Origin of the sequence: Marinobacter sediminum (genome assembly GCF_016820575.1) — a bacterium.
In the GTDB taxonomy this organism is placed as follows: Bacteria; Pseudomonadota; Gammaproteobacteria; order Pseudomonadales; family Oleiphilaceae; genus Marinobacter; species Marinobacter sediminum.
Map to the genome: position 1 here is coordinate 228,797 of NZ_JAEMQH010000001.1, position 57,025 is coordinate 285,821.

Consider the following 57,025-nt stretch of genomic DNA (forward strand, 5'->3'; position numbering starts at 1 on the left):
ACCGTTATCAGGAACAAGGCATCAAACACAGGAAATGTCGACGACAAGTCGACTAGCCCAGACAACGAAAACCCGATTGCGCCCACCAGGTATACCAGATGCAGCTTCCAGATCCGGTTGATGAGCCAGGGCCGGTGGTCTGACAGCCAGTGCTCCAGCATCAGCGCCAGCGCAACCGGCAGCATGTAGTAGGAGCCGGCCGCTAAATAATCCCACAGCAGAGGCTGGTAAATGATCAGCAGGCTGGCCTGGCTTTCGGCCACCAGCATCAGGCCGGAGGACATGGCAAACAAGGCAATGCAGACAAAAGTCTTTTTTTCCGTTTGCAGCAAAGAAAAAATCAGCGTCAAGACCGCAATCAGTGCGGCAAAGCCCGCCACGATCAATGCCTTCAGGGAGTTTTTCAGGATATACAGCACCAGATCGGTGTAATCCATGATCGCGACTTCACCCCACAAGCCAATGTCGGTGTAGTCCGAAAACACCCGGAAGTAGATCGGCTCGTTTGAGTAGTTGTCAGGAAGCGGTATGGCGTGCCAGGGCCAGCCCTCGAACGAGCCTCGACCGTCACTATGAAACGTGCCGTACTGGTAGATTTTTTCATCGCCCAGATAAACCTGAAAGATGATGTCGACACTGAATATGTAGAGCACGGGTTCCTGCCACTCGCCGGAGGGCAGCGTCACCCGGTACCAGACATGCTCCTGTCCATTGCGACCCGGTGGATTAGAGGGAAAGCCGATACTTTGCCACTCACCCGGGGCGTCCTGTTGAACCCAGTCGGGGGTGCCATCGGCGTCAAAGGTTGAATCCCCCCAACGATATTCCCAACCCTCGGCCACCGGCTGAGATGCAGCCGTGACTATGCCGGGCAGCATCAGAGCCAGCAAAAGAAGAATGATCAGGTGCAGAGAACGGGCCACAGGCATCTGGTTTGGGGACCTGAACTGGCTAAAAATCAAACATCAACTATAGATCAATACAACACATATCGGCCCCATCGCCAATAAAAAAAGGAGGCCTAAGCCTCCCTTTCAAGTGCACGTCCTTAACCAAGACCGGATTTAGCGCCCGGATTTCAGCATTTCCCAGTACTTGGCATAGATCTGCAGGGCGTCATCACCGATGTCGGTCTGGAACTCAGCATTCAGCATATCCTGCGCGGTCGGATAACTCGCTCGGTTGTTCGCCACCTCGTCGTCCAGCACCTCGCGAGCCGCCAGATTTGGTGTCGCGTAACCGATTTCTTCACTGATCAGGGCGGAAATTTCCGGCCGCAGCACGAAGCTGATGAACTGGTGTGCAGCTTCCGGGTTCTTGGCGTTCTTCGGAATCACGAAACTGTCGAGCCAGGCGATGATGCCTTCCTGCGGGTAAACATACTCCAGTGACGGCATGGTGTCCTTGCCCATCACCGCTTCGCCGTTCCAGATCATGCCGACGTCGGTTTCGCCTTCAAGGTAAGGCATGCGCGGCGCATCAGAATTGAAGGTGCGCACCGATGGCATCAACTCGGTCAGCTTTTCGTATGCGGCTTCAATCTCCTCCGGATTGGTGCTGTTGCCGGAGTAACCCAGCACCCGCAGGCCCACATGGAAGACTTCGCGCATGTCGTTGGTCAGCATGACCTTGCCCTCAAAGCGCTCATCCCACAGGTCTTCCCAGGCGGTCACCGGCTCGCCCTCAATGTCGGAGGTGTCCACGGCCAACCCGGTAGTGCCCCAAAGGTAAGGCACGCTGTACTGGTTGCCAGGGTCGATATCCAGATTCACCAACTCCGGATCCAGGTTATCAAAGCCTTCGATCTTGCTGCGATCGATGGGCATCAACAATTCTTCCTGACGCATCTTGCTGACGTAATAGGTCGATGGGATCGCCAGATCGTAGGCCGCGCTGTCGTCCAGCAACTTCAACCGGGCGTACATGGCTTCGTTGCTGTCGTAGGTGGTGTAGACCACCTGAATGCCCGTTTCTTCCTGGAACCGGTTGAGTACTTCCTGAGGCATGTACTCAGACCAGTTGTACAGGTTGAGGACCTTGGGCTCCTCGGAACTGCAGCCTGTCAGACTTACCGCCAGCAGGCCGGCCAGTGCCAGTTTCTTCATCGTTTGCTCCTTATCAGAATCCATTGGGACAACATCAGCATGACCAGTGAAAACACCAGCAACAGGGTGCCGAGGGCGTTCACCTCGGGCTTCAGGCCCACGCGCACCATAGAATAGATGCGCAGGGGCAGAATTTCATAACTTGGGCCACTGACGAAGGTACTCACCACCACATCGTCCAGGGACAGGGTAAAGCCCAGCAGCCAGCCCGCCAGCAACGCCGGCATGATCGCCGGTATCAGTACGGTCCGGGTCATGATGAAATCGCTGGCTCCCAGATCCCGGGCCGCCTCGGGCAGGCTTTCGTCAAACCCGCTGAGCCGGGCCATCACGGTAATCACCACAAACGGCAGGCAAAAGGTAACGTGGGCCAGCAACAGTGACACGTAGCCAAGCTGCAAACCCACCAGCAGAAACAGCGCCAGCAGGGAGATCGCCAGCACTATTTCCGGCGACATCATCACCACAAACAGCATGCCGTTGAGTACCCGTTTGCCCCGGAACCGGTAGCGGTGTAGTGCCAGCGCCGTCAGCGCGCCAATCAGGGTCGACACGGTGGCCGCAGACAAGGCCAGCCAAAGGGAATTCCACATAGCCCGGACCATGGCAGTGTTATTGAACAATGCCTCGTACCAGCGCAAGCTCAGCCCGCCCCAGTCGTAACCGGTGCGGGCATCATTAAACGAAAACACCACCAGCACCACAATGGGCACGTACAGCAGGATGTACACCAGGGTCAGGTAGGTTCTGGGCAGCCAGGTTTTCATCAGGCGCCCTCCTCACCCAGGCGCCGCTTGCTCAGTTTATGAGCAAACATCAGCAGCGCCATGGCCAACGTCAGCAAAATACTGGCGGCTGCGCCGAACGGCCAGTTCCGGGCATCCAGGAACTGGTTCTTGATGACATTGCCCACCAACAGGTTGCGGGACCCGCCCAAGATGTCCGGCACAAAAAACAGCCCCATGGCCGGCAGCAATACCAGCATTACACCGGCTAGCACGCCCGGAAGGGTCAGCGGCACAATCACGTGAACAAAAGTCGCCAGGCGGCCCGCGCCCAGATCGTGAGAAGCTAAAAGGAGCTCCTGGCGCAGGTCGTCAAATACCGAGTACAGCGGCAGGATCATAAACGGCAGCAGCAGGTACACCAGACCAATGATCACCGCCCCTTCGGTGTACAACATCTGCAGGGGTTCCTCGATCAGCCCCACCGACAGCAACGCCTTGTTCAGCAGGCCATTGGTGGCCAGAATCAGTTTCAGAGCGTAGGTGCGCACCAGGGAATTGGTCCAGAACGGCACGATCAACAGGAAGATCAGCAGCAACTGCCGCTGCCTGGCCACTTTCGATAGCGCCCACGCGAACGGGTAGCCGATCAGCAGGCAGATCAACGTGGTCATCGCCGCCATGTACAGGGAGTGTAGGAAAACATCCAGGTACAGCGGATCGAACAGCTGCCGGTAAGCATCGAGGTTGAGCGGCAGGGACAGGAACGTGGCCGGGTCGCGCGTCATCACGCTGGCCCCCACCACCAGCAGGTTGGGGGCCAGCACCAGGAACAGCAACCAACCCCAGACCAGAGCCAGCACGGCGGTTTTGAACGGTTGTTGCCGGATACTATGCATCAGCCGACAATTCCCTGTCGGCGATCTCACCCGCTTCTTCCGGAAGCAACCATTCCCAGCCGTCGACCCAGCTTACCCTGACCGGCTCGCCAAGGCGGTAATCGAACATGGGGTCATCCTCATCAAAGAACTCACTGGCCAGTACTTCGGTACCGTCTTCCAGCTGGATCACCGAGTCCAGGGTACTGCCCTTGTAGTTACGCTCAACGATTTTTCCGGCCACCCCCTGATCACCATCTGGGTCCAGCACCCGAATATCCTCCGGACGCAGCAGAACGTGCACTGGCTGGCCGTCCTGCACTTTAAAGCCCGGTCGCCGCAGTGTGCGTTTGAAGCCAAGCACGTCCACCGAAATGCTATCGTCGGCCTGGCTCAACACACGGCCTGGAAAGAGATTGGTCTCGCCGACAAAGCCGGCGGTAAACAGGTTGGCCGGCCGTTCATACACTTCCCGCGGGGTTCCCAGCTGCTGCACCAAGCCGCCCTTGAGCACCACGACCCGGTCCGACATGGACAGGGCTTCTTCCTGATCGTGAGTCACAAACACAAAGGTGATGCCCAGCTCCCGCTGCAGGCGCTTCAGCTCAACCTGCATGGTTCGGCGCAGCTTGTAGTCCAGAGCCGACAGGGGTTCATCCAACAACAACAGGCGTGGGCGTTTGACCACGGCGCGGGCAATCGCCACCCGTTGCTGCTGGCCACCGGAGAGCTGATGGGGCTTGCGCCGGGCGAAGTCCTGCAGTTGGACCATTGCCAGCACTTCGTCTACCCGCTGGCGAATCTCGTCCTTGGGCCGCTTCTCCATTTTCAGGCCGTAAGCCACGTTGTCGAAGACCGACATATGGGGGAACAGTGCATAGTGCTGGAAGACGGTATTCAGTGGCCGGTGTTCAGGCGGCACCTGGGTAAGGTCGGTGCCATCAAGGGTAATAGTGCCGGCATCCGGGTGCTCGAAACCCGCTATCAGTCTCAGCAGCGTGGTTTTGCCACAGCCTGATGGCCCCAAAAGAGTAATGAACTCGCCATCCAGGATGTCGAGGTTCAGGGCATCGAGGACGGTCTTGTCGCCAAAATGTTTGGAAAGTTCGCGCAGTGAAAGGAGTGTCTTCTTCATCGGACCTGCCCAAGGAATGAGCAAGCTATTTTTTCAGAAAGCAGCGCAAACAAAAAGGGGCGTTGGGATAATCCGAAACCCCGACGCCCCTTACTGACAGCCCATTAAAGGCTGATGCCTGCTTCTCCGTTATTCTCCGGCTACGCTGTCGAGGTAGGCCTTGTCCGAAATATTGGTCCACTGACGCACCTGGCGCAGATACTCACGCTGGGAGGTGATGATCTCTTTCGCCAACGGGTCGCTCTCGGCGGCCTGCTTAAGCAACTTGTTGGTGGCGCTGCGCAGGGCCTCTATAACTTCCGGCGGGAAGGTTCTATGGGTCACGTCCGGGTAGTTCTCTTTCATCTTATCCCAGGCCACGCCGCTTTCGTGGGTGCTTTGGATGTACATATCATAGGCGGCGGTGCGCATGGCCACTCGCAACACTTCCTGCAGATCCTTGGGCAGCTTGTCCCAGGTCTCCTTGTTGATCAGGAACTGCACTTCAGCGCCCGGCTCCTGCCAGCCCGAGTAGTAGTTCTTGGCGATCTGATGGAAACCCATGCTGAAGTCCAGGGCCGGACCTACCCACTCCAGAGCATCGATGGTGCCACGCTCCAGTGCGCTGTAAAGTTCGCCCGGCGGAATATTGGTGACGGCAACCCCCAACTCCGACATCACTTCACCGGCAAAACCTGGCGTGCGCATCTTGATGCCTTTCAGGTCTTCCAGGGAATTGATCTCCTCACGGAACCATCCACCCATCTGGTTGCCGGTGTTACCACCCGGGAACGACAGCAAGCCGTACGGCTCATAAACTTTGCGCATCAGCTCCATGCCCTCGCCGTGGTAGAACCAGGCGTATTGCTCCGGGGCGATCATGCCGAACGGCACGGTGGTGAAGTACATGGCGTTGGGGATGGTGCCCTTGTAGTAATAGGACGCCGTGTGGCCCATGTCGTACTGACCATTACGGACCAGATCGAAGATGCCGAACGGCGCCTTGTGCTTGTTGGAGGCGTCGATACGAATCTTCAGCCGGCCATTGGACATGGTCTCGGCCATGTTGGCCATGTGTTCTACGGTTTCGCCGAGAATCGGTGAATTCGGGCCCCAGGTCTGCGCAAGGCGCAGCGTGAAACTGTCCTCAGCCAGGCTGATTGAGCTGAAAGCAAACAGCAGCGCAAGCGCGGCTATTTTTAGCGGGCGAGTTATCATTGTTGGCACCATTGATCCGATTGTTATGTAGATATTTTTTGTCCCGAACCAATACTAGCTTGGGACCAAGCACCCCGCCAAGCCCTACTCTCAGCTTACTGGATTCGCCCCAACGATTGGGCTATGTTCCATAGTAGGATGGGTATTCTCCAACCAACGCGAACGGATTCTGGACAATGTACATGGCCACCGAAAAAGATCTTGATAATCCGCAGGCGCGCCTGAAACAGTTACGACGAAGCTACGCGGAACGACTCCCGAAGCGACTGGACCGGCTGGAGTACCTGATCAGCACCATTCCGGTGGACCGTGAATACGCCGAAGACGGCGCTGCCGTGCGTTCAGGCCTCAACATGACCTACCAGGAGGTCCACAAACTGGCCGGTTCCGCCGGCTCGGTTGGCCTTCACTCGGTGTCCGACGCCGCCAAGCAGCTGCTTGACCTGATTGATGGCTGGTTCAGCACCAGTTCACGTGATCCGGAAGACAAGCAAAAAGACATGCTTGAGTTGGTGCAAAGTATGCGCACCATGGATTTTGACCCAGAGCCTGAGGTGGATCAGCGGTTCTTCCCCGGCAGCCGTAAAATCCACATCATTGAAGACAATGAACTGGTCGCCAATGAAATGCTGCTGTGGCTGGAGGCAGCCGGTTTCGACGCCCAGGTGTTTTTGTCTGCCACCATCTACGGCGACACCTTCGAGGTATTGCCAACCCCCGATTTGATCATCATGGATGTCATCTTCGGCAACGAACGCAACGCCGGCCCTCGCGTTATCGAGTTGCTGAAACGCACGGTCGGGCGGTTGCCGCCGGTTGCCTTCCTGTCGGTCCGGGATGACATGGAAGCGAGGCTTGCCGCGTTCCGATCGGGCGCCTCACGCTACCTGGCGAAGCCGATTACCCAGACCGAACTGATCGACCTGGCCCATGAGTTCACCGATCGCAAAGATGCGCCGCCGTTCCGGATCCTGATGGTGGACGACGATGAAACCACCCTGCAGGTGAACCAGGTGCTTCTGGAGCAGGCCGGACTGGCAGTTTACCCGGTGAGTGATCCCATGGCCGCACTGGACGCAGCGCGGGCATTCGAACCGGACATAATTTTGCTGGATGTGATCATGCCGGACGTATCCGGCACCGAACTGGCGGCGGTCCTCCGCCAGGACCGCAGGCTGGATCCCGTGCCAATCCTGTTCCTGACCACCGAAACCCACCCGGACCAGAAGATCATGGGCGCTGCCCTGGGGGGCGACGACTACATCATAAAACCGTTTGACCCGGACTACCTGCTCACCACCCTGATGTCCCGAGCCCGCCGTTCGCGCAGGCTCAGGGAACTGATCAAGCAGACTGAGGGGCTCTAGCTCAGACTTTGAACTGGCCCACCAGCTCTCGCAGGGTTTCGCCCAAGCGGGCCAGTTCGTGGCTCGCCTCGTTGGTCTGGGTCACGCCGGTGTCGCTGCGCTGAGCGGCATCAACGATACGCACCACATTCTGGTTAATTTCCTCGGCCACCTGACTTTGCTGCTCCGCAGCGGTGGCAATCTGAGTCACCTGATCATGGATCTGACCCACTGATTTCTCGATAGTGCCCAACGCCGTAGCAGCGTGATCGATGCGTGCCACGGTTTCCGAGGACCGGTCTCGGGACATGTTCATGCGGTCGACTGCCGAGCGGGACTCTGACACAAACCCATTCACCATTTCGCGGATCTGTTCGGCGGACTCGGCACTGCGCCTGGCCAGCTGACGCACCTCGTCGGCGACCACGGAGAAACCGCGACCATGCTCACCGGCCCGAGCGGCCTCAATGGCAGCATTCAGCGCCAACAGGTTAGTCTGTTCAGTCACCGCATGGATAACATCCAACACCTGCTGAATATCGCCGGATTTCTCGGCCAGGGCATCAATGGTCCGGGCACTCTCCTCGATTTCCTCAGACAGTTTGTTGACTGAACCCTGGGCGCTGACAATGGTTTCGCCACCGTCACGGGCAACGCGATCGGCATCAGAGGCGGCACTTTCGACCTGATTGGCATTGCCTGAGATCTGCTGGATGGTCGCCGCCATTTCATTGATCGCCGAGGCAATCTGATCGGTCTCTGAACCCTGCTCCTGAACCGAGGAACGGGTTTCGTTCGCCACCCGGCTCAATTCCTCAGCGGCGGAGGCGACCTGATCGGTGGTGGCACCGACTTCACGAATGGTGGTCTGGATCTTGATCACAAAGGCGTTGAAACGACGCCCCAGCTCAGACAACTCATCGGTGCCCTCTTCCGGTAGGCGCTGGCGCAGATCACCCTCGCCGTCAGCGATTTCCTGCATCATATCGCTGACTTGCTTCAGGGGCTTGGTGACCGAGCGGCCGACCACAAGGCCGATCAGCATGGCAATGACCACAACAATGGCCGTTACCAGCAAAATAAAACCAATCGTGGCGTTTCGACCTTCCGCAATCTCGGCCTGGGCAGCAGCGACTTCCTGATCGATGTTGGTAACGTACACACCGGCGCCAATCATCCAGTCCCAGCCCGGAATAACCGTAGAATAGGACACTTTTGGCTCTTCTTTGCCGGAGCCCGGGTTCATCCAGTCATAACCGTAAAAGCCATCGGATTCACCTGCCGCAAACAGTGCCCGCACCAGTTTCTTCAGGGTCGGGTTATTGGTCGGACCTTCCTTGGACGGGTCCGGGGCATAGGCCAGGTTCACGACATCCCGGGTGTAGGCGAACACGTAGTTGGTCTTGTCGAATCGGATGCTGCGCAGGCGCGAGGCGGCCTCAGCCTTGGCCTCTTCTTCGGACAAATCAGGATCGTTCTTCGCTTCCAGAACCACCGCCTCGGCGGCATCCACCAGGTTTTTCAAACCGTTCTTCCGGGTTTCCAAAAGATTCGTTTTGAGCCGCTGTAGCTCGGCCTCTCCATGGGCCTCAATCTGACTGACGGTGATCCAGGCCAAAGTAGCCGCGGTGAGGATAACAGGGACCAGCACCGCCAGAAGCAGCCGCGAGCGAATGCGAAGGGTGTTTAGAAAGTTCATGTCAACGATCCTTGAGGACTGATTAGAGTTATGAATTATCCACAGAGATTCGTCGCGTGCTGTTCCAGTCTGTTAAGGCAAGTAACGGTGCCACATTTGTAATGCGGAACTCCCAGTGCGCCCTATGCACCGACCTCACCGTGACTCTAGACTGGTCTGGCTCACGCACGATCTAAATGCGGCTATCGGCCACCGGCCACCAAACTTGAACCCAGCTAAACCAATAGCCCCTGCAGCGGGATTGCACCATGAAGCAGCTTTTTCTGATCCGACACGCAAAATCCAGTTGGGCCGACGACAGCCTCAGTGACCGGGACCGCCCCCTGAACGCCCGCGGTCAAAGCCAGTTGGCACCGCTGAGTGTGGCTTTGGCCCATCACGGCGCCTTTGCCGGCGACGTTCACACCAGCACGGCGGCCCGGGCTCAGGCCACCCTGGCCGGGGTATTACCGACAACCTTTCCCGAAACGCGGGTGCATACCTGCCCGGAGCTCTACACCTTTGATCATCAAAAGCTGTTGCACTGGCTTAATAGCATGGGTGACCAGGAAACCATTGCCGTCATCGGTCACAACCCGGCACTGCTGGAGCTGGCCCAGTGGCTGTTGCAACAGTCGCCGGCGCAGTTGCCGACAGGCAGCTTCATGCACTTGCGTATCCCCGTAGACCACTGGCACCAGCTCGACAAAGCCAAGGGCAAGGGTAAGTTGGAAGCCCTGCTGACCCCTCAGCAATTCAGCTATACCCACTTTGTCCGCAAACTTAAGAAGCGCGCCAACCCCGACACAACGGGGCGTAAACGGGACCTCGCCGACACCTTCCAGAGTCTCCACCACTGGCTCAAAAATCTGGAGCCGGGGGTTCAATTGGGACTGGATGACGAATTCCTGCATCAATACCGGATTACCCTGCGGCGCAGCCGCGCCATCGCTGAATCCATTCGGGAGGTCAGTGGTTCCAAACGGTTGACCAGGCCCGTCAAGCAACTCAAACAACAGGCCGGAGCCACCAGCCAGCTGAGGGATCTGCATGTACTGCTGCAACAGCTGCCCGAGCTTTGCGGAGGCAACGATGAGCTGGAAACCGGCCTGCGCACCTATTTCGAAAAGGCGGCCGACGTCGAACAACAGCGTTTGAATAAACGTTTGGCCAGCAAGCGCCATCAGAAGCGTAGCCAGGATTGGCTCAACCTGATCGAGTCCGGCGCCTTCCAGAAACTTTCGAGATCGCTCAGTCACAAAGACATCCGAACAACCGTCGACCGACGTATCACCCAGTGCAACCGGAAAACGGCGGAACTCACACCCGAGTCATCGGACGAAGAACTTCACGCCCTGCGTAAGTTACTGAAGCGTGCCCGGTATCTGATGGAACTGGAGCCGGACCGATGGAAAGGACTGCTAAAACGAGTAAAAGCTCGCCAACAGTTGTTCGGCCAGTTTCAGGATCTGGCGGTGCAGATTCAGCTGCTGCATCAGTTTCGAAGGGATTCGCCGGAAGCTTTGCCAGCGGCGGTTGCCGGTTTAGAAACACAATTAACCCAGCGGAAAATGGAGGTCCGCAAGCAGATACTTGCCCTTGGAGGACTTGATGGATCCCCGCTATGACACGCTTTTCTACGACGGTCAGTGCCCTCTGTGCGCCCGTGAGATCCGAACCCTGCGCAAACTCCAGGGCGGAAATCTGATTTTTGCCGACATCCACGAACAGAGCGGCACCAACACCGACTTGCCCAGCCACGAACAACTGCTTCGCCGGCTTCACCTGATGGCGTGGACCGGGGAATGGGTGACCGGCCTGCCTGCCAACGTCCGCGCCTGGTCACACACCCGATTCGGGTTTCTGTTCAAGCCCCTACTCTGGCCGATCATCTACCCGGTCGCATCACGGGTTTATGAGCGCTGGGCCGACAGTCGCTATGAGCGCAAGTACGCCTGTGCCATTGGCAACCGCACAGCCGAAAAGCAGACCTAGACCAGGCTGTTGCGGATAAAGATTGCTGGTCGCACCGGCAATTCCGCCAGTTCTTGCATCAAATCACGCTTCAGACGCTCAATCCGGCCGGGCCAGTTGCTAGGAAGACGAATCTCCAGCATCAGGCTCGGACCTACCTTAACCATCTTCACCTGTTGAGGCAGGATGCCTTCCGCCTTGAGCACACCGTGCACTTCGTCGGCCACCGCCTCAGGCGGCGCTGCCAGCATCAGCTCTCGAACGGCCCCGGCCGTCATTTTTACCGGCACGACAATGAAATAGGCCGAAACAAGTACCATCATCACCGGATCCGCATATACCGCCAGGGCCGAACAGGAAGTCTGTTCCAGCCAGGCACCCACGCCGAAGCCGATCAGAACGGCGGCGCTCAGCACGGTATCCATCAACCACTGGCGGCGTTCCGCCACCACCAATCCGGACCCAACACGTTTGCCCACCCAGGCAAGGTACAGCCATACCGCCAGGCAACCCACAACACTCACCGCCGCAAACACCATGGCCATGTCGGCGCTGACCGCACGGCCACCCTCAACGAGAGCGAAAACGGCGGACACCATCGACAACAGGCACACCAGCGCAATCACCAGCCCTTTGACCGCAATGACCAATGGCTCAATCGCGCCGCGACCAAACGGGTAGTCAGCGCAGGCCGGGCGACGAATCACCCGCGCGGCATAGAGCGACAGCAGGGACAACGCAACACTAACCAGCGAGTAGGCACCATCAAACAGGATCACCAACGAGCCGATCCAGAGACCCCAACTGATGCCCGCCAGCGCAAACAGACCCGCTGCAATGGCGGACAGGGTCAGCGCCATATTTTCCCGCGCTATTAACATCAACATTTTTGCTCTCCCGTGATTTAAAGGCCATATTAGCGACACCCGCAACCGGGCGTGAGTCGGTGACCGACGGAAAACCCGTCGCAAGGAGAGCAGTCGTTGAAAACATCGCAAATCAAGGTGTTCCTGGCCGTAGTCCGCAACGGCACCATTGCCTCGGCCGCCCGGGAACTGAACCGGAGCCGCACCACGGTGAGCACCATGCTGGCCGCACTGGAAGATGACCTGGGTGTCGAGCTGTTCGAGCGCAGCGGTAACCAGCTCCACCTAACGCCTATTGGCAGCGCCATCGTCACCGACTGCCGGCGTTTTGATCAGGTGGCCGGACAGATCCGCGCCCGCTGCCAGCATCATCTCAGCGGCGCCGAATCCGTTCTAAGAATTGCCCGGGACGACGCCCTGCCCGAGGCAGCTTGGCGGGATATTCTGCGGCAATTGAAAACCCGCTTCCCCCAGACCAGCCTGTCGGTTTACCTGGCGCCGCCCCGCGAGCTGCCCACCCTGGTTCGCAACCAGTCCGTGGATGTCGCCTATGGCCTGATGCCGGAACTCCAGAGCGAAGGCTACCAATGGTTCCGGGAACTGGCCGATGTGCGGATGCTGACCGTTGCAGCACCGAACCACCCCCTGAGCCAGCTCAAACGGGTAACCCAGGACGATCTGGTGAGCCACACGGAGGTAACCCTGGCCTACATGAACAATGCCCGGGTGGAAGCGGAATCGCCGGAAACCGCCAACTTCCTGGCGTTCACCCAGTATGAACTGATTCGCGATGCGGTCATCGAAGGAGCCGGCTGGGCTGACTTGCCCCTGCCGCTGATTGCTGAAGCTCTGCGGCAACAGCAGCTAACCGTTATCCGCCATCGCAGCGCCCAGTGGTGGAAAGTGTTCAGCGCCCTGGAATCCGAGCAGACCCAGGGCGGCGCTGTGGTTGGTTGGCTGGCAGCGGCACTGGAGGCGTACCTGGAGGAAGAGCACTAGGCGGCATTGAGCAGTAACTACAAACAGCAGGCTTTGTATTTCTTGCCACTGCCACAGGGACAACGGTCGTTGCGCCCGGGTTTTAGCTGACCCTCACTGGTATCGCCGGTGAGGTACAGCCACCGCCCCTGTTCCCGGACAAACTCAGACCGCTCTTCCAGGTAACCCCAGCCGTCACCGAGCCGGTGCACGGCCCTGAAGTGGACCTGGCCCGTATCCCCTGCCTCGGAACTGTCGAGAATGGATAGCGAGACCCACTCCGGCGACTGCTCCAGACTCAGCTCACCCGGCCGGGTACTGGGGTGCCAGGTAGCCAGCAGATAGTCGGCCTGCCCGCCCACAAAGGCACAGTACCGTGACCGCATCAGCGCCTCCGGCGTGGCGGCGGCCTCACCCCGGTGCAGCGGCTGGCAACACCTTGAATATTCCAGGCTGGAGCCACAGGGGCATTGGGCTGTATCTTTTCCGAGGTCTTTGGAGAGAGAGTCTGTCATCGGGCGTGATCCATTCTTACACCATGGTCTGATAGCTACCGGCAGTCTATCAGTTTCAACCGCTAGCCCGCTGTGTTATCAAAGCAAACCGCCCATAACCCGGTGATGATCTTGGATGAACTAAGCCTGTTACAGGTGCTTCTCGCAAATGCCGCTCTTCTGGCCGGTGCCTGCCTACAGGGCGTAGCCGGTTACGGCATTGGTACCCTGGCGGCACCGCTGCTGTTTTTGATCAGCCCCATACTGTTGCCAGCGCCACTGATCCTGAATGCGTCAGTGCTGACGGTGTTGATGCTGGTCCGTAACCGGGGTGCCCTGGCGATCCGGGAAGTGCGATTTGCGATCTGGGGCGGAGCCATTGGGACGATCCTGGCGGCGCTAATCCTCCTGGTGCTGTCACCGGAAGGCTTTGAACTGATTTTCGGCATCCTGATCCTGACCGGCGTGGCCCTGAGTGTTGGCGGCCTGCGCCCGGCCCTGAATGCCCGCAACAGTGTCATTGCCGGGGCTGCCTCTACTTTCATGGGCACCATCACCGCCGTGGGCGGCCCGCCCATAGCGATGATCTACCAGAATCAGAAAGGCCCGCTGGTGCGGGCCAACATGTCAGCGTTTTTCCTGACCGCAAGTTTCTTCAGCCTGGCGGCCCTGCTGTACTCCGGGTACCTGGGGCTACGAGAGCTGCGCCTGTTCGGGCTCACCTTTCCGGGCATGCTCATCGGTTTCTGGCTATCCGGCCACCTGGTACACCGGATGCCAGCCAACGGACTCCGGCCGGTGATCCTGACCATCGCAGCAGTGGCCGGCATTGCAGCCCTGGTGCGGGGCCTGATGTCGCTTTGACTGTCAATCTACCCAGAACCGCACCCGGAACCCGCTCTTGCGCCAGAGCAAGGCCAGCCATAGGGCATGAACATTGATAAGCAGGGCTAAGACCCATTCAAAGGCATCGTCAGTTCGGCGGTAGAGTTCGGGCGCGAGCGCATTCAACAGCACCGAGAGAATACCCACCGCTAGCGTGAGCTGACACAGCCCGAGCAGGCCCCGAGCCGGGCGACTCCAGTTCGGATGCAGCCGAAGTGCGCAACTGATCAGGAGTTCACACAGGAAGGTGAGGGAAAGGTAGAGAACAACACCAATACGACGCATCAGGTTAAAGCCATCCCCTTCGTGACCAAGGGCCACGGTGTAGGCACCCAGGGCCAGGCCCGCAACCAGCCCGAGCCAGGGCACCCAGGCGACAGACGTTGAGCGCAGCCCCAATTGCGCCAGCCACACCCGGTTACACCACCAGAACAGCACACCAATGATGGCCGCCGGCAGCATCGTGCCCTTGAAAATGAAATAGGCAGTGCCGTAGCGCCCGGTTCGACTGATGCTGGTGCAGCTGTCCCAGTATGGGATACAAAACGATACGTAACCCTCGATAACCGAGACAAAAAAGGTGAGATGAATGGTCAGCAGCGGCACCAGTGCCGCGCCGAGTGCCAGCCACCAAAGTCTTACGCTGTTGGGATTATACATCGTTGATAATCCAGTCTACTCTGTGTAAACGAGACGGTTTGCCAAAGAAGGAACGGGCAGCTTTTTGAATCAACACCATTTGACCAGATTTTGCAATCCTGCCTATCCGTACATAGGCATTTGGCCTCAAACTAGGGCTATAAAGTAAGGATGACTGGATATTTGCCATGGGCAAAACTCACCAAGAAATAGTCGAAACCCGCGTCCACGTCTCTGAACTGGCGCTGGGTATGCACGTTGTGCGTTTGGACAGGGCCTGGGAGGAAACGGACTTTCTCCTCCAGGGCTTCGTAATCAAAGATCCCCGGGAGATTCACTCCCTGCAGGCACAGTGTGAGTTCGTTTTTATCGAAGGCAAGCTGGAAAAAGCCTCACAACACGCGCCGCACCCGACCCGATCCGGAACCCGACCAAAATCGTCCTCGGGCTTTCTTGGCATGTTCAAACGCTCACCCCAAAAGCCGGTCGAGAAGGAAGAAACGGTCAAGAAAGTCGCCCCTCGCAGGCGTGTCAACTACATCAACAAAGTCGATGTAGGCACTGAGATGCCTTTTGCTGCCGTCAAATTCGAAGATGCCCAGAAAACCGCAAAATCCATCATGTCGGGCCTCCGAGTGGGCCGGGCACTGGACCTGAATAATGCCCGAGCGGTAGTGAACAGCTGCGTTGAAAGCGTCCTGCGGAATGAAAACGCCCTGATGCTGCTCACCAAGATTAAACACCAGGACGAATACACCGCCGAACACTGCATCAACGTTTCGATTCTGTCGGCCGCTTTCGGCAAACACCTGGGGCTGCTGGAAGGCGAGATTCGCACCCTGGCACTGTGCGGCCTGCTGCACGACGTCGGCAAGACCCGGATCCCGGATGCTGTCCTGAACAAACCCGGTGCGCTGACGCCAGCGGAATTCGACATGATGCGGGGCCATACTACCCATGGCCGCACCATTCTGATGGGCACCAGCAGCTCCTTGGCTACCGCAGTAGACGTTGCCTTCGCTCATCACGAGCGGATGGATGGCCAGGGCTACCCGCGAGGACTTGAGGCCCACCAAATCCCCTACTTTGCCAAGATTGTGGGCCTCGTCGACACCTACGACGCCATCACCAGCAATCGGGTTTATGACAAAGGCCGCGCCTCCATGCAGGCTCTCGATATCATTCATAAACACCGGGGCACCCAGTTCGACAAGGAACTGGCAGAAGCGTTTATCCAGATGATCGGCATCTATCCGCCGGGGTCGATCGTGGAAATGCTAAACGGCGAGGTCGGGATCGTGGTTGAGAGTCATCCGAAGCATAAGCTCAAGCCCAAGGTACTGATAGTGCGCGATGCCGATCACTTGGAGATAACGCCCCACCGGAGCCTGGACTTGATGACGGCGCCGAAGGATAACGCCGGTGATACATACCAGATTGCCAAAGAAGTGCCGGACGGCACCTACGGCATTGTGCTGCAGGACTTTGTCGATCAGGGGCTGATCATGTCAGCCCCTATTCCGGAGACCTCAGACGAGCCCTGGAACGGCTAGCGGCCCGGTAATTTGGTGACCGCCATGGTCAGCCTGGAAATGCAGGTGGGCTTGCCTTCCTCATTCTCCAGGCGGATTTCCCAAACCTGAGTGGTACTGCCGATGTGCAGCGCGGTTGCAGTGCCGTATACCCAGCCCTTGCTGACCGGGCGCAGGTGGTTGGCGTTAATATCAAGGCCCACTGCCACTGTGTCCGGATTCTTCAGGCAGCAATTGGCGGCCATGCTGCCGAGGGTTTCCGCCAGCAACACCGAGGCCCCGCCGTGGAGAATGCCAAATGGCTGGACAGTGCGCTCGTCCACCGGCATACGGCCTTTGACGTAGTCGTCGCCAACCTCCAAATACTCGATCCCCATGTGACCGACTGCGGTGTTTTTACTGGATTCCATGAACGATTCAAGATTCGGGGTGCGGGTCCAGATAGCCATTCGACGACTGCCTCCTGTAACAGGGATTGTGTTTGTAGGAGCCCCAGTCTAGCCAGATAGGATGCGAACGACTATCGGAATCTGCTCCTCCGGCGCTCACTCGACCCGAACCAGCTCCTGCTTCGCCCACCCCAACCGACCGGTCTCGGCAATCTGCCGGCGCATGCCCGGCACCGGCCGGATCATGAACAGGTCACCATTGCGCCCGACCAGGGCTTTCGAGACACCAACGCCTTTGGCAAGTTGGGCATGGGCATCCATGTGCTCCCCTTCTCCATGCACCGGAATGGCGATCTTCGGCCGCACCCACTGATACATGGCCTGAAGCTCTTCCCGGGCCGGGTGGCCGGAGGCGTGAATCGGCACGGCCGATTGCTCGGCGGTAATCACGGTAACGCCCATGGCCCGAAGCCGGTCGATCAAAGCCTCGATGGCCTCTTCGTTTCCGGGAATGGCGCGGGCGCTGAAGATCACGGTATCACCGGCTTCCAACTCGAAATCCGGGTGACTGCCCATCGCCAGGCGACGCAAAGCAGTGCGCGGCTCACCCTGGCTACCGGTGGCCACGGCCAGAACCTCAGCCTTCGGCAGGTAGCCAAGGTGCGATGGGTTAATCAGCTTGTCAGCCTGATCCCAGATACCTGCGGCCCGCGCGGCCCCACTCATGTTGATCAGCGAGCGCCCGAGCAGACCCATGTAACGCCCGGTTTCCCGGGCTATCAGGCCAAGGGTGTGCAGCCGGGCAATGTTGCTGCCAAAGCAGGTCACCACCACTCGCCCCGGAGCGGCTCGGACCGCGTCCAGCAGCCCCTGGTGCAGCGCCGCCTCGGAAACGGAGTGCCCGGCCACCGTGGCATTGGTGGAATCGCAGACCATGGCATCCACGCCCTCGCTCGCCAGATCGGTAAACGTCTCGCGGGAGTAGCCATGGCCCACCAGGGGATGGTCGTCCAGTTTCCAGTCGCCGCTGTGGAAGATGTTGCCGATGCCGGTACGAATCATCAGGGCATTGGGGTCTGGAATGGAGTGCGTCAGGGCCAGCCACTGAACGTTGAACGGGCCTATCTGCCGGCGCTCGCCGGTCTCCACCACAACGATCGGAACGCGGTGGGCCAGGTCAAATTCCGCCAGCTTGCGCCGCAGGATCTCGGCAGTGAACCGACTGGTGTAGATTGGGCACTGCAACAAAGGCCACAGATAGGGTACGGCGCCAACATGATCTTCATGGGCGTGGGTGATGATCAGTCCCGCCAGCTGCTCCCGGCGGTCAGCAATAAAAGCCGGGTCGGCCATCTGAACCGGAGGCTCGCCACGGTGGTGCACCGTGCCATCCGCCGACACCCGGCCAGGCTTGGGGAAGGTCACACCACAGTCCACCATCAGCCATTGGCCATCGTGACCGTAAAGATTGAGATTCATGCCGATCTCGCCAGTTCCGCCGAGCGGCAGGAACCAGAGGTCATTATGGTCCGGAGTCATTGAGCGAATTTATCCAAGTAAGTAGCGCGAGCATCGCAAGTAGGAGCGGTTTCAAAACGCCCATTCTGCCCCCCTCCTTAAACACTCGATATGTCGAATCTGCAGTCTACCGCAATGTACTGAGAATAGCCCCGGGCAGATCTGTCCTGTTCTAATCCACGTAACCCCGGTTGAAAATGTTTCTTTAGGCTCCAACTCGATACCAGGCGCAGTTGAGATTTGCCATTCATTCGTCGATAAAAGGACGGACACACTATGAAGATTTTGATGGTTCTGACTTCCCACGACCAGATGGGCGATACCGGTCATAAAACGGGCTTCTGGCTCGAAGAGTTTACCGCGCCCTACTATGTTTTCCGGGACGCCGGTGCCGACATCACCCTTGCGTCTCCGAAAGGTGGTCAGCCACCGGTTGATCCCAACAGCGAGGGCGAAGACGCACTGACCGAAACCACTCGTCGATTCCAGGCCGACGCTCATGCCAAGGAATCACTGGCCAGCACCAAGAAGCTGGCGGACGTGGACATGAATGACTTTGACGCCGTGTTCTATCCCGGTGGCCATGGCCCGCTGTGGGATCTGGTCAACGACCAGAAATCCATTGAGGTGATCAAGACCGCCTACGAACAGGATAAGGTAATTGGCGCGGTGTGCCATGCCCCGGCCGTGTTCCGGAATGTGGAAGTGAAGCCGGGTCAGAACATTGTTGGCGGCCGCAACGTGACTGGCTTCAGCAACAGCGAGGAAGAGGTGGTTGGTCTGACCAACGTTGTGCCGTTCCTGCTGGAAGACATGCTGAAGGAAAAAACAGGCACCTACACCTGCGGTGACGACTTCACGCCACACATCGTAGTAGACGGCAAGCTGATCACCGGTCAGAACCCGCCCTCCTCGGAAGGCACCGCCAAGGCGGTGATCCAGGCCCTGCAGGAAGGCTAATCAGCCCTCTTGTACTTGCTCCCCGGCGTGGCTAATCAGCACGCCGGGCGCTCCCGCCTCCAGCAACTCCCTGACCGCCCCCGGCACTGACACTTTGGCCATTTTCGAAGGCTGAATCATCACATAGGTGATGTCGGCATCCGCAATCAGTTGCTCCTCACCAAACCGATAGAACTCCAGATGCAGGGTGAACGAAGTATTGCCGATCCGCCCTGCCCGGATGCGGGCCTCCAGCACGTCGTCAAACTTTGCCGGTGCTTTCCAATTCACCGTCAGGCTGACCACCTGAATATCCAGGTCCTGATCCAGCAGGCTCTGGTAATTACCAAACAGCGTGCGGATGTATTCGTTGACAGCGATGTCGACAAAATCCGCGTAACGGGCGTTGAAAACCACGCCTTGGGCGTCGCACTCGCCGTAGCGCACGCGGAATCGGAAACGGAATGGCAGTTGATCTGGCATAGGACTCCTCAATTAATCCCCGGCAATGTCAGCCACAGGATCTCATAATCTGTGCTAGCTTTTTTAGGAATGTCCCATACGGCTGACCAATTCCATGAGCAATCCCAAACACACCCTTTTCTGGATGACGTTGTTCCTGGCGGTTGTCCTGATCGTCGGCGTGCTCATCCACAAACCCCTGATGACCGCGTTCATGGCGAATTGGGTCTTCAATCTACTGATCGTGGGCGTGCTGATTGTTGGTATAGGGCTGACCTACCGACAGGTGTTCGTGCTGTTCCCGGAAATGCGCTGGATCTCCCAGTTCCGCACCGGGCACTCGGGGCTGTCGGTGCTGCAGGAACCCCGGTTACTGAAACCCCTGGCCCGGCAACTGGGCGAAGAATCCAAGCGGGACCGGTTCAAACTCTCCACCCTGTCCCTACGCACGGTGCTTGATGGCATCCACTCGCGCATGGACGAACAGCGGGAAATCACCCGCTACTTCATCAGCCTGCTGGTGTTTCTGGGCCTGCTGGGCACCTTCTGGGGCTTGCTCGGCACCATCAATGCCGTGGGCGAGGTCATCACCAACCTCGATATGGGCCAGGGCGATTTCGGCAAGGTCTTTGCCGATCTTCAGGCCGGCCTGCTAACCCCGCTGCAGGGCATGGGCACGGCCTTTAGTTCGTCGCTGCTGGGCTTGGGTGGCTCGCTGATTCTGGGCTTCCTGGACATTCAGGCCGGTCATGCCCAGAACCGGTTTTATGACGGCCTTGAGGAGTGGCTCACCGGTGTCACCAATCTGGTGGACATCGTGGACGAAGACAACGTGCAGTCATGATCGGATCCAAGCGCCGCAGCCGCAGTGCCACCAACGTCTGGCCCGGGTACGTCGATGCCCTGTCGGCCCTGCTGATGCTGGTGATCTTTATGCTGCTGGTCTATGTCGTGAGCCAGCTGTACCTGTCGCAAACCCTATCCGATCGCAACACGGAACTGGCCCGCCTGAACCAGCGCTTGAATGAAATCTCCCAGCTGCTAGGGCTGGAGCAGAGCAAGACCGAAGCCCTGGAGCAGCAAATGGCGGCGGTGCAAGACGACTACAGCGATTCCCTGGCCCGCAACGAAGACCTGCAGACGCGCCTGGACGCTTCCCGGAACCAGCTGATGCAGCAATCGGCAGATGCTGAAGCCCGGGCCGCGCGCCTGGCCAGCATGAACGAGGAACTGGAAGAGCAGGATCAGCTCTCCGCCAGCCAACAGGCGATGATCCTTCGGCTGTCGAACCAGATCGCCTCCCTGCAGGCACAGTTACGGCAAATCACCGCGGCCTTGAAGCTGCAGAAAGAGGAAACCGCAGAGAAGGAAGATGAGTTGGAAGATGTTAGCCGGCGGCTGAATACCTTGCTGGCGGAGCGAGTCAATCAGCTGGAACAGTACCAGTCTGAATTCTTCTCCCGGTTGCGGGACATCCTGGCCACCAACGAAAACATCCGGGTGGTGGGTGACCGCTTCCTGCTGCCGTCGGAGTTGCTGTTTGCCTCCGGTTCAGCGCAATTGGGCGAAGAGGGCAAGCGTGAATTGGACAAACTCGCGGAAGTCCTACTCGATGTGGTCGCCTCCATTCCCGGCGACATTGACTGGATCCTTCGAATTGACGGCCATACCGACCTGATTCCGATCAACACCCCGCAATTCCCCTCAAACTGGGAGCTATCCACGGCACGGGCGGTGGCGGTGGTGCGTTATCTGGCTGCTCAGGGGGTGCCGGAGAGGCGCATGGTAGCCGCCGGCTTTGGCGAGTTCTTCCCGGTTGCCAGCGGCACCACTCCGGACGCGCTGCAAAAGAACCGGCGCATCGAGATTAAGCTGACCGATCGCTAGCAGTGATCGGGGCGAGTGCGGCCCCGCCCCGATCGACGCGGCTTAGAAGTGAATGACGGTACGAATGCTCTTGCCTTCGTGCATCAGGTCAAAGGCCTTATTGATGTCTTCCAGCGGCATCTCGTGAGTGATGAACACGTCCAGCGGGATCTCGCCCTTCTCGGCCTTTTCCACATAGCCCGGCAGTTCGGTCCGACCCTTCACGCCACCAAAGGCAGAGCCCTTCCAGACTCGTCCGGTCACCAGCTGGAACGGGCGGGTGCTGATTTCTTCGCCGGCACCGGCTACGCCGATGATGATGGATTCGCCCCAGCCCTTGTGACAGCACTCCAGCGCCGAACGCATCAGCTGAACATTGCCGACACACTCGAACGAGTAATCAACACCACCGTCGGTCATCTCAACGATCACTTCCTGGATCGGCTTGTCGTAGTCCTTGGGATTAACCACATCGGTAGCGCCCAACTGTTTGGCAATGTCGAACTTGCCGGGGTTGATGTCGATAGCGATGATTCGGCTGGCTTTCGCCATGGTAGCGCCGATGATGGCCGCCAAGCCGATGCCACCGAGTCCGAAGATAGCGACGGTGGCGCCCTCTTCCACCTTGGCGGTGTTCAGCACGGCGCCAATGCCGGTGGTCACGCCACAACCCAACAGGCAGACCTTATCGAGTGGCGCTTCTTTGGGAATCTTGGCCAGCGACACTTCCGGCAGCACCGTGTATTCGGAGAAAGTGGAGCAGCCCATGTAGTGGTAGAGCGGCTCACCGTTATAAGAGAATCGAGAGGTGCCGTCGGGCATCACGCCCTTACCCTGGGTAGCACGAACGGCGCCGCACAGGTTGGTCTTCCCAGAGGTGCAGAATTTGCACTCGCCGCACTCGGCGGTATACAGCGGAATGACGTGGTCGCCCACCTCCAGGTCGCTTACGCCGGGGCCAACCGCTTCCACGATGCCACCGCCTTCATGGCCAAGGATGGTCGGGAACAGGCCTTCGGGGTCGGCACCAGACAGCGTGTAGGCGTCGGTGTGGCAGACCCCGGTGGCGACAATGCGAACCAGAACTTCGCCCTGCTGGGGCGGGGCAACATCGACTTCGACGATCTCGAGCGGCTTGTTGGCCTCGAACGCGACGGCGGCGCGGGATTTAATCACGGGCAAACTCCTTTAAAGGGGTGGTAATGAATATCTTGGATGTGCCTGGTTTGACTCACTCTAGACGACCGGTCTAATCTATCATCCATGCAATCGAACGACACTCGCAATCACATTATTCAGACCGGCGCCGAGCTGATCGGCCAGAAAGGCTTCAGTGCCACCGGCCTCAATGCCATATTGACCGCGGCGGGCGTGCCCAAAGGCTCGTTCTACCATTACTTTAGCAGCAAGAACGATTTCGGCCTGGCCGTCATCGACACCTTCGCACAGGAATACGACACGACGCTGGATCGGATTCTTACCGATACCAGCCGTTCCTGTGTTGATCGTCTGCGGGCCTACTTTGATACCGGCTTTGAGTCCATGGCCAACTGCCAATACACCAGCGGCTGCCTGATCGGCAACCTGGGCCAGGAGCTGGCCGGCCAGAACGAAACCTTTCGCCTGCGCCTGAACCGGGTGTTCTCTGGCTGGGAACAGCGTTTCGAGCGCTGCATCGCCGAAGGCCAGGCGGCCGGTGCCATCGATTCCTCCATCAACGCTTCGGATGCAGCCAGCCTGCTGCTTTCCGGTTGGGAAGGCGCGATCCTCCGATCGAAAGTGGTCAAATCCACGGAGCCTCTGGAGCGATTCGTACGCGTGTTCTTCAAACAGTGCCTGGGCATTGCCTAATCCACCCGGGCAATAATCTCTTGCCGGATGAAGGGCGTACATTTCAGCACCTGAAGCCTGGCCTGCCCTTTGGCTGGCGTGATGTTTGGATAGGAGCGCACCGACTTGCACACACTGTACTGGTTCACCCGGGACTTACGCCTGCACGATAACGCGGCCCTGTTGGCCGCGTCGAAATCCGATGTCCTGCTCTGCGTCTACGTGGTGGACCCACGCTGGTTTGCCCCCGGCCCCCTGCAGTCCCGTGCTATGGGCACCCATCGCTGGCGTTTCCTTTGGCAAAGCCTGATGGCGCTTGAGCGCAGCTTGCGGGAGCTGGGGCAGCGCCTGCACATTGCCTACGGTGAACCGGAGTCGGTTCTGCCCCAGCTCGCCCATGAGCACCGCATAGCGCGCATCATCCGTTCCCGCCAGCCCGGCACCCAGGAAGCCGGCCAGTGGCAGCGTCTCAAGGAGCAACTGCCCAACACCTTGTTTCAGCAATTCGAGACCCTGAGTCTGTTCACCGAAGGCTCGCTGCCGATGGCCTTGAGCGAACTGCCGGACACCTTTTCGCAGTTCCGCAAACAGGTGGAGAAAACCGGTGATCGCTGTTCCGAGCGGCTGCGCATTCGCACCCTGACCTCACTTCCGCCACCTCCGGGCTTCCCGGAGGACAACCGCGGCGACTGCCCCGCCATCGCCACCCCACAGCATCCGCTGCCGTTCCGGGGTGGCGAAGACAGGGGGCTGGCGCAGCTGAAGCAGTTCCTGTTTGTCGACCACGGCATCGCCCAGTATAAAGAGACTCGGAACGAACTCGACAAGTGGGACTCATCCTCAAAATTCTCACCCTGGCTGGCCAATGGCTGCCTGTCGGTGCGGGAAGTGGCGGAGAGCATCACCGAATACGAGCGCACCGAGACCAGCAACGAGTCGACTTACTGGCTCTGGTTCGAGCTGCTTTGGCGAGAGTATTACTATTGGTACGCTTTGAAACACGGCGCCAACCTGTTCCGCCGGGACGGAGTGCAGCGCAAGAAGCGGCCGGCAACCTTTTACGGGCACCGGTTCATGGCCTGGTGTCAGGGTAATACCGAGTATCCCCTGGTGAACGCTGCCATGAACCAGCTCCGGGAAACCGGCTACATGAGCAACCGGGCCCGGCAACTGGTGGCCAGCTGTTTCGTCAACGAGTTGGAACTGGACTGGCGCTACGGTGCGGCATGGTTCGAACAGCAGCTGATCGACTATGATGTTGCGAGCAACTACGGCAACTGGCAATACCTGGCTGGCGTGGGCGCCGATCCACGCGGGTTGCGGCAGTTCAATCTCGACAAGCAGGCCAAACAGTACGATCCCGTCGGTACGTTTGTGGATCGTTGGGATGGCCACGCCGAGCAGCCGGTGGGCTTACACACGGTAGACGCAGCAGATTGGCCAATTCTATGACCGCATCAACCAACACTGACAGCGCCCGCGAGGTACTCGCGCGCATCATCGACACCACGCAGCCGGCAACGCTGGTGTGCTGCGGTGCAGTGGCGCAAGAGGTGGCCGAACGCTGGCAAAGCCACAAGAATGACGCCCGGATCTGGCGCCTGGACACCGGAGACCCCAATGCGGCACTTCCGCCAACCGCGGTTCAGGACCTGGCTCTGATCACCGATACCCTGGAGCACCTGCCGCACGGCGAGGGCGCCCTGCTGCTGGGCCAATTGCGCAACTATGGCACCCACCAGATTGCCGTGCTGGTAGGCGACACTCCGGATTGGGCCTTCAAGGATTTCATCGGTCTGGGCTTTCGCCGCCACGCCGAAATACAGGGTGAAGCCGGTACCCTTACGCTCTACACCTACAACCTCGACACCTACAACCACAAACGCGCCTGGAACAACCCCGACAACTGGGCCAACCCCGAAATGTGGGGCAAGGCGTGGTGGTAAATCGGCAACGGCAGCGATCCATCTGCCCGCATTGCCAGCTGCACGCCAACATTTGCGTGTGCGACCAGTGCCAGACGGTGGCCAATGGCACCCCGATCACGGTCATACAACACCCGTCGGAGGTGGGTCGCAGCAAGGGCACCCTCAGAATTCTTGAACGTTGCCTGGACCAGCTGCAGGTTGTGGTGGGTGAATCCCCCGAGCAACTGCGACAGGCCGGATTGAGTCTTGCAGACTTGAATGAAAGCACCGCGGTGCTGTTTCCCGGCTCCGACAGTCAGCCCCTTGAGGAAGCTGACACCAGCGCCATCAAGCGCTGGCTGCTGCTGGACGGAACCTGGCGCAAGGCCGCCAAGATCCTGCACCTGACCCCACAAATTGCTGCCCTGCCCCGGTTCCACTTCGCGCATCCACCTGGGTCGCACTATGTGGTCCGCAAGGCACCCGCCGAGCACCATCTGTCGACCTCCGAGGCGGCCGCTTACCTGCTGCATACCCTGGAGCCCCGCCTGGACGTTCAGCCGATCCATACCGCCATGGCCGCGTTAGTGGACAAACAACTGGCCCAGATCCCGCCGGAATTGCGAAATCGCTACCAGAAAACGGAACAACGCTGACCGACTTTGAACCGACCAACGTAAAACCCCTCATTCGCTGAACCAGCAGGGGACTTATGACATCAACATTTTCACCACCAGAGCTATCCAGAATCATCGAAATGGCGTGGGAGGACCGCACCCCATTCGAGGCCATCGAGCACCTGTACGGGCTCGGCGAAAAAGAGGTGATTCACCTGATGCGACGGCAACTGAAACCATCCAGCTTCCGGCTCTGGCGCAAGCGGGTGAGTGGACGGCGCACCAAACACCGGCAGCTCCGGCCAGCCGGGGTCAACCGAGGCTATTGCCCTACCCAATACAAACACCGTTAAGACCGCAATGGTTGGCAACCGACTCAGGCTTAAGCGATCATGGTGACTGCACTCCCTCTGGCAAAAGGACACGCCGCAATGGCTCTGTTTAATGAAAAAAACGCGGAAAAACAGCTGAATGCCGAATCCAGTAAGGTGCATCGCGCCGATCTGGAAACCCTGCTGGAACGCCAGCGGGCCATTGAGGAGAAAGTGAAAGGCAGTGGCAAGCTCAGCCGCTTCAGCGCCGATATCAAGCTTATGTTCGCAATGATCCGCGATTATTGGCACGGCAACTACCGCAGTGTGCCCTGGAAAACCATTGCGGCCATTGCCGGCGCGCTGCTGTACGTTCTCAACCCGCTGGATGTGATCCCCGACCTGATCCTCGGGTTCGGATTTATTGACGACGCCGGCGTGGTCGCGCTGTGTCTGAAGCTGGTGGAATCGGACCTGCACCGCTACGCGGCCTGGAAAGAACACCAGGGCTCGCAAAACAAATTTACACATTCGAATTGATTGAGACAGAAACGGGACGTACTCTTTCACAGGTTCCTTCCTTCGCTTAATTCTCTGGAGACGACGTGGATTTCGCCACCCTGATTGGCCTTGTCGGCGCCATAGTGCTCATCGCTTCCGCGGTTATTCTCGGTGTTTCACCGGATGTCTTTGTAAACGGTCCCTCCCTGCTGATTGTGATCGGTGGCAGCGCCCTGGTGGTTTTGGCCAAATTCAGTTTCGGCCAGTTCCTCGGCGCCTTTGGCGCCGCTGCTCGAGCCTTTAAGTTCAAGTTGCCTGAAACCCAGGCGGCCATTGAGGAACTTGTCGACGTTGCCCAGGTTGCCCGCAAAGAGGGGGTACTGGGCCTGGAAGGCCGGGACGTTGACTCACCTTTTCTCGCACAAGGTATCCAGATGCTGGTGGATGGCCAGGACGGCGACACGATCCAGCAACTATTGAGCAAAGAGCGGGTAATGACGCTGGAGCACAACCGTTCCGGCGCCAAGGTGTTCACTGCGCTGGCCGATGTTGGACCGGCCATGGGCATGATTGGCACCTTGATTGGCCTGGTGCAGATGCTGTCGAATATGGAAGACCCAAAATCCATTGGCCCGGCCATGGCGGTTGCCCTGCTAACCACCCTCTACGGCGCCATGCTGGCCACCATGATTGCGTCACCCATTGCCGACAAACTGTCTTTGCGCATGACCGAAGAGGCGCGCATGCAATCCCTGTACATCGATGCCCTGAAGGCCATTCAGGAAGGCACCAACCCGCGAATCATCGAACAGCTGCTGTCCAGCTATCTGTCGCCCAAAGAGCGCGCCAAAGCCGGCGAGCCTGAACCAGCCAACGGGTAAGTCATGGACGAATTGCCAGAAGAGGAAAAACCGGGCATCCCGGCCTGGGTTGTCACCTTCGCCGACCTGATGTCACTGTTGATGTGCTTCTTCGTGTTGCTGCTGTCGTTCTCCGAAATCGACGCCATGAAGTTCAAGCAGATTGCCGGTGAGCTGTCGAAGGCGTTCGGGGTTCAGCGCGACGTCCCTGCTCTGGACATCCCCATGGGCACCAGCCCGATCTTCGACAAATTCTCTCCGGCACCGCCCGAGCCCACCGTAGTGAACGAGGTCAAGCAGACTACGACTGACAAGAAGCCCGAGCTGCAGACCCTCAAAAGCCCAACCGAACAAGCCATTGAAGCAGCCACCCAAGAGCAACTGGACCAGAGCACCCAAAACATCCTTGAGGTGCTGAACGAGGCCATTGAAGATGGGCGCATCAACGTAGCTCAGGACGAAGATCAGCGCAGGATCGTGATCCGTATTGAGGAAAAAGGCTCGTTCCCATCCGGGTCCGCCGACCTCACCTGGGACTTTGAGACTCTGCTATTGGACATGGCCGGCGTGCTCGCCGAGATTCCGGGCAAACTGACGGTGGAGGGGCACACCGACGACATCCCCATTCGTACCTCGCGGTTCTACAGCAACTGGGACTTGTCTGCAGCCCGGGCGGCAGCCGTCGCCAATGCGCTGTTGGCGGTTGAAGAGGTTGAGCCCACGCGACTGGCAGTCAAGGGGTTGGCCGACACCAAACCTCGGGTCAGCAACGACACCGCTGAAAGCCGCGCCAAAAACCGTCGGGTGGAAATCATCATTGACCTGTCAGGGCCGCTGAAGGAACAGGAAATTGAGCTCCGGGAGCTGGTGGAGTCGGGCGCTCTCGATCAGGAAGCAGTGATCGATTTCGAAGCAGAACCGACCCCTGAGATCCTGCTGGAAGACGACAACCCGAATAACGACATCACCTGGTAATCGCCCACACCTTCTGGCTGCCCATTTCAGTGCAAATCCGACATATGCGCACCTCTTTAGTGCAGTAATTCACCATTGGGCATCGGACTTCCCATCCAATTCCACCACAACTGACTAACGCTCCTGATTTTGCATCGTTTTGGAACGTCTCTTGCTTCTATGCACCCGACCAATGCATAACAAGCCCGACCGAGGCCAACAAAACAACTCAGGAGCGAAAACCCGTGGACATCACGAGTGCAGTACACACCCTGACTGAGAGCGCTAACACGCTGTTCATCCTTATCGGTGCCATCATGGTACTGGCCATGCACGCCGGCTTTGCCTTCCTCGAAGTGGGCACCGTGCGGCACAAGAACCAGGTTAACGCCCTGGTCAAGATCATGACCGATTTCGGCGTCTCTGCCGTGGCCTACTTCTTCGTGGGCTACTACATCGCCTACGGCAGCCACTTCATGTCCGGTGCGGCCGAACTGACCGCCAGCAACGGCTACGAACTGGTCAAGTTCTTCTTCCTGATGACCTTCGCGGCAGCCATTCCCGCTATCGTGTCCGGCGGCATCGCCGAGCGCGCGAAGTTCTACCCGATGCTGATCGCCTCCGCTCTCATCGTCGCCTTGGTGTACCCGTTTTTCGAGGGCCTGATCTGGAACGGCAACTACGGTTTCCAGGCCTGGCTTGAGAGCCAGTTTGGTGCATCCTTCCACGACTTCGCAGGCTCCGTTGTGGTGCATGCTGTAGGTGGCTGGATTGCCCTGGCCGCGGTTCTGCTGCTCGGCGCTCGTAACGGCCGCTACCGCAACGGCCGAGTGGTCGCCTTCGCTCCGTCCAACATTCCGTTCCTGGCGCTGGGCGCCTGGATTCTGACCGTCGGCTGGTTCGGCTTCAATGTGATGTCCGCGCAAACCCTCGACGGCATCAGTGGCTTGGTGGCCGTCAACAGCCTGATGGCTATGGTCGGTGGCATCCTGGTGGCCATGTTGGTGGGTCGCAAGGACCCGGGCTTCATCCACAACGGACCGCTGGCCGGCCTGGTGGCGGTCTGTGCCGGCTCGGACCTGATGCACCCGGTGGGTGCACTGATCACCGGCGGTGTTGCCGGCGCCATCTTCGTTTACCTGTTCGAATGGGCCCAGGCCAAGATTGAGCGCCTGGACGATGTGCTGGGTGTCTGGCCTCTGCATGGCGTCTGCGGTGTCTGGGGTGCGATTGCCTGCGGCATTTTCGGCCAGGAAGCCTTCGGCGGCCTGGGCGGAGTCAGCCTGATGTCGCAGATCATCGGTTCCGTAGCCGGTGTCCTGGTAGCCTTCGTGGGCGGCCTGATTGTGTACGGCGTCATCAATGCCATCTCCGGCCTGCGCCTAACCGAGGAAGAAGAGTTCAACGGCGCGGACGTCAGTATTCACCGTATTGGTGCAACCTCCGTCGAATAGGGCAGCTGGGTACCAAAATGAAACAGGCGGCCGTTTGGCCGCCTGTTTTCGTTCTAGCCCTGAATTGACAGAACGGCCGTCCTCTCCTTTGCTGTAAGACAGGGCACGACATCAACAACCTAGCCACTGGCCCGCCTTTTGCTACCTATTACCGTAGTGAGTGCCGATTTCACCGGCACCCTCCAAGGAGACGAACGGAATCATGCTGATTGAGACACCGGACGCAGGTCTGTTTGATGAACTGTTCGATAAGGACAATCGAGTACGGCCCCATTGCCGTATGCTGGAAAAATGGTTGCTCGAATCGGATGAAAACCTGATTGCGGAAAAACGCCGGGAAGCCGATGTGTTGTTCCAGCGTTTGGGCATCACTTTTAACGTCTACGGTGAGGACCAGGGCGCCGACCGACTGATCCCGTTTGACCTGATCCCCCGGATTATTTCCGCCAGCGACTGGCACAAACTTCAGGCCGGTTTACGCCAGCGAGTAACAGCGCTGAACCGCTTTCTGCACGACATCTACCACAACTATGAAATCGTGAAAGCTGGCGTAATCAGTGCCGAGCAGGTATTTGCCAACAGCCAGTACCAGCCCGGCATGCAAAACCTGAAGCTGCCGAGGAACCTGTACTCCCACATCGCCGGAATCGATCTTATCCGCAACAACGATGGCGATTTTTACGTGCTGGAGGACAATCTTCGGTGCCCCAGCGGGGTCTCGTACATGCTGGAGAATCGCCGGATGATGATGCGGCTGTTCCCCGAATTGTTTGCCCACTCACCGGTGGCTCCGGTGGAGCACTACCCCAATCTGCTGGGCGAAACCCTGCGCGCCGCTTCATTAAAGGCTAACCCAACGGTGGCTGTGCTCACCCCAGGCCGGTTCAACAGTGCCTATTTCGAGCACGCCTTCCTGGCGCGACAGATGGGCGTGGAGCTGGTAGAAGGCGCCGACCTGTTCGTGCACCAGAACAAGGTCTACATGAAAACCACCGTAGGCCCGCAACAGGTGGATGTTATCTACCGCCGCGTCGACGACGATTTCCTCGACCCGCTGGCCGGCAACCCAAGTTCAATGCTGGGCGTGCCCGGGCTTTATGCCGCCTACCGAACCGGTAACGTGGTCCTGGCCAACGCCATGGGCACGGGGATTGCGGACGACAAGTCGATCTACCCGTATGTGCCGGACATGATCCGCTTCTATCTCAGCGAAGAACCCATTCTGAAGAATGTGCCAACCTGGCAGTGCCGCAAGAAGAAAGACCTGCAATACGTGCTGGACCACCTGCCGGAACTGGTCGTTAAAGAAGCTCAGGGTGCCGGCGGCTACGGCATGCTGATCGGGCCCAAGGCCAGCAAGAAAGAGCTGGAAACCTTCCGCGGTCTGCTCAAGGCACACCCCGAAGATTACATTGCCCAACCGACACTCAGCCTGTCCACCTGTCCCACCTTCGTGGACGAGGGTGTGGCACCCCGGCACCTGGATCTCCGGCCCTTCGTGCTGTCCGGCAAGAAGATTCAGATGGTCCCCGGCGGGCTGACCCGCGTGGCCCTGAAAAAGGGCTCACTGGTAGTGAACTCCTCTCAGGGCGGTGGCACCAAAGACACTTGGGTACTGGAGGACGACTTATGCTGAGCCGCGCAGCCTCCAGCCTGTTTTGGATGGCCCGTTATCTGGAGCGGGCAGAAAGCCAGGCCAGACAACTGGATGTCAGTTTGAACATGGCCCTGATCGACGTTCCGGAAGACCGCACCGAACAACTCTCCGTGCCGCTGCTGGTCTCTGGCACCTACGATGAGTTCTTCCAACACCATGAAGAGATCACGCCCCAGAACCTGATCGACTTCCTGTTGCTGGATGATCAGCACCCGGCCAGCGTCTTTAACTACATTCGAAACGCCCGGGACAACGCGCTCCATGTCCGGGGCAACCTGTCGGCCGATGTCTGGGAAACCATCAACCGGGCCTGGCTGGACCTGAAAGTACTGCAGCAAGAGGGCGTCACCGAATCCAACGCCAGCTCCGTATTCGACTGGATTCGCGAACGCTCGCACATGTTCCGGGGCGCCGCCTATGGCACCCTGCTGCGCAACGATGCCTTCCACTTCCTGCGCCTGGGCACGATCATCGAGCGCGCGGATACCACCGCGCGGGTGCTGGATATTCGCCACGTCATGGCAACAAAGGCGATGGAGGAGCAGGCCACTCAGTCCTTCTTCGAGTGGACCGCCCTGCTGAATTCCCTGGCGGCGTTCGAAGCTTACCAGAACACCTACGGGCACAGCCTGGACCCCACCAGTGTTGCGGAATTGCTGATTCTCTCCCATGAACTGCCGCGGTCCCTGCACAGCTGCCTGGAGGAAATTGCCGGCCTGCTAGAGCGGGTTGAAAGTGGTTCCGCTCAGAGAGCACGGCGCATGGCCTCAAGCCTCTATGCCAACATCCGTTTCGGTGATACCGCCTACATCGAGGAACGTGGCCTGCATGACTACCTCGTGGATTTCCTGGCAAGGATTCAGCGCATTGCCGGTCAAATTCAGAAAGACTACATGGGGTGGCACCAATGAGACTGCATATTCGTCACGAGACGACCTACACCTACGAATCGCCGGTACGCAACAGCATCCAGTACATCCGGCTGACGCCCCGGAACACGCCCCAGCAGCGTATCCACGAGTGGCACCTGGACACCCCGGGCGAAACTAGCGAGATGATCGACGGTTATGGCAACCCGGTAACGGTGATGACCCTGAAGAAGGCGTTTCCCAGCATCACACTGGTCGCCGAAGGCATTGTCGACCTGACCGGTAAACCCCTGACCAAGGACGACTCCCCGTTTCCACCCGAGGTGTTTCTGTGCGACACGCCGCTGACCGAGGTGGACGATGATCTGAAGGCGTTCGCCGAACAGTACTCGCCCAACAAACGCAGCCTGCTTCGCCTGATGAAGCATCTACGCGAACACATCGCGTTTACCCCGGGAGTCACCAAAGTGACCCACACCGCGGCGGAGGCCTTCAAGCTCGGTGCTGGTGTGTGCCAGGACCATACCCATATCTTCATCGCCTGTTGTCGTTATATCGGCGTGCCGGCTCGCTATGTCAGTGGCTACATTCATTCGGTCAGTGATGACCACGTGGCCACCCATGCCTGGGCCGAAGTCTGGCTGGGCAGTAACTGGCAGACCTTCGATGTGGTCAACACCCTGAACGTGGCCGAAAGCCACCTGAAACTGGCGGTCGGCCTGGACTACCTGGATGTGGCGCCCGTTCGCGGCATGCGCAACGGCGGTGGAACCGAGCACATGCAAACCCGGGCCTGGGTGACCGAGGCCGCGCAAGCGCAGTAACAAAACTGCCAAAAAACGCACAATAAAGCGCTCACGTTCCGGCTGAATTCGTTTTAGACTACGCGCATTATTGGAGCCTGGCAGGAGGGCTTTATGACTTATTGCGTAGCGATGCGACTGGCCGACGGGCTGGTGTTTGCGTCGGATTCCCGGACCAATGCCGGTTTCGACCAGATCTCGACATTCCGTAAGATGCATGTGTTCGAAAAGCCGGGCGAACGTGAGCTGGTGTTGCTGTCCGCCGGCAACCTGGCCACCAGTCAGAGTGTGATCAGCCTGCTGGAGCGCCGCGCCGGCACAGACACCACCAACGTGCTCAACACCGCTACCATGTTTGAGACCGCCGAAATCGTGGGCCAGACCATGCGCGAAGTGATCCGCCGGGATAACCCGGACGGCAAGCTGAGCCATGTGGATTTCAGCTGTTCGCTGATTCTCGGGGGACAGATCAAAGGCGAAGCACCGCGCCTGTTCAACGTCTACCCGGAAGGCAACTTCATTGAGGCAACCGAAGAAACACCTTACTTCCAGATTGGCGAGTCCAAGTACGGCAAACCGATCCTCGACCGGATCGTGAACTACCGGACACCACTGGACCGGGCTTATCAGTGCGCCCTGATCTCATTTGACTCCACCATGAAGAGCAACCTGTCAGTGGGCATGCCCCTGGACGTTGCGATCTATCGCAAAGACGCCCTCAAGCCTTGCCTGATGGAGCGGGTTGAGGAGCAGTGTGAATACTTCCACAGCCTGAGACAGCAGTGGCACAGCGGCATCCAGGAGCTGTTCGCCAGTCTGGAACCCCCAACGACCAGCTGAACGGCTTACTTCGCGTCATACCCGGTGAGCTCCATGTAGCCCTCCCCCGAGTGACTACCACTGACGCTGACCGGACTTTCCCAGTACGGGTACTGGCCCTCATTACGGTAATCGCCGGGCGGCGCAGCAATATCAAGATCGACACCGTAACGGGGCACCTGCAGCCGCCAGCGGGTTGGCGTTGCCTCGGCGTCCGCGTCGGGAGTCAGTATCAGATCGTCGGCACTCAGCGAAACCGCCTCACCTTCACCCGTAATCCAGGTACCTGAGGTGAACGCACCGCCGTCCTCCCGTAACCGGAACGTCATCAGCTTGTTGCCGGAATCCAGGTGCAGGGCAAACCAGTCCCACCCCTGCTGCCCGGTTTTCAGCAACTGACTGCTCCACTCCCGATCAAACCAGCCCTTGCCGCGGACCTTCTGGATTTCGCCGTCGATGGTGACCTTACCGGCTATGGCGATATCCACCAGACTGAAATACATCGAACCCTCACCACTGGCCGACTTGGCGCTGAAGCCCTGATCACCGTGCGCCACCGGCGGGCCGTTCAGCCGCAGGAACAGATCGTAGGACCAGTTATCCGCCGACACCTGCAATCGCCATCGGCCGGACTCGCCTGTACGGCTAAGCCTCCAGTCATCAAGCCAGACCTCGAACGGTTGTGCCGTGGCGCCGGCGTGACCAACATCGGCCCGGGCCAGGCGCTCGGCGAAATGATGCTGGCCACGCCAGCTGAGTGCACCGTGAGCCATCCACGCCGCCTGCAACGGCCACTGGGACGGAGCCGGCGGTGTCGCATCCGCCCGCCTCGGGGTCAATGCCTGGCGAAATTGCGTCCATTGCAGGCCCAGCGGCTCACCCGCCTGGTTTTCGAGATTGGCAGTCAGGTACCACCATTCGATGCGGTGCTGGGGGTGGGGCCCGAAATCCTCTGGGAATTTGAGCCGGTCGCCCGGGCCCGGCTGCAAGAAAGGCACGTCGGTATCGGTCTGTTGGGACTCGGCAAGCCCCGCGAAGCCGCTGTCCTCGGACTCCCTAGAACAGCCGGCAACCAGAAAAAGCCACAAGAATGACGCCAATACCCGAAAAAAGACCGGAAAGTGAATCGAACGCACACAAGATGTCATCGTTCACCTCCAGCCAGGCTACTGGCGGATGCCGGCATCGTGGCCGGCTGTTGCAGCTGACGACGCATCAGCGCGGCGATGCTCAGGCCAACCACCAGGCTGAGCCCGATCAGCTCTACCCAGAACGCCGGATACACTGCCATCGGCAAAGACCAGCCAAAGGCCAACGGGTTGATCCGGTGCACCAGCACCCAGGTCAGCCAGATACCCAACGGTAGCGCCAGCACTGCAATGCCAATAGTCAGGCTGACGGCAAGGCGCACCATCTGGCCGGCCACCTCCCTGTCGCGCAAGCCCCACACCGCCAATAACCGGTAGTACCAGACCCGGGTTGAGAAGAACACCCAGCCCATGATCAGCAATGCAGCGGCCGCCAGAATCAGGGTCAGCACCGTCATCGCCCGGGTCAGCAGGAACGTCTGGTCGAACACGGTATCCGCCAGCTCCCGAATGCGCTCGTTATCCCGCACTGTCACCGTCTCCACCTGCCATACCCGCTGCAGCCCTGATACCACGGTCGCTATGTCCAGATTGCCCGGATTGATCGACAGGCTCTCAAATCCGGGTTTGAACGCCGCCGGCAAAAGCCCGGCGTTAAGCAACACCTCGCCAGCCGGGCGACCATAGTCGGGATAGATGGCCAGAACCGGCAATGACAGGGTTTCACCGGCTACCGTTAGTGTCAGCGGCCCATCCACAGCCAGTTGACGCCGACGCGCAAGCTGTTCATTGATCATGACGCCCTCGCCCCGGGCGAAGGCCTGCCAGGGTTGGTCTGAAGCTGCCTGCAGGCGCCACTGGGTCAGCAGCCGACCTACAGGCGCCACGGCTAGCAGGTCGACACCCTGTCCCGGCTCTGACTCCGACACCCTCAGCTCCGCCTTGCCCCGCACCACCCGCTGCCAGTCTCCGCTTGCGGCCAGCTGAGGCTCGTTCGCCAGCCAATCGACGGCGAGGCCGCTCTCCGCCCCCGCAGGCACTTCGACAAAAAAGTCCGCCGCCAGCCGCTGAGACAGCCACTCATCAAAGGTGGCCTCAAACACCGTTACCAGTGCCTGCATCGCCAACACCATGGCCAGCGCAAACTGCAGTGCCACCAGCGGCAATGCCAGGCGCCGGGCCAGAACTCCAAATTCGGCGAAGTGCCAGCGTTTAAGCGGGTCCGGCGCAGCCCGGGCAAGGCGTCGGGCCAGGCCGGACATCAGAACTGGGGCCAGCAGCCCGGCGCCGACGAATACCAGGGCAACGGCTACAAACACCAGCACCAGCGACGACGCCACCAAAGCCAGCACCACCCCGAACAGCAGAACCGCCAGGGCCAGGGTGCGTCGCTGCCCGGCCAGGAGCGTTACCGGCGCTCGCGAAACCGGCCGGATCAGATCAATCAGGCAGACCACCATCACCACCGCCATCATGGTCAAAACCGACGATAGCCAGCTCGCCGCCTGACCGGCGTACAGCGGCGCATCGAACAGATTGTCCAGGGCCTGACCGAATCCGCTGCCCAGCAGCCCGGCGAGCAACCGGCCCAACGCCACACCCGGTATCACACAGAGCCCCGCCAGCAGGGCCATTTCAAGCACCAGCAAGCGATTAACCGACACCGGCGACACGCCGAACCGGTGCAACAGAGCGAAACTGTCCCGGCGTTGGGCCAGCCCTAATTGATACACGCTGCGCAGCAGCAAAGCGGTGATCAACAGCACCAGCACCCCAAGGGCATCCAGGTTCAGCAGGAAACTCTCACCCAGCTCACCGGTGTCGGGGCCAAGGCTGAAACGGGCCAGGCGATAGCCTGCGGGCAAGGCCGCCTGGCTGACCTGCTCCGCCGCCAGCAGCGTCAATTCGGCTGACCGATCGTCAGGGCCGGCAGTCAAGGCTGCGGCATCGCGAATATCCAGGAAGGGCTTGCCGTTCAGGGGCTGGTTCCAGGCTTGCGCGGATTCGCCGGCCCCGGCAAAACAGCTTGCCGCTAACCCGTCTACGCCCACCACCCGGCCCTGTGCATTCGGGCGCTGCACCTCAAGCCAGGGCATGACGCAGACTCCGGCCCGGCGCAGGGTCACGAAATCCGCCACCGCAACCGACTGCCCGTCCAAGCGAACCACTTTCCGCCGCTCCGCCACCGCCTGCTCACTTTGACCGAGACTGGCCCTGGCCTGATAGGTGAGATGACTAACCCCGGTCCACAGCATGGTGGCGACCACAATCATGGTCGCCAGGGCGAGCAGCTGCAGCGGGTGACGCCGGTAATGACTGAACACTGCCGCAAACAGTGTCATCACTGCTGCCGGTCTGCAGGCGCGGAGCGAGTAGAACGCATGGAGGATGTAGAAGGCGAAGAGGAGCTGGACGGGTGCGCCAGATCCAGGCGCTGGCCGCAGCGGGCCGCCAGTTCGGCGTCGTGGGTGGCTAGAATCAGGGCGCAATCGTGGTCGGCCTGGAGCCGAAACAGTTCATCGGCGACGTCATCGGCAGTGTGCCGGTCCAGGCTGCCGGTCGGTTCATCCGCCAGGATCAGGGACGCCTGCATGGCAAACACCATGGCCAGGGCCGCACGCTGGCGCTGGCCACCCGAGACCTGATCCGGAAACCGGTCGCCCAGGGCTCCGATGCCCAGGCGTTCGAGCCAGGCCAAACAGCCCTGATCGTCCCGACCAGCCAGCCGAGCCCTCAACCGAACGTTGTCGAGCAACGACATGGCTGGCATCAGGTTGGCTTCTTGGAACACCACACCGATGCGCTGGCGCCGGAGATCTGCCCAGCGCCGGGCCTGTGCTCGTCGGTCAGAGGCCTGGCCGCCGTCAAAGCGTTGCCCGTCGATATCGATCACGCCGGCGTCTGGGTGTTCAAGGCCGCACAACAGATTCAACAGGGTGCTTTTACCGGATCCGGACCGGCCCATTAACGCCATGGACTGTCCCTGGTTCAAGGTTAAGGCCAGGTTCGCCAGCACAGGGATCTGCTCGCTGCCGCTCTGAAAACCCTTGGCCAGTCCGTGAACCCTCAGCAAAGCTTGTTCCATCGAAATCTGCCTTTACTCGTCAATTCCTATCCCTTTATTCGTCTACTCCTATCCCTCTATTCGTCTACTCCTATGAGAGGAGCATGCTCGCCGTGTCGTTGGGCGCGCCATTCCCGGAATTGCTCCAGCCAGGACAGCAGCGCCGGAATCACCAGCAGCACCAGCAGTGTCGACAGCCCAAGCCCGAACGCGATTGAAGTCGCCATGGGTATCAGGAACTGCGCCTGCAGCGAGGTTTCGAACAACAGCGGCAACAGGCCACCGATCGTGGTCAGCGAGGTCAGCAGCACCGCCCGCACCCGCTGAACCGCAGCCTCGTTCAGGGCTTCAGTGATGTCGAGGCCCTTTTTTCGCTGCTGGTTATAGAAAGCTACGAGGATGATGGCGTTATTGACCACTATTCCGGACAAACCAAACAACCCGAACAGGGACAGGATGGTGAGCTGGAGCCCCATCAGCCAATGCCCGATAAGGGCTCCGACCAAGGCAAAGGGAATGATCGCCATGACAATTACCGGCAGACTCCAGGACGCAAACACCCAGACCAGCACCACGTACATCAGGCCGAGGCCGATGATCAGACCGGTCTGCATGTCGGCCAAAGTTTCGCGCTGGTCGGCGGCGCGGCCTTCAAAGCTGTAGCGCACGTTATAGCGACTGGCGATTTCCGGCAGGGCTTCGGCCTGCAGGCTGTCGAGAATCTGGTCCGTGGTGCTGACCTGGGTATTGAGCCCGGAGGTCACCTCTACCGACAGCTTGCCATCCGCGTGGCGGAGCGCTTCAAAGCCCTGCCGGTGGTCCAGGTTCATGACCTGGCTGAGTGGCACGAAGCGGCCATCCGGCACTCTGACCGTCATCTGCGACAAGGTGGAGAGTCGCTCGCGCTGATCCTGGGGCAGCTGCACCCGCACTTCCACTTCGTCCCGTCCATCCTGGTAGATCTGGGCAATACGGCCATCAAAGGCAGCCCGCAGTTGTCGGCCCAGATCGGAGGTAGTCAGGCCGAGGGCCTCGCCGTAGGCGCTCACCTGGTAGATCAGCTGCTCCCGCCCCCAGGGCATGTCGTCTTCCACGTCGAGCACGCCCGGCAGGGTCGACAGCGCCTGGGACAGGGCTTCGGCGGCGGCTTTCAGGGATTCGGCATCGTCGCCGGTCAGGCGCACGTTTACATCCCGGCCCGGCGGTCCGGCTTGCCGCTCGGAGATGCTCAGGTTTTCCAGCCCCGCGGGCAGCGCCAGGCGGCTGCGCCACTCGTTAATGAACTCGGGATTGCGAACCGAGCGCCGGTCTGAGGGTGCCAGTTCGATGAACATGGCTCCGAGCTCTTCACCGGTACGTGACCGGCCTCCAGACCCCAGGGTTGCGCCCTCGCGGGTAATGGCATGACGGATCAGGTCGCCGCCGAGGGCTTCCTCGGTTTCGTTCAGGCTTCTTCGCATATCCTCCAGAAACCGGTCCACCGTGCGCTCATCGGTGCCGGCCACAAAGCTGGCATTGGCGTAGAAAATCGAGGGCTCGGGCGTGGGGAAAAAGTTGAAGCCGAGCCGGCCACCGGCCAGCAAACCAACGGTAAGCAGGGCCAATGCAACCGCGCTAGCCAGGGTCACGCCCCGGTACTTCAGGCTAAGCAGGGAAAACCGACGAAACCGGCCTTCGCGGAACTGATCAAATTTCTTCTCAAAACCGGTTCGCAAACGTGCAATCGGGTTACGGCTGGTGGGAGCCGATTGTTTTTCGCCACCGGAACGTCCACGGGGCACGAAGGCGTGACGTAGGTGCGCGGGCAGCACAATAAAGCACTCCAGAAGCGAAGCCACCAGCACACAGATCATCACCGTGGGAATGTCACCGAGAATATTGCCGATGACACCGCCGACCACCAGCAGCGGCATGAACGCCGCGACTGTGGTCAGGGACGAGGCCAATACCGGCCACACCATGCGCTTGGCGGCGCCTTCGGAAGCGTATATGGACTCCTCGCCCATACGCGCATGGGCATCGGCGTCCTCGCCGACAACAATGGCATCGTCAACGATCACCCCCAGGGCCATGATCAAGGCAAACAGCGAAATCATATTGATGGAGCCACCAATGCCCCAAAGCACCGCCATGGATGCCAGGAAAGCGGTGGGTATGCCGATCGCCACCCAGACCGCCACGCGGCCCGGCAGGAACAGATACAACAGACAGACCACCAGCACCAGGCCGCCCAGGCCATTGGTAACCAGCAGGGAAATACGGTCGTTCAACAGCTGCCAGGACTGGTCGTACACTTCCAGGGTCAGGGAGGGCGGCAGCGTCGGCCGGGTTTTTTCCAGCCAGTCATCCAATACCTGGGCGGACTCCAGGGAATCGCCATTTTCGGCGCGCTGAAGCACTAGCTCCGCCGCTGGGAAACCGTTGCGACTCAGGGTCACCTGATTATCCCGGGCTTCCTGCCGGATGATGGCAATATCCCCCAGCCTGAGCTGAATCCGCTCACCACTGAGTACCGTGACGTCCTCGAACGCCTGGGCGGACCGGCGCTGCTCCACCGCCCGCAACTCCCGAGTGGCATCTTGCTGCGCCATCATGCCAGCGGGCAGATCCCGGGAAATGGAGGCCACCCGGTCGGCAATCTGTTCCAGGGACAGCCCCAGTGTTTCCAGGCGTTCAACCGGCACATCGATGCTGATCTGCTGCTCCGGCAAACCGGAGATTTCGACCCGGTCAATGCCCTGCTCCAGCAGTTCATCCTCGAACCGGTAACTCAAAGACCGCAATTCGCTGCGATCCATATCGCCGTAGACCAGCAATCGCGCCACTGGCTCATAGCGCTCGATCCGGGTGACCTGAGGCTCTTCCGCATCCGCCGGCAGGTTGGTGAATTCGTCCACCTGCTGATTGACGTCGTCCAGCGCCTGCATGGGGTCGGTGCCCTCATGGAACTCGAGGGTGATGGAGGACACGCTCTGGGCCGACGTTGAGGTCATCTTCTTAAGGCCGTCGATGCTGCGCAGCCGTTGCTCCAGAGGGTCGGTAACACCCTGCTCGACATCCTCAGCCGAGGCGCCGCTCCAGACCACCCGGACACTGACATAGTCGAGGGCGAAGGTGGGGAAAAACTGGATATTCATCCGGGTCAGCGCGAGCACGCCACCCAGCAACATCACCAGCATCACCAGATTGGCGGCAACCCGGTGATGCACAAAAAAACCGATCACCCCCCGGCGGCCTCTCATTCAGCAGCCTCCACGCCCTTCTCTTTCGACGGTGCAGGGTCCACCTGCTCAACTTTCAACCCGGTCATGGCGTTGGGCAAGTGAGTGGTAATCAGCTTTGCACCCGGCTTGAGTTCTTCACCCGCCACCAGGAGCCGGCGTTCGCCGTTGTTCGCCATGGCCTCGCCTATGCGCTCGATCCGAACCCGCTCCATACGCTGGTCCTGATTCATCAGATAAACGGCGTTGGCGCCATAAAGCGCGCTGAAAGGGATGGCAACGGTATCCGCGCGTTCCGGCCGCTGCAGGTTAACCGGCAGCAACTCACCGGGGCGCAAGCCGCCACCCTTGCCAACCAGGGCCAAAATGGCTTCGGTGCCGGCGGCATCGGCAGTGCCGGCAAACCGGACCAGTTCAAATCGGTGCTCGCCGCCCTCACTGGAGGCCATCAGCGTTTCTCCCCGGGCCAGGGCGTCGAGCAGCTCCGCCCGGAACAACGCCGGCACCCGCGCCCGCAGCTCGAGGTTCTTGGCTGGATACAGGGACAGCAGAGGTTCGTTGCGGGCCACCAGATCCCCGGGTGCCACCTGGACACCGGTGACCACGCCATCGAACGGGGCGGTAAGTCGGGCCCGCCTGGCGTCCCGTTCAATGGTCGCCAGGTTGGCTTCGGCCTGAGCCAGCTTGGCTTCCAGACTCTGCAATCGGGATGGGTGTTCGTCGATAGCCCGCTGGCGCGTGCTGACCGTCAGCTCCGCCCGGGCCAGGGCGTCGGTAGCGGCTTCCAGATTTTCCTGCGAGGCCAGATTACGGCCGACCAGAGACTTGGTGCGCTCCAGTTGCCGGGCCGCATTATCACGAATCGCACGCTCACTCTTGATCGCCGCCCTGTCATTGCGGTGCCGGATCTCTTCCGACTGAAGCTGGGCCTTGAGATCGGCCACCTGAGACTCTGCCTGGGTCAGTACCGGCCGGATATCGGCGTCATCCAGCGCCACCAGCAGATCCCCGGCCTGCACCCGCTCACCCTCCGACACCGGTCGGGCGTCAATGCGCCCGGCCAGTGTCGCGGTCACGTTCAGCTGCTCGGGCGCCACAACCTGGCCATACAGGGGCAACAACGGCGTGTGGCTTCCCGGCTCAACAACCTGGGTACTCACGCGCCAGCTGCGTTCCGTGGCGCTGACTGCGGCCGGTTCCGGGCGAGTCATCTTGAGGGCGAGAAAACCAAGGACACCAAGTGCAAGAATGATCAGGGGAAAGAGTCGTTTGGACATTACTAAACGGCCAACTAAAGTAAATTAAACCCTCCATCAGGAGAGCCATGTGAATTATTTGATCAGGTCTGGAGTACTGCACCGTTGCCGGTAGAAGATCACGCCAGCCTCGCCGAGGCAATCCTTCTCAATAGCCTGGTTGTTGCTGTGGTGGTTCTGCTCCACTACGAAGCCCTGATTCGGCTCAGCAGTTTGCTTGTTAAAATACAGCTCCGGCATAGATTCCGACTGATTGTGGCAGTTTTCGGGCTTCTCCTGGCGCACAGCCTTCAGGTTTGGGTGTTTGCCATCGCCTATTACTGGATGCACCACGCCAGTGGTTGGGGGCTGTTGGTGGGTAATTTCACCGGCAGCCTCCTGGATTGCGTCTATTTTTCCTTCAGCACCTTCACCACCGTGGGTTACGGGGACGTCGAACCAATCGGCGCTTTACGCTTTCTGACCGGCATCGAGGGCCTTACGGGGCTGGTGCTGATCAGCTGGAGCGCCTCCTTCCTGTTCGTCGAGATGCAGCGATACTGGCCAAAACGCTGACCGCCGTTACCGATAGCGTCGCTGATCCAGGGTAGTGAGCCGATCCGGATGAAAAACCATCAACCCGGTAACAAAGGCACCATTGGCAAACCCCTCGGGAATCATGAACAGCGGCAAATACCGCAGGTATTCATGCACCAGTTCAGACAAATCATAGACGCCGCTGGACCAGAGCAGCAGACACATCACAATGCCGGCCGCCGCGACCGCAACACCAGCACCAAAAAAACCACACACGAAAATATAGGCGAAAAAGTTCTTAAAATTTTTGTGACGCTCCCAAAGCATGATGCCATGACTGACTAAAGCTGGAATCATGACGGTAATCAAGCCGTTGGCGGCAAACATCAGCAAGGGTTCGCGTCCGGTGATCACGGTAATGACCAGCGCCAGCAGGCCGGCCAGAACCGCCAGTGCCCAACCCAACATCAGCGTGATCACCGTAATACCGAACACATGAATGGACAGGCCGGGAGACAGCCCCGCCCGCAACTGCCAGAGAAAGCCCAGCACCAGGGCGGCACCGAAGAACGTGTGCTGCAGGGTGTTATCCCGGCGCACAGCCTGCCAGTCGATGATGCGCACCGCCCGCACCAGGATCAGCAGAAACAGCACCAGGGTGATGAGCCACTGGGTGGTCGAAAGCAGGTTTTCGGTCATACCCATAGTGCGCGTGCCGTTGTCTGAACGCCGAAAGAAAAAATGCCATAGTACCGGTCGGCCCCACCCATTGGGCAAGTGTGCTGACGGTCAGACGATAATACGCTGCGCTACCGACTGCCCGATCAGTCGCTGCCAGGCTTCATAGGTGCTGAGAAAAACCTCGCCACTCAAATTGGCCAGCAGATCCGTATCCCTGAGACGGTCCATCACCGGTCCTTTCACCTCCGACAGGTGCAGCGCGACGCCGGCATTTCGCAGGCGGTCGTTGATGGCTTCCAGGCTCTCCAGCGCCGACGCATCGATGAGATTCACTGCCGGGCAGACCAGCACCAGATGCTTCAACGCTGGCTCGCCGGCCACCAGATCCATCACCCGCTCCTCCAGGAACCGGGCATTGGCAAAATACAGGCTTTCATCCACCCGAAGAAAGGTCACCTTGGGACAAAGTTCAACATCGTGGCGCAGCACGTTTCGAAAGTGTTCAGTCCCGGGCACCCGACCAACAACAGCGCTGTGAGGCCGGCTGGTGCGGTAGAGAAACAGGCCGATGGACAATCCCACGCCAGCCAGGATGCCGGCCTCAACGCTGTGCACAAGGGTCAGCAGGATGGTGGCCAGCATGGCGCCAAAATCGGACCTGGAATAGCGCCAGGTGCGCGCCAGCGCAGGCAGATCAATCAGGGTGGCAACCGCCACCATGATGGTTGCTGCCAGCGTCGCCTGGGGCAGGTAGGCTATGGCCGGGGTCAGGTACAGGGTGGCCAAGGCAATTCCTACCGCCGTGAAGGCACCAGCCGCGGGGGTTTCTGCGCCGGCGTCGAAGTTCACCACCGACCGCGAGAAGCCCCCGGTTACCGGCATGCCGCCGGACAGGCCGGCGCTGACGTTGGCTGCGCCCAGCCCGATCAGTTCCTGATCCGGGTCGATACGCTGGCGACGCTTTGCGCCCAGGGTCTGCCCCACCGACACCGACTCCACAAAACCCACCACACTGATCAGCAGGGCGCTCACGGCCAGCTGCTGCCATAGCCCCCAGTCGAGGCTGGGCAAAGCCAGGGAGGGCAAGCCCGCCGGCACTTGGCCAACCAGCTTCACACCCTGGGCACCGAGATCCAGCTGCCAGGCCAGCAACGTGGTTACCAGCACCGCCAGAATTGGCGCGGTCTTGGTCAGAATTTCTGCCAACCGGGGTGCCAGCCCGACGGCGCGCAACAGCGGATTCAGGCGCTTGCGCGCAACCAGCAAAAACAGCAAAGCCCCGCCGCCAACGACGACCGTCGCCCCGTTGATCTGGTCAATGGAACCCGCCAGGGAAGTCACGATTTCGAGCAGACTATGACCAGACGCCTCAACCCCCAGAATGTGCTTTAGCTGACTCGCCGCAATGACAATGCCGGAAGCGGTGATGAAGCCGGAGATCACCGGGTGACTCAGGAAATTGGCCATAAAGCCCAGCCGAAGCAACCCCATGGCCATGAGCATTAGCCCGGACAGCGTTGCCAGCACCACGGCGCCAACGAGATACTCCGATGTTCCAGCCTGGGCCAGAGGGGCGAGCGCAGCCGCCGTCATCAGCGATGCCACCGCCACCGGCCCCACCGAGAGCGTGCGACTGGTGCCGAACACCGCATACACCACCAAGGGCAGGATACTGGCATACAGCCCCACCTGAGCCGGCAACCCCGCGAGCAACGCGTAAGCCAGCGATTGGGGAATCAGCATCACGGTGACAATGACTGCTGCCACCAGATCACTGGAGGCCTGACTTCGGCCATAGCCGGGCAGCCAGTCCAGAAGGGGCAAGTAGCGTTTGACGTTCATTGCCGCCTCAGAACCGGTTAATAGGCACTTTCAAATAAATCTGACCATTGTCCTCTGCCGGCGGAAACTGCCCGGCACGCATGTTGACCTGCACCGCCGGCAGTATCAGTCTCGGCATGCCGAGGGTGGCGTCGCGCTCGGTGCGAAGAGTGACAAACTCGTCCTCAGACATGCCATCGTGCACGTGAATGTTGTTGTTGCGTTGTTCCGCCACGGTGGTCATCGGGGCGTAGTCATCCCGGCCCGGGGCCTTGTAGTCGTGACACAGAAACAAGCGGGTCTCCGGCGGCAGTGCCAGCACTTTCTGAATGGAGCGGTACAGGGTTCGGGCGTCGCCGCCGGGAAAATCACACCGGGCAGTACCGTAGTCCGGCATGAACAGGGTATCGCCAACGAAGGCCGCGTCACCGATGACGTAGGTAAGGCACGCGGGCGTGTGACCGGGCGTGTGCAGAACCCGGGCCTCCAGCCCGCCAATCCGGAAGCGGTCGCCTTCCTGGAAAAGCCGGTCGAACTGACTGCCATCCCGGGCGAAGTCGCCGCCCGCGTTAAAAACCTCGCCAAAGATTTCCTGGACATCGCGAATGTGCAGGCCGATACCGGTCTTGCCGCCCAGTTGTTTTTTCAGGTGCGGCGCAGCCGACAGATGGTCGGCATGGACGTGGGTTTCCAGCACCCACTCCACCGTTAGATCATTGCGTTGTACGTAAGCCACGATGTCATTGGCGGAGTCCACAGCGGTGCGACCGGCGGCGTAATCGAAGTCCAGCACCGAATCCAGGATCGCACAGGCCTGGCTGTCCGGATCCCGAACCACGTAGCTGAACGTGTTGGTGGCTTCGTCGAAAAACGGCTGGACGATGGGATTACTCATGATGCTCACCTTTGCCTAAATGCGCTTTGGGTTATAAGCATATACCATTACGCGATATAAGGTGAAATGTGGTTCCTCACAGACCGAGCGGGCCCGAAATGTCGAAGGCACAATCCCGCCCGGACTGCTTGGCAAGGTACAGGCGATGATCGGCCCGGCCGATCACCGCGTCGACCGAAATCATGCGATCGTCCCGCTCCCGGACCGAGGCAACCCCGGCGCTTACCGTCACTGGAATTGCCCGCCCCTCGAAGACAAAGCTGCCATTTCGCACCGCCGCCAGAATCCGGCCAATCATCTGCTTGACGGCCGACTGTTCGGTGCCTGGGAACACCACCATGAATTCCTCGCCGCCGAACCGTGCGACCACATCGGTGGCACGGATCAGATCCTCCAGAATGTCAGCAAACCGGCGCAGGACAAAGTCACCACCGAGATGACCAACAGAATCATTGATCTGCTTGAAATGGTCGATATCCAGCATGGCGATGGTGAAATTCTCATCGTAGCGCTCAGCCCGCTCCACCAGCTCACTGAGCCGCGGCATCAGGTAACGGCGATTGTGCAGTCCGGTCATCGGATCCCGGATCGACTGGCTCAGTAACTGCTCCTCAAGCAGGTTTCGCTCCAGGGCACCGGACAGCATGCTGGAAACGATAACCAACAGGTCGTGCAGGTCCCGACGCCACTCCCGCGGCGCCAGGGAATCAAGGCCAAGAAAACCGACCACATCACCCTTTGCCCGCACCGGAACACAAAACACTGATGCCGCATCGGAGAATGTGGATTCCGACTGAGTGTGAATCACGGCAATGTCCGGTGGCGTGTCGGACACATCTTCAACATGGGCAACCTGATTACTTTGCACCATCTCCAACAGCTGTTTACGCCAGCACTGGTAAGAATCTACGGACACGGTCTGGTCCTCATCAACCAGCGACGGCACGCCGTCCCGACACCATTGATGGGTTTTGGTGATGGCGGTGTAATCCTCATTAAAGGCGTAGAGATAAGCCCGATCCATGGAAAAGAACTCACCCACGCTCTTGAGCAGCTCATCGATGCACTCATCAATGGTGCCAAAACCCAGATTGATGAACTCGGTCGACAAGCGAGCCACCAAGCGCTGGAACCCGGCCTGAAACGAATACTCCGACTCACTGGCGCGCAGCTCCTGCTCCAGCACCTTGTAGTGCTGAATATTGTGGAACTGGCCGTACCAGAGCGTGCTGCCATCAGGTTGACGTTCCGGCCGGGACAAGGCCTCAAACCATTGGTAACCGGTGCCGTTCATTTTCATGCGGGCCCTGTATTGCCAGGGCATCAGGGCATGGGCCGATTCCCGGATGCTCTCCTCCAGATCATCGGTATCGTCATGATGGAGGATCGCGAACAGGGGGTCAGCTGTTTCCGCGAGCTCCTCGGGGTCAAGACCGAATTGCGGCCGGATCTGTTCGCTGATGTAAGGAAAACAATGAGATTCTCCATCGGCGCTGAGCCAATAGGCGAACAGAATGCCCGGGGCCGCCGACACCAGCTTGTGGAAAAAGTCTGCAGACGGAGCAAGCCCCGTCCGTTGAGAGCCCTTTGTCGCCATTACGAGCACTTTTCCGGATTGAAGGCTTCGCGCCTTCTTCGATCCAAGTGTAGTTCACGCCAAAGGGCGCGGCGAGCCACACCCGGCAACGGATCAAAGCTGCTCAAGAAGGCGCCTGGCCTGCTCCCTACGCCCGGCATCCGCAAGTTCCCGCCCAACCCGGGGCGGAGCTTCCAGAGTTTTTCTCAGATAAGCGGCCGAGACCGGCATGACGAACATCCCCGCAAACAGCAACACAATCCATTTCATGACAGCACCCCCGTATTCAGAAAACGTCGGATAACAGGCAGTTGTTTCAACATGGCCTTATCCACGATGCGCGGCAGAATTCCGTTGATCACCACAAACAGCTTCTCCGGCCAGCCAAGAAAGCGCCGCCTCTCGTCTCGTTCCATGGCCCTGAGAATCTGGCCGGCGACCGCATCCGGGGCGTCCATGGTGTTGCCCAATGCCCGGTTTAGTTCGTTCACCGCTTCCGGATTCATAGCGGTCGCGGTCGCACGCGGGGCCACATAGATCACCTGCACCGGCGTATCCGCCAGCTCTCGGCGCAAGGCTTCGGAAAAACCCCGCAGACCGAATTTGGTGGCGCAATAAGTGGTATACCCGGGGAAACCAATGCTGCCAAAGGTAGAACCCACAAACACCAGGGCGCCATAGCCCGCCTTCTCGAAGCGCGGAGAAAAGTGCCGCGCCACCAGCATGGCACTGCGAAGATTAACCATCAGCTGGTCATCAATGGCGCTCACGGGCTGATTACCCAGACTGGCGAAGACGTTCTGGCCGGCACAGTGAATGACCCCATCGATATCCGGGTAGGCGTCACTCAGGCGCTCCAACTGTTGTTCCAGATCCAGTGCCGCCAGATCCAGTTGTACAGAGGAGACTCCGCTCACCGGAATCAGCCCCTCGGGCTGGCGGGATGCGACGACCACTCGGGCCCCGGAGTGGCTCAGTGATTCGACCAGTGCCTTGCCGATACCCCCGGTGCCGCCCAACAAAAGAAATGTACGATCATGCAGCCTCATGCTGAGCCTCCTTGCGACTGACCTGCACCGGAATGCTGTGCAACATATCGCCATAAAGCTGGTAAACCATCTGGGCTGATTCAATGATGGCCTGCTGGTCGTCGACATCGGTCATGTCGTTCATCAGGTTTCGGAAGAACTCAAAGTGCTCCTGATCCAGGGCACCGTGGGAATACAGGTAACTGAAGGCCTGGTCCGGCAAGCCCAACTGTTTCTGAATCTGTTCACCCAGAGGCGTCGCCAGTTCGATGGACGTGCCCTCAAGAACCTGCACCATGCCGAAGAAAGCCGCCGGATTGCCGCGGTTGATCCGGTCGTACAGATAGGCAACCATCAGTTCAATGGAGGTGTCCGGCTTACCCTGCCGGATCGCTTCCTTGTCCGCGCCGCAGGCTTCGAGATCGTTCAGAATCCATTCGTGGTGGCCGTATTCCTCATCGATGTATTCCACCAACGCCTTGCGCACGAATTCGAGGCGCTCCGGTAGTCTTCCGCCACAGGCCATCATCAGGGGCACCGTGTGTTTGACATGGTGATAGGCCTGGGTGAGGAACCAGGTATAGCCCTCAAGCTCAAAGCGCCCCTCCTGAATGGCCCGGATCACCGGGGCATCCGTTACGTGCGCGCGGGCTTGTGCAGTCTCTTGCTGTAATCTGTCAAAAAATGCCATGTGAGATTCTCCTGGCTACGTCGTCGGGGACGTTGTCATATCAGTGGGGTGGGTGTCGGCCAGCAACGCTGGCAAATCGGATTGAATCTGATCCCGGACCGGGCGCCCATTTGCGGTGATGTGGCCCTTCGTCTGGCTAAGCAATTGCCGGCAGATATACACGGTCGCAAGCCGGGCGTAGTCGGGCAGCCGATGGTTCAGTTCACTCAGCGCTTCGGAAATCTGCTCTGGCGACTGGCCACCGGTGACTGTAATCAGGGCTCGCAGCTGCGGCTCGCCGTCACCAAACACCACTGCCTGGCGTGCACCGGCCGCCTGAATTAGCTCGCTTTCCAGCCATTCCGGGCTGACGTTGCGGCCGAAGCTGGTTATCAGCAGGTTCTTGGAACGGCCATCTACCCGGAGAAACCCGTCGTCATCGAGTTCGCCCAGATCGCCTGTGTCGAGAATGCCATCGGCCAACGCCTCATCACCGAGATAGCCCAAGTGGGTGTTGCCACGAATGCGAATTTGCCGGTCGCCATCCAGCTCAAGCTGAACGTGGCCCAACGGTCGACCCACCGTGCCCGGACGATCCTGCCCCGGCACATTCAGTGCCACTACCGAACCGCACTCTGACAGGCCATAACCTTCATAGAGGGGAAAACCTGCCGCACGGCCCCGTAGCAGAAGGTCCGGCGACACCTTGCCGCCGCCCACGGCGAGAAAACGAAACAGGCCGGGCTCGAGGCTGCCCCGCTCGGCCGCGTCTACCAGCAAACTGGCCAGTTCCGGCACCAAAATGACCGAATCTGGCCTAATCCGGTTCAGGCCGGCAATCAGTTCGGGTGCATCCAGCCCGCTGCTGCCGGTCATGCCGAGTCTGCCCAGCGGAGCCAGTTCGACGGTGGCGCCCATCAGCAGCGGCAGATAGACACCCGCGATGTTCTCCAGCAGGGTGGCCAGCGGCAGGATGCACAGATGATGTCGGAGTTCGACTCGCTGCAGGCGCTCGCGCAGTGCCAGCGTGGTCGCCGCCATCTGCTCGGCCGACAGACACACGCCCCTGGGCGTACCCGTACTGCCGGAGGTAAAAGTGATCTTGGCGGTGCGCTCGGGCATTCGGGCTGACGCCGCCGTCACCGGCAGTTTTTCCAGCCAGACGCCATGCCCCAGCCTCTCGCGACCCTCGGCCGAGTCAGCCCATAACAAGCCATCCAGCCCGGCACGGGCAATCAGGTGATCGGTCTGGCTCGGGGAGAAAAATACCGGCACCGGGACGCAGACCACGCCGGCGATCAGGCAGGCCAAGTCGCCAATCACCCAGGCGGCGGTGTTGTCACCACCAAGGCCGAGGCGTTCAACTCCCTGTTCCCTGAGCCGATCAGCCACGTCGGTTGCAGCGTCGTGCAATGCCCGAAAACCAAGCACGCCATTGGGTGATCTCAGGGCAAGCCGATCTGGCGTGCGTTCGACTTGGGCAACCAGCAATTCAGGCAGTGTGGCCATACCGACCTCCCACCTTCGAAGCTGACGCTTCGTCGGTCACCGGGTAGGTGACCTTCAGCAGACCCACCGACCTCAGGGCTGTAAGTGCCTCGGAGACGCTGACGCTCATCACCACCGGTTGATGGTCGTAATAATGCCCCCAGCCCGCACCGCCATCTGCAAGACACGCGGGGTTCGCCTCGGCGATCACGTGGGTGGCAATGCCCAGCCGGCGAAAGCTGTTACGCAATTGCTCGGTACCGGTAAAGACCACCCACCGGTACCCAGCGTTATTCAGCCAAACCGCCAGAGCGGCAAAAAGATAGCGGCTGACACCGGCTTCAACGCCGGCAAGGTGGGCAATCTCGGCAATGGCCTGACGACCGATGCCGGCTATCGGTATTCGGTTCTCCACCGGCTCGTCGAGGTAGTCTTCCAGAAACAAGGACTCACGGGCGGCGCTGCGCACCCCAACCGCCGCCAGCAGGGATCCCTGCGCGCTGGTTAGCACCAGCAGATCGGGAATCCTCAACACTGGCTGGGCACCATAGGCAAGATGGAATCGGCGACGGATGAATTGGCCAACCGAGGCCGCCATCTCCGTGTCAGCTTGCACCTGGCACAACCAGCGACCGGCACATCGAATAACGGGGATCACCTCTTCCGCATCCGGGGAACAACAGGTCGACATCATTAACGGGTCTGACATCAGTACTCTCCAAGACACGCTTAGCGAAGCCCCAAATCAGAGGCGCTGTAACATGTCTGCGAGATTACCCGGGCATGCTTAACCAAGGCTTAACCTCAGCACAGCGTTTTCTTAAGCCGGCCTTAAGGTTTCTGTGCCAGACTTGAGTCGTTTTAATAGTCGGGGTCCGACATGCGAATTCTGCTTGTAGAAGACGATCACCCTCTCGCAAACACCATGCTCGAGATGCTGAGGGAAGATCAGAATACGGTTGACTGGCTGGACGATGGCCAGCAGGCACTTAATGCGCTACTGGAGGAAACCTTTGATCTGGTCATCCTGGATCTGACCTTACCCCGTGTAGACGGCCTAGACATTGTCCGGCGCATTCGGAAACGGGGCATTCAAACACCGGTGATCATTCTGACGGCGCGCACCGAGCTCGATGAAAAACTGCAGGGGCTGGATTCCGGTGCCGACGACTACCTCACCAAACCCTTTGCCATGGCAGAGCTCAAGGCACGGATCCGTGCGGTCAGCCGTCGAGGGACAGCGACAGTCCAAAATGGACTCGTGGTGGGAGAACTGGTTTTGCAGCCGGATTCCGGGCAGCTGACAGTCGGCGAAAAACATTACACCTTGCCCCGGAGCGAGTTTCAGATTTTGCACTTTTTGATGCGACACCCAGACCAGGTTGCGACCCGTCGACGACTGGAAGACCAGCTCTATGGCTGGGAGCATGGTGTTGAAAGCAACGCGCTCGAGGTTCACATGCATCACCTCAGACGCCGGGTTGGCAAAGCCACCATACGCACGGTCCGGGGTGTGGGTTACTTGCTAGACAGCCAAGCAGCCGGGCAAGGAGACAGTCAGTGAGCCTTACCCGTACGCTGACCGTTCTGGTCGCCACTACGGTATTACTCATCACCCTGATCACCGCGGGCTGGGGCTTTTACGTCAGCAATCATCAGCTTGAAGAGCTGTTTGATGCCGAGCTGGCACAGAGTACCCGCATTGTGCAGGGGTTGGTTCAGCACCTGTCTGATACTCAGTCACAGGAGCAACTCGCCACCGTTCTGCGCAAGACCCTGGAACTTCCAGAAGGTGCTCTCTCCGAAACCGATGACGAGGAAATCCTGCCCGATGGTACCGGGCACAAATACGAGAAGAAGATCGCCTTCGAAGTCTGGTCACCGGACCGGGAACCGCTGCTCAACACCTTGCGAGCCGATGACAGGCTGGGCTTGCAACCGGGCTTTGCCTGGACGGAAGTCAGCGGCTTTCTCTGGCGTACCTTCACGCTCAGGGATCCAGCCACCGGATTCTGGATTCGCACCGCGCAACGGGAGGATGTGCGCGAGGAGCTTAGCGGCGAGTTAGCCTTGGGCAACGTCCTGCCCATGGTGCTGGCTCTGCCATTACTGGTTATTGCCGTAATTGTTGCCGTGCAAGTCGGCTTCAGGCCACTGCGACGCTTGGAAAAACCCGTGCGTTTCATGGAACCGGAGCGGATTCATCCCTTGGACGAACAACAGGCCCCGAAAGAAGTGGCCGGCCTTGTGAACGCCGTCAACGGTCTGCTACGACGACTGAACCAGGCGCTGGAACGGGAGCGCCGGTTTTCTGCCGATGCCGCCCACGAACTGCGCACCCCGCTGGCCGCCCTAAGGCTTAATCTTGAGAAATTGAGTGGTAAACACCCGAAGGATTTCCAGGGCCTGACTGAATCCGTCGATCGCATGGTGCATTTGGTGGAGCAGATGTTGCTGTTGAGTCGCGTTGATGCAGCGACCAGCCTCGAAGCCGAGCCTGGGAATTTGTCAGCCCTGGTGGAACAGAGCATTGCTGATGTCGCACCGCTGGCGTTAAGGAAAAAGATTGAACCGATTCTGGAAGACGACGTTGGCGAAGCCATCATTTATTGCCACAGCGCTCTGATCAACACCCTGATGCGCTCCTTACTGGCGAACGCTATCCAATACAGCCCTGAACACACCTTCTTGCTGACCCGTCTGGTGTCGTCCGGTGAGGGCTACCAGGTCGTAGTCTGCGACCAGGGCCCTGGCATTGCGCCGGAAGAGCGTGACCGTGCCCTTAGCCGTTTCGTTCGCCTGGATCAGCGCCTCGGCGGCGGTGCCGGCCTCGGGCTTGCCATTGCGCGCCGGATTGCCGAACTTCATGGCGGCCAGCTCACACTGAATGATCGACCCGATGGCCAACCCGGGCTCTGCGTCAACATCTGGTTACCTGCCCGGCTGGTTCAGCGCAAAAGGGCAATTTAAGGTTGCGTTAAGGTTCGACCCCGATACTCCTATCCAAGAGCTGCGGGCTAAACAGCCCGCCCTGTCAGTTCGTTCGAAATTGGAGAAGGGAATTATGAGCCAGGACAAATCACTATCGTTGGTAATTCCCGCCAAGGATGAGCAAGACAACATTGCCAGCCTGATCACCGAAATCTTCGCGGTTATGCGAGATTACCCTCACTTTGAAGTGGTGCTGGTGGACGATGGCAGCAGCGATCAGACCCTGGATACCGCCGTTCGCACGGCCCAGTTGTTGAACGGTCGGCTGGTCGGAATTCGCCATGAGCGGAGCGTTGGCCAGAGCGGAGCCCTGGCAACCGGCATCCGACGGGCCCGCGGCACCCTGATCGCGACCATGGATGGCGACGGACAGAACGATCCGTCGGACATTCCCGCCCTGCTACAGAAAGCCGCAGCCATCAAGGCGGCCGACTTCTGTATCGCAGGCTACCGCAAAAACCGCAAGGACACCGCCTGGAAGCGTTTTCAGTCACGGCTGGCCAACCGGGTTCGCAACGCCCTGCTGCACGACGGCGTACCCGACACTGGCTGTGGGCTTAAGCTGTTTCCTCGGGCAACCTTCCTGAAACTGCCCTGGTTCAACCACGGCCACCGGTTTATTCCAGCCCTGGTACAAGGATTGGGTGGTGACATCGCGGTGGTGGAAGTGAATCACCGCCAGCGCGGCGGTGGAACGTCAAAATACACGGCCTGGAACCGGGCCTGGGCGGGGATTCTCGACCTTTTCGGTGTCATGTGGCTGTTACACCGGACCCGGCCTTCTGTCATTGCCAGCAGTATTGAGTCGGAGCCCCGCACGCCAATGGCGAAGGCATCCTGATATGCAAAATTGGGTACGTTGGCTGGTGTTTGCTATCCTGGCGACAGCCAGCTTTGTTTCGATCCAGCAGGGCTGGCTGGATTTCATTTCGGACAAGAACCTCGTCGCCAACTATATCCACAGCCATGGCGTGCCGGGGCTGATCGGGGTTGCCCTGGCCGGCGCCCTGTTCACCGGTGTCGGCGCACCCCGGCAGTTGCTGGCGTTTGTCCTGGGTTTCGCCCTGGGCGGCATCCATGGCACCTTACTCTCAACCCTGGCCGCGGCCGTGGGTGCCAGCGGTTGCTTTTTCACCGCTCGCTGGCTGCTGCGGACATCTTTGGCCCAGCGATTCGGCCAGCGGATGCGTCAGTTTGAGGACCTGTTCCACCAACAAACCCTGCTAAAAGTCCTGATGATTCGGTTACTGCCTGTTGGCAGTAATCTGGCAACCAATCTTGTCGCCGGCTGTTCGAACATCCGCTTCACACCATTCCTGGTGGGCAGCATGCTCGGCTACTTGCCCCAGATGCTGGTGTTTGCGCTCGCGGGTGCCGGCATTGGCAACGCCGATCACTATCAGCTCATGCTTAGCATTACCCTGTTCGTCATCGCTTCCGTTATTGGCGCATTTCTCTATCACAGCCACAGAGCAAAAATCCTCGCTACCCCAGTTTCCGGCCAGTCTTGAGATCACTCCATGCCCGCATCGCCGTATTTCCGACAGTTTCCGGACTACCTGTTTAATCTCTCGCGCAACCGGCTACTGCTCCTGCTGCTAACCTTTGCCGCCGTGATGATCGCCACCGGCATTGGCCTGCGCTCGCCCTGGCCCGCCGATGAACCCCGCTTTGCCGAGGTCGCCCGGGAAATGGTGGCCTCCGGCCAGTGGATGATCCCCATGCGTGGCGGCGAGTTCTATCCGGACAAACCCCCGGTGTTCATGTGGAGCATCGCATTTTTCTACTGGCTCACCGGCAACCTGAAAGTCGCCTTTCTGCTGCCCAATGCCCTGTGCAGCCTGTTAACCGTTGGCCTGGTTTACGATCTGGGCACCCGCCTGTGGAACCAGCGCACCGGCGCCATTGCGGTGATGCTGCTGATGCTGGCGCCGCAATTCCTGGTCCAGGCCCAGAAGGCCCAGATCGATGCCATGGTCGCCTGCTGGATCACCGTTGCCTGCTACGGCCTGATCCGGCATTTTTTCACCGGCCCCGCCTGGGGCTGGTACTTTGTTGCCTGGGCATTTATGGGGTTAGGGATTATCACCAAGGGCGTCGGTTTTCTGCCCGCCTTGATGATGCTGCCACTACTGGCACTCCACGTCCGGGATCCGAACCGTTTTCAAGGAGCCATGACCTGGCGTTGCGCCCTGGGGCCCGTCGCCATGTTCGCCGTTGTAGCTACCTGGCTGGTACCCATGGTGCTGTATGTGAATGGTCTGGGCACCGAAGAAGCGCTGGCCTATAAGAACAACATCCTGTTCAAGCAGACCGGGGAGCGCTACGTCGATTCCTGGGGCCATCTTCAGCCTTGGTATTACTACCTCACCAGCGTCATTCCCGCGCTCTGGTTCCCATTGCCACTGATTCTGCTGGCGCTTTTGCAGCCGCTGGTAGACGCCATCCGGCATCGCCCGGTGGTGCTGGTCCAGTTGGCGTGGGTGGCGCTGGTGATCCTGTTCTTCAGCATCAGTCCGGGCAAACGGGGGGTGTATCTGCT

Annotated in this window: 56 protein-coding genes (2 of these 56 cut by a window edge); 28 read left to right on the top strand and 28 right to left on the bottom strand. The window is 59.6% G+C overall.

Annotated features, from left to right (window positions below):
• The 6 genes from FGO67_RS01065 to FGO67_RS01090 form a co-directional block, all read right to left on the bottom strand.
• Nucleotides 1-929, bottom strand: the 5' portion of a protein-coding gene (locus tag FGO67_RS01065) for a GGDEF domain-containing protein (protein ID WP_203298893.1). The gene continues 1,345 nt to the left of window position 1, outside the view; the window shows 929 of its 2,274 coding nt (coding positions 1-929); it begins with the start codon at nt 927-929; its stop codon lies off the left edge, out of view.
• Nucleotides 930-1,064: 135 nt separating this feature from the next.
• Nucleotides 1,065-2,105 carry an extracellular solute-binding protein gene (locus FGO67_RS01070; protein WP_203298894.1) on the bottom strand — a complete coding sequence of 347 codons (1,041 nt, stop codon included), beginning with the start codon at nt 2,103-2,105 and terminating at the stop codon, nt 1,065-1,067.
• Nucleotides 2,102-2,872, bottom strand: coding sequence for a spermidine/putrescine ABC transporter permease PotC (gene potC / locus FGO67_RS01075; protein WP_203298895.1), 771 nt, complete (start codon nt 2,870-2,872; stop codon nt 2,102-2,104). Before potC ends, FGO67_RS01070 begins: the two co-directional genes overlap by 4 nt.
• A complete protein-coding gene (potB, locus tag FGO67_RS01080; RefSeq protein WP_203298896.1) occupies nt 2,872-3,729 on the bottom strand; it encodes a spermidine/putrescine ABC transporter permease PotB in 858 nt (285 codons plus the stop codon). The genes potC and potB overlap by 1 nt, the downstream gene beginning before the upstream one ends.
• Nucleotides 3,722-4,843: a spermidine/putrescine ABC transporter ATP-binding protein PotA gene (gene potA / locus FGO67_RS01085; protein ID WP_203298897.1), complete on the bottom strand. Its 1,122-nt coding sequence runs from the start codon at nt 4,841-4,843 to the stop codon at nt 3,722-3,724. The genes potB and potA overlap by 8 nt, the downstream gene beginning before the upstream one ends.
• A gap of 129 nt (nt 4,844-4,972) precedes the next feature.
• A complete protein-coding gene (locus tag FGO67_RS01090; RefSeq protein WP_203298898.1) occupies nt 4,973-6,040 on the bottom strand; it encodes a TRAP transporter substrate-binding protein in 1,068 nt (355 codons plus the stop codon).
• Between the two features lie 182 nt (nt 6,041-6,222).
• Here FGO67_RS01090 and FGO67_RS01095 point away from each other — a divergent pair, with 182 nt between their 5' ends.
• Nucleotides 6,223-7,407 (top strand): response regulator, encoded by a 1,185-nt coding sequence (locus FGO67_RS01095; protein ID WP_203298899.1) that lies wholly within the window; start codon nt 6,223-6,225, stop codon nt 7,405-7,407.
• Nucleotide 7,408: 1 nt separating this feature from the next.
• Here FGO67_RS01095 and FGO67_RS01100 read toward each other — a convergent pair whose 3' ends face one another.
• Nucleotides 7,409-9,085: a methyl-accepting chemotaxis protein gene (locus FGO67_RS01100; RefSeq protein ID WP_203298900.1), complete on the bottom strand. Its 1,677-nt coding sequence runs from the start codon at nt 9,083-9,085 to the stop codon at nt 7,409-7,411.
• A gap of 248 nt (nt 9,086-9,333) precedes the next feature.
• Between FGO67_RS01100 and FGO67_RS01105 the strand changes: the two genes are divergently transcribed.
• Entirely contained in the window at nt 9,334-10,692 is a 1,359-nt protein-coding gene (locus FGO67_RS01105) for a CHAD domain-containing protein (protein ID WP_203298901.1), read from the top strand.
• Nucleotides 10,676-11,059: a thiol-disulfide oxidoreductase DCC family protein gene (locus FGO67_RS01110; RefSeq protein ID WP_203298902.1), complete on the top strand. Its 384-nt coding sequence runs from the start codon at nt 10,676-10,678 to the stop codon at nt 11,057-11,059. Before FGO67_RS01105 ends, FGO67_RS01110 begins: the two co-directional genes overlap by 17 nt.
• Here FGO67_RS01110 and FGO67_RS01115 read toward each other — a convergent pair.
• Nucleotides 11,056-11,925, bottom strand: a complete 870-nt coding sequence (locus tag FGO67_RS01115; RefSeq protein WP_203298903.1) for a cation diffusion facilitator family transporter — start codon at nt 11,923-11,925, stop codon at nt 11,056-11,058. The two genes, FGO67_RS01110 and FGO67_RS01115, sit on opposite strands and share 4 nt — an antisense overlap.
• Nucleotides 11,926-12,021: 96 nt before the next feature.
• Here FGO67_RS01115 and FGO67_RS01120 point away from each other — a divergent pair, with 96 nt between their 5' ends.
• The gene (locus FGO67_RS01120; RefSeq protein ID WP_203298904.1) at nt 12,022-12,903 is read left to right on the top strand and encodes a LysR family transcriptional regulator; all 882 of its coding nucleotides are present in this window, start codon (nt 12,022-12,024) and stop codon (nt 12,901-12,903) included.
• Between the two features lie 17 nt (nt 12,904-12,920).
• On the opposite strand, the gene FGO67_RS01125 is transcribed toward FGO67_RS01120, so the two are convergent.
• Nucleotides 12,921-13,397, bottom strand: a complete 477-nt coding sequence (locus tag FGO67_RS01125; protein WP_203298905.1) for a YchJ family protein — start codon at nt 13,395-13,397, stop codon at nt 12,921-12,923.
• A 105-nt stretch (nt 13,398-13,502) separates the two neighbouring features.
• Between FGO67_RS01125 and FGO67_RS01130 the strand changes: the two genes are divergently transcribed.
• Nucleotides 13,503-14,240, top strand: a complete 738-nt coding sequence (locus FGO67_RS01130) for a sulfite exporter TauE/SafE family protein (protein ID WP_238942207.1) — start codon at nt 13,503-13,505, stop codon at nt 14,238-14,240.
• Between the two features lie 3 nt (nt 14,241-14,243).
• On the opposite strand, the gene FGO67_RS01135 is transcribed toward FGO67_RS01130, so the two are convergent.
• A complete protein-coding gene (locus tag FGO67_RS01135; RefSeq protein ID WP_203298907.1) occupies nt 14,244-14,921 on the bottom strand; it encodes a hypothetical protein in 678 nt (225 codons plus the stop codon).
• Nucleotides 14,922-15,088: 167 nt separating this feature from the next.
• Here FGO67_RS01135 and FGO67_RS01140 point away from each other — a divergent pair, with 167 nt between their 5' ends.
• A complete protein-coding gene (locus FGO67_RS01140) occupies nt 15,089-16,453 on the top strand; it encodes a cyclic di-GMP phosphodiesterase (RefSeq protein ID WP_203298908.1) in 1,365 nt (454 codons plus the stop codon).
• Here FGO67_RS01140 and FGO67_RS01145 read toward each other — a convergent pair.
• Together FGO67_RS01145 and FGO67_RS01150 are read right to left on the bottom strand one after the other, a co-directional pair.
• A complete protein-coding gene (locus tag FGO67_RS01145; RefSeq protein ID WP_203298909.1) occupies nt 16,450-16,881 on the bottom strand; it encodes a hotdog fold thioesterase in 432 nt (143 codons plus the stop codon). The genes FGO67_RS01140 and FGO67_RS01145 overlap by 4 nt on opposite strands.
• 96 nt (nt 16,882-16,977) lie before the next feature.
• On the bottom strand, nt 16,978-18,360 hold the full coding sequence (locus FGO67_RS01150) for a ribonuclease J (RefSeq protein WP_203298910.1): 1,383 nt from the start codon (nt 18,358-18,360) through the stop codon (nt 16,978-16,980).
• Nucleotides 18,361-18,615: 255 nt separating this feature from the next.
• Here FGO67_RS01150 and FGO67_RS01155 point away from each other — a divergent pair, with 255 nt between their 5' ends.
• The gene (locus FGO67_RS01155; protein WP_203298911.1) at nt 18,616-19,299 is read left to right on the top strand and encodes a type 1 glutamine amidotransferase domain-containing protein; all 684 of its coding nucleotides are present in this window, start codon (nt 18,616-18,618) and stop codon (nt 19,297-19,299) included.
• Here FGO67_RS01155 and FGO67_RS01160 read toward each other — a convergent pair whose 3' ends face one another.
• Complete coding sequence (locus tag FGO67_RS01160; RefSeq protein ID WP_203298912.1) at nt 19,300-19,761, bottom strand: acyl-CoA thioesterase; 462 nt, start codon at nt 19,759-19,761, stop codon at nt 19,300-19,302.
• 94 nt (nt 19,762-19,855) lie between these two features.
• Between FGO67_RS01160 and FGO67_RS01165 the strand changes: the two genes are divergently transcribed.
• Together FGO67_RS01165 and FGO67_RS01170 are read left to right on the top strand one after the other, a co-directional pair.
• Entirely contained in the window at nt 19,856-20,584 is a 729-nt protein-coding gene (locus FGO67_RS01165) for a MotA/TolQ/ExbB proton channel family protein (RefSeq protein ID WP_203298913.1), read from the top strand.
• Entirely contained in the window at nt 20,581-21,627 is a 1,047-nt protein-coding gene (locus FGO67_RS01170) for a peptidoglycan -binding protein (protein ID WP_203298914.1), read from the top strand. The genes FGO67_RS01165 and FGO67_RS01170 overlap by 4 nt, the downstream gene beginning before the upstream one ends.
• Nucleotides 21,628-21,669: 42 nt before the next feature.
• On the opposite strand, the gene FGO67_RS01175 is transcribed toward FGO67_RS01170, so the two are convergent.
• Nucleotides 21,670-22,782, bottom strand: a complete 1,113-nt coding sequence (locus FGO67_RS01175) for an S-(hydroxymethyl)glutathione dehydrogenase/class III alcohol dehydrogenase (RefSeq protein WP_203298915.1) — start codon at nt 22,780-22,782, stop codon at nt 21,670-21,672.
• Nucleotides 22,783-22,869: 87 nt separating this feature from the next.
• On the opposite strand from FGO67_RS01175, the gene FGO67_RS01180 reads away from it, so the two are divergent.
• The 13 genes from FGO67_RS01180 to FGO67_RS01240 all read left to right on the top strand — a co-directional run bounded on the left by FGO67_RS01180 (nt 22,870) and on the right by FGO67_RS01240 (nt 34,209).
• On the top strand, nt 22,870-23,457 hold the full coding sequence (locus FGO67_RS01180; protein WP_203298916.1) for a TetR/AcrR family transcriptional regulator: 588 nt from the start codon (nt 22,870-22,872) through the stop codon (nt 23,455-23,457).
• A gap of 105 nt (nt 23,458-23,562) precedes the next feature.
• The gene (locus FGO67_RS01185; RefSeq protein ID WP_203298917.1) at nt 23,563-24,888 is read left to right on the top strand and encodes a DASH family cryptochrome; all 1,326 of its coding nucleotides are present in this window, start codon (nt 23,563-23,565) and stop codon (nt 24,886-24,888) included.
• Complete coding sequence (locus FGO67_RS01190; protein WP_203298918.1) at nt 24,885-25,382, top strand: DUF6231 family protein; 498 nt, start codon at nt 24,885-24,887, stop codon at nt 25,380-25,382. The genes FGO67_RS01185 and FGO67_RS01190 overlap by 4 nt, the downstream gene beginning before the upstream one ends.
• Nucleotides 25,376-25,999, top strand: coding sequence for a tRNA-uridine aminocarboxypropyltransferase (locus tag FGO67_RS01195; protein ID WP_338039519.1), 624 nt, complete (start codon nt 25,376-25,378; stop codon nt 25,997-25,999). The genes FGO67_RS01190 and FGO67_RS01195 overlap by 7 nt, the downstream gene beginning before the upstream one ends.
• A gap of 56 nt (nt 26,000-26,055) precedes the next feature.
• A complete protein-coding gene (locus FGO67_RS01200; protein ID WP_203298919.1) occupies nt 26,056-26,313 on the top strand; it encodes a TIGR03643 family protein in 258 nt (85 codons plus the stop codon).
• A gap of 78 nt (nt 26,314-26,391) precedes the next feature.
• A complete protein-coding gene (locus tag FGO67_RS01205) occupies nt 26,392-26,811 on the top strand; it encodes a YkvA family protein (RefSeq protein ID WP_203298920.1) in 420 nt (139 codons plus the stop codon).
• 65 nt (nt 26,812-26,876) lie between these two features.
• Nucleotides 26,877-27,653, top strand: coding sequence for a MotA/TolQ/ExbB proton channel family protein (locus FGO67_RS01210; protein WP_203298921.1), 777 nt, complete (start codon nt 26,877-26,879; stop codon nt 27,651-27,653).
• A gap of 3 nt (nt 27,654-27,656) precedes the next feature.
• Nucleotides 27,657-28,607: a flagellar motor protein MotB gene (locus FGO67_RS01215; RefSeq protein ID WP_203298922.1), complete on the top strand. Its 951-nt coding sequence runs from the start codon at nt 27,657-27,659 to the stop codon at nt 28,605-28,607.
• A 224-nt stretch (nt 28,608-28,831) separates the two neighbouring features.
• A complete protein-coding gene (locus FGO67_RS01220; RefSeq protein WP_203298923.1) occupies nt 28,832-30,040 on the top strand; it encodes an ammonium transporter in 1,209 nt (402 codons plus the stop codon).
• A gap of 202 nt (nt 30,041-30,242) precedes the next feature.
• Complete coding sequence (locus tag FGO67_RS01225) at nt 30,243-31,676, top strand: circularly permuted type 2 ATP-grasp protein (RefSeq protein WP_203298924.1); 1,434 nt, start codon at nt 30,243-30,245, stop codon at nt 31,674-31,676.
• Complete coding sequence (locus FGO67_RS01230) at nt 31,670-32,608, top strand: alpha-E domain-containing protein (RefSeq protein ID WP_203298925.1); 939 nt, start codon at nt 31,670-31,672, stop codon at nt 32,606-32,608. Before FGO67_RS01225 ends, FGO67_RS01230 begins: the two co-directional genes overlap by 7 nt.
• Nucleotides 32,605-33,390, top strand: a complete 786-nt coding sequence (locus tag FGO67_RS01235; RefSeq protein WP_203298926.1) for a transglutaminase family protein — start codon at nt 32,605-32,607, stop codon at nt 33,388-33,390. The genes FGO67_RS01230 and FGO67_RS01235 overlap by 4 nt, the downstream gene beginning before the upstream one ends.
• A gap of 93 nt (nt 33,391-33,483) precedes the next feature.
• A complete protein-coding gene (locus FGO67_RS01240) occupies nt 33,484-34,209 on the top strand; it encodes a proteasome-type protease (RefSeq protein WP_203298927.1) in 726 nt (241 codons plus the stop codon).
• Between the two features lie 5 nt (nt 34,210-34,214).
• Here the strand turns inward: FGO67_RS01240 and FGO67_RS01245 are convergent, their stop codons facing one another.
• Genes FGO67_RS01245 through FGO67_RS01265 form a run of 5 tightly spaced genes read right to left on the bottom strand, consistent with a single transcriptional unit; the run spans nt 34,215 to nt 42,838 of the window.
• Complete coding sequence (locus tag FGO67_RS01245) at nt 34,215-35,336, bottom strand: lipocalin-like domain-containing protein (protein ID WP_203298928.1); 1,122 nt, start codon at nt 35,334-35,336, stop codon at nt 34,215-34,217.
• Entirely contained in the window at nt 35,333-37,618 is a 2,286-nt protein-coding gene (locus FGO67_RS01250) for an FtsX-like permease family protein (protein ID WP_203298929.1), read from the bottom strand. Before FGO67_RS01250 ends, FGO67_RS01245 begins: the two co-directional genes overlap by 4 nt.
• Nucleotides 37,618-38,361 carry an ABC transporter ATP-binding protein gene (locus FGO67_RS01255; RefSeq protein ID WP_203298930.1) on the bottom strand — a complete coding sequence of 248 codons (744 nt, stop codon included), beginning with the start codon at nt 38,359-38,361 and terminating at the stop codon, nt 37,618-37,620. Before FGO67_RS01255 ends, FGO67_RS01250 begins: the two co-directional genes overlap by 1 nt.
• Before the next feature lie 56 nt (nt 38,362-38,417).
• The gene (locus tag FGO67_RS01260) at nt 38,418-41,582 is read right to left on the bottom strand and encodes an efflux RND transporter permease subunit (protein ID WP_203298931.1); all 3,165 of its coding nucleotides are present in this window, start codon (nt 41,580-41,582) and stop codon (nt 38,418-38,420) included.
• A complete protein-coding gene (locus FGO67_RS01265) occupies nt 41,579-42,838 on the bottom strand; it encodes an efflux RND transporter periplasmic adaptor subunit (RefSeq protein ID WP_203298932.1) in 1,260 nt (419 codons plus the stop codon). The genes FGO67_RS01260 and FGO67_RS01265 overlap by 4 nt, the downstream gene beginning before the upstream one ends.
• 84 nt (nt 42,839-42,922) lie before the next feature.
• Here FGO67_RS01265 and FGO67_RS01270 point away from each other — a divergent pair, with 84 nt between their 5' ends.
• A complete protein-coding gene (locus FGO67_RS01270; protein WP_203298933.1) occupies nt 42,923-43,372 on the top strand; it encodes a potassium channel family protein in 450 nt (149 codons plus the stop codon).
• 6 nt (nt 43,373-43,378) lie between these two features.
• Here FGO67_RS01270 and FGO67_RS01275 read toward each other — a convergent pair whose 3' ends face one another.
• From FGO67_RS01275 to FGO67_RS01310, 9 genes are all read right to left on the bottom strand, one after another.
• Nucleotides 43,379-44,038 (bottom strand): energy-coupling factor ABC transporter permease, encoded by a 660-nt coding sequence (locus FGO67_RS01275; protein WP_203298934.1) that lies wholly within the window; start codon nt 44,036-44,038, stop codon nt 43,379-43,381.
• 84 nt (nt 44,039-44,122) lie between these two features.
• Nucleotides 44,123-45,856 (bottom strand): SulP family inorganic anion transporter, encoded by a 1,734-nt coding sequence (locus FGO67_RS01280; RefSeq protein WP_203298935.1) that lies wholly within the window; start codon nt 45,854-45,856, stop codon nt 44,123-44,125.
• A gap of 7 nt (nt 45,857-45,863) precedes the next feature.
• On the bottom strand, nt 45,864-46,730 hold the full coding sequence (locus tag FGO67_RS01285; RefSeq protein WP_203298936.1) for an MBL fold metallo-hydrolase: 867 nt from the start codon (nt 46,728-46,730) through the stop codon (nt 45,864-45,866).
• A gap of 76 nt (nt 46,731-46,806) precedes the next feature.
• Nucleotides 46,807-48,327, bottom strand: coding sequence for a GGDEF domain-containing protein (locus tag FGO67_RS01290; RefSeq protein ID WP_203298937.1), 1,521 nt, complete (start codon nt 48,325-48,327; stop codon nt 46,807-46,809).
• 93 nt (nt 48,328-48,420) lie between these two features.
• Nucleotides 48,421-48,576 carry a hypothetical protein gene (locus FGO67_RS01295; protein WP_203298938.1) on the bottom strand — a complete coding sequence of 52 codons (156 nt, stop codon included), beginning with the start codon at nt 48,574-48,576 and terminating at the stop codon, nt 48,421-48,423.
• Nucleotides 48,573-49,355 (bottom strand): SDR family oxidoreductase, encoded by a 783-nt coding sequence (locus tag FGO67_RS01300; RefSeq protein WP_203298939.1) that lies wholly within the window; start codon nt 49,353-49,355, stop codon nt 48,573-48,575. Before FGO67_RS01300 ends, FGO67_RS01295 begins: the two co-directional genes overlap by 4 nt.
• Nucleotides 49,342-50,025, bottom strand: a complete 684-nt coding sequence (locus tag FGO67_RS17010; RefSeq protein ID WP_238942127.1) for an iron-containing redox enzyme family protein — start codon at nt 50,023-50,025, stop codon at nt 49,342-49,344. The genes FGO67_RS01300 and FGO67_RS17010 overlap by 14 nt, the downstream gene beginning before the upstream one ends.
• A 15-nt stretch (nt 50,026-50,040) precedes the next feature.
• Nucleotides 50,041-51,513, bottom strand: coding sequence for an AMP-binding protein (locus FGO67_RS01305; protein WP_238942128.1), 1,473 nt, complete (start codon nt 51,511-51,513; stop codon nt 50,041-50,043).
• A complete protein-coding gene (locus FGO67_RS01310) occupies nt 51,497-52,201 on the bottom strand; it encodes a thermostable hemolysin (RefSeq protein ID WP_238942129.1) in 705 nt (234 codons plus the stop codon). The genes FGO67_RS01305 and FGO67_RS01310 overlap by 17 nt, the downstream gene beginning before the upstream one ends.
• 171 nt (nt 52,202-52,372) lie before the next feature.
• Between FGO67_RS01310 and FGO67_RS01315 the strand changes: the two genes are divergently transcribed.
• The 5 genes from FGO67_RS01315 to FGO67_RS01335 form a co-directional block, all read left to right on the top strand.
• The gene (locus FGO67_RS01315) at nt 52,373-53,056 is read left to right on the top strand and encodes a response regulator transcription factor (protein WP_203298940.1); all 684 of its coding nucleotides are present in this window, start codon (nt 52,373-52,375) and stop codon (nt 53,054-53,056) included.
• Complete coding sequence (locus tag FGO67_RS01320) at nt 53,053-54,462, top strand: ATP-binding protein (protein ID WP_203298941.1); 1,410 nt, start codon at nt 53,053-53,055, stop codon at nt 54,460-54,462. The genes FGO67_RS01315 and FGO67_RS01320 overlap by 4 nt, the downstream gene beginning before the upstream one ends.
• A gap of 94 nt (nt 54,463-54,556) precedes the next feature.
• Nucleotides 54,557-55,324, top strand: coding sequence for a glycosyltransferase family 2 protein (locus FGO67_RS01325; RefSeq protein ID WP_203298942.1), 768 nt, complete (start codon nt 54,557-54,559; stop codon nt 55,322-55,324).
• 1 nt (nt 55,325) lies between these two features.
• Nucleotides 55,326-55,994 carry a TVP38/TMEM64 family protein gene (locus FGO67_RS01330; protein ID WP_203298943.1) on the top strand — a complete coding sequence of 223 codons (669 nt, stop codon included), beginning with the start codon at nt 55,326-55,328 and terminating at the stop codon, nt 55,992-55,994.
• A 9-nt stretch (nt 55,995-56,003) separates the two neighbouring features.
• Nucleotides 56,004-57,025: the 5' portion of an ArnT family glycosyltransferase gene (locus tag FGO67_RS01335; RefSeq protein WP_203298944.1), read on the top strand. It continues 727 nt past the right edge of the window; 1,022 of the gene's 1,749 nt are visible here — the first part of the coding sequence; its start codon is at nt 56,004-56,006; the stop codon falls past the right edge of the window.

Bases quoted from the DNA above. Each gene is read 5' to 3' on its own strand.
- FGO67_RS01070 (WP_203298894.1), bottom strand. From the start codon at position 2,105: ATGAAGAAACTGGCACTGGCCGGCCTGCTGGCGGTAAGTCTGACAGGC.
- potC (WP_203298895.1), bottom strand. From the start codon at position 2,872: ATGAAAACCTGGCTGCCCAGAACCTACCTGACCCTGGTGTACATCCTG.
- potB (WP_203298896.1), bottom strand. From the start codon at position 3,729: ATGCATAGTATCCGGCAACAACCGTTCAAAACCGCCGTGCTGGCTCTG.
- potA (WP_203298897.1), bottom strand. From the start codon at position 4,843: ATGAAGAAGACACTCCTTTCACTGCGCGAACTTTCCAAACATTTTGGC.
- FGO67_RS01090 (WP_203298898.1), bottom strand. From the start codon at position 6,040: ATGATAACTCGCCCGCTAAAAATAGCCGCGCTTGCGCTGCTGTTTGCT.
- FGO67_RS01095 (WP_203298899.1), top strand. From the start codon at position 6,223: ATGGCCACCGAAAAAGATCTTGATAATCCGCAGGCGCGCCTGAAACAG.
- FGO67_RS01100 (WP_203298900.1), bottom strand. From the start codon at position 9,085: ATGAACTTTCTAAACACCCTTCGCATTCGCTCGCGGCTGCTTCTGGCG.
- FGO67_RS01105 (WP_203298901.1), top strand. From the start codon at position 9,334: ATGAAGCAGCTTTTTCTGATCCGACACGCAAAATCCAGTTGGGCCGAC.
- FGO67_RS01110 (WP_203298902.1), top strand. From the start codon at position 10,676: ATGGATCCCCGCTATGACACGCTTTTCTACGACGGTCAGTGCCCTCTG.
- FGO67_RS01115 (WP_203298903.1), bottom strand. From the start codon at position 11,925: ATGTTGATGTTAATAGCGCGGGAAAATATGGCGCTGACCCTGTCCGCC.
- FGO67_RS01125 (WP_203298905.1), bottom strand. From the start codon at position 13,397: ATGACAGACTCTCTCTCCAAAGACCTCGGAAAAGATACAGCCCAATGC.
- FGO67_RS01130 (WP_238942207.1), top strand. From the start codon at position 13,503: ATGATCTTGGATGAACTAAGCCTGTTACAGGTGCTTCTCGCAAATGCC.
- FGO67_RS01135 (WP_203298907.1), bottom strand. From the start codon at position 14,921: ATGTATAATCCCAACAGCGTAAGACTTTGGTGGCTGGCACTCGGCGCG.
- FGO67_RS01140 (WP_203298908.1), top strand. From the start codon at position 15,089: ATGGGCAAAACTCACCAAGAAATAGTCGAAACCCGCGTCCACGTCTCT.
- FGO67_RS01145 (WP_203298909.1), bottom strand. From the start codon at position 16,881: ATGGCTATCTGGACCCGCACCCCGAATCTTGAATCGTTCATGGAATCC.
- FGO67_RS01150 (WP_203298910.1), bottom strand. From the start codon at position 18,360: ATGACTCCGGACCATAATGACCTCTGGTTCCTGCCGCTCGGCGGAACT.
- FGO67_RS01155 (WP_203298911.1), top strand. From the start codon at position 18,616: ATGAAGATTTTGATGGTTCTGACTTCCCACGACCAGATGGGCGATACC.
- FGO67_RS01160 (WP_203298912.1), bottom strand. From the start codon at position 19,761: ATGCCAGATCAACTGCCATTCCGTTTCCGATTCCGCGTGCGCTACGGC.
- FGO67_RS01165 (WP_203298913.1), top strand. From the start codon at position 19,856: ATGAGCAATCCCAAACACACCCTTTTCTGGATGACGTTGTTCCTGGCG.
- FGO67_RS01170 (WP_203298914.1), top strand. From the start codon at position 20,581: ATGATCGGATCCAAGCGCCGCAGCCGCAGTGCCACCAACGTCTGGCCC.
- FGO67_RS01180 (WP_203298916.1), top strand. From the start codon at position 22,870: ATGCAATCGAACGACACTCGCAATCACATTATTCAGACCGGCGCCGAG.
- FGO67_RS01190 (WP_203298918.1), top strand. From the start codon at position 24,885: ATGACCGCATCAACCAACACTGACAGCGCCCGCGAGGTACTCGCGCGC.
- FGO67_RS01200 (WP_203298919.1), top strand. From the start codon at position 26,056: ATGACATCAACATTTTCACCACCAGAGCTATCCAGAATCATCGAAATG.
- FGO67_RS01205 (WP_203298920.1), top strand. From the start codon at position 26,392: ATGGCTCTGTTTAATGAAAAAAACGCGGAAAAACAGCTGAATGCCGAA.
- FGO67_RS01215 (WP_203298922.1), top strand. From the start codon at position 27,657: ATGGACGAATTGCCAGAAGAGGAAAAACCGGGCATCCCGGCCTGGGTT.
- FGO67_RS01225 (WP_203298924.1), top strand. From the start codon at position 30,243: ATGCTGATTGAGACACCGGACGCAGGTCTGTTTGATGAACTGTTCGAT.
- FGO67_RS01230 (WP_203298925.1), top strand. From the start codon at position 31,670: ATGCTGAGCCGCGCAGCCTCCAGCCTGTTTTGGATGGCCCGTTATCTG.
- FGO67_RS01235 (WP_203298926.1), top strand. From the start codon at position 32,605: ATGAGACTGCATATTCGTCACGAGACGACCTACACCTACGAATCGCCG.
- FGO67_RS01240 (WP_203298927.1), top strand. From the start codon at position 33,484: ATGACTTATTGCGTAGCGATGCGACTGGCCGACGGGCTGGTGTTTGCG.
- FGO67_RS01245 (WP_203298928.1), bottom strand. From the start codon at position 35,336: ATGACATCTTGTGTGCGTTCGATTCACTTTCCGGTCTTTTTTCGGGTA.
- FGO67_RS01250 (WP_203298929.1), bottom strand. From the start codon at position 37,618: ATGACACTGTTTGCGGCAGTGTTCAGTCATTACCGGCGTCACCCGCTG.
- FGO67_RS01255 (WP_203298930.1), bottom strand. From the start codon at position 38,361: ATGGAACAAGCTTTGCTGAGGGTTCACGGACTGGCCAAGGGTTTTCAG.
- FGO67_RS01260 (WP_203298931.1), bottom strand. From the start codon at position 41,582: ATGAGAGGCCGCCGGGGGGTGATCGGTTTTTTTGTGCATCACCGGGTT.
- FGO67_RS01265 (WP_203298932.1), bottom strand. From the start codon at position 42,838: ATGTCCAAACGACTCTTTCCCCTGATCATTCTTGCACTTGGTGTCCTT.
- FGO67_RS01275 (WP_203298934.1), bottom strand. From the start codon at position 44,038: ATGGGTATGACCGAAAACCTGCTTTCGACCACCCAGTGGCTCATCACC.
- FGO67_RS01280 (WP_203298935.1), bottom strand. From the start codon at position 45,856: ATGAACGTCAAACGCTACTTGCCCCTTCTGGACTGGCTGCCCGGCTAT.
- FGO67_RS01285 (WP_203298936.1), bottom strand. From the start codon at position 46,730: ATGAGTAATCCCATCGTCCAGCCGTTTTTCGACGAAGCCACCAACACG.
- FGO67_RS01290 (WP_203298937.1), bottom strand. From the start codon at position 48,327: ATGGCGACAAAGGGCTCTCAACGGACGGGGCTTGCTCCGTCTGCAGAC.
- FGO67_RS01295 (WP_203298938.1), bottom strand. From the start codon at position 48,576: ATGAAATGGATTGTGTTGCTGTTTGCGGGGATGTTCGTCATGCCGGTC.
- FGO67_RS01300 (WP_203298939.1), bottom strand. From the start codon at position 49,355: ATGAGGCTGCATGATCGTACATTTCTTTTGTTGGGCGGCACCGGGGGT.
- FGO67_RS17010 (WP_238942127.1), bottom strand. From the start codon at position 50,025: ATGGCATTTTTTGACAGATTACAGCAAGAGACTGCACAAGCCCGCGCG.
- FGO67_RS01305 (WP_238942128.1), bottom strand. From the start codon at position 51,513: ATGGCCACACTGCCTGAATTGCTGGTTGCCCAAGTCGAACGCACGCCA.
- FGO67_RS01310 (WP_238942129.1), bottom strand. From the start codon at position 52,201: ATGTCAGACCCGTTAATGATGTCGACCTGTTGTTCCCCGGATGCGGAA.
- FGO67_RS01315 (WP_203298940.1), top strand. From the start codon at position 52,373: ATGCGAATTCTGCTTGTAGAAGACGATCACCCTCTCGCAAACACCATG.
- FGO67_RS01325 (WP_203298942.1), top strand. From the start codon at position 54,557: ATGAGCCAGGACAAATCACTATCGTTGGTAATTCCCGCCAAGGATGAG.
- FGO67_RS01330 (WP_203298943.1), top strand. From the start codon at position 55,326: ATGCAAAATTGGGTACGTTGGCTGGTGTTTGCTATCCTGGCGACAGCC.